A 57,671-nucleotide genomic window follows, 5' to 3' on the forward strand; every position below is an offset into this window, starting at 1 on the left:
TGGGTGTCTGGTGCGATCCGGTTCGCAACCAGTTCGGAGAAAACGGATGCGATTACGATCTGCAGACAGCATGGCTAGGCAATAGAAAGAATTTCGACGGATTGCAGTGCCGATGAAAATGCTATCGCCACTGCAATCCGTCGATGGGTAACTTCGTACCTTGACTTCGGCCTGCTAATGGGTGTCGCGCTAAGGCAGTCGAGTAGAATGTGGTAACTGTAACGCATGACGAATACGATGGCAAAGACGAAGACGCCACGCAGGACGCTGCCCGATGGCGTTGGAAAGGTATTGAAGCGGCTGCACTATCCATTGCACGTGATCCTGCTGTGTGTACGCTGGTATGTGGCGTATTCGTTGAGCCTGCGTAATCTTGAAGAAATGATGGCCGAGCGCGGTATCGAGGTGGACCATTCGAGCGTGCACCGCTGGGTCATCAAGCTTGTACCGCTGCTGGAAAAGGCATTTCGTTGCCGCAAACGGCCGGTAGGCAAAATCTGGCGCGTCGACGAAACCTACGTGAAGGTCAAGAGACAGTGGAAATACCTGTACCGTGCCGTCGACAAGGCAGGCAGCACGGTCGATTTCCTGCTGCGCGCCCATCGTGACAGCTGCTGCGCGCCGCTATTTCGAGAAGGCCATAGACCGAAACGTGAGCCGGAAACGATCACCGTGGACAAGAGCGGCGCCAATCTGGCCGCGCTGGAAGCGCTCAATGCTGACCGGTCAACGTCGATCAACGTGCGGCAGGTCAAATACCTGAACAATATCGTCGAGCAGGACCACCGCGCCGTCAAGCGCATCATCAAACCAATGATGGGGTTCAAGGATTTCCGGTGCGCGCGCATCATCCTGTGCGGAATCGAAATCATGCACATGATCCGCAAAGGGCAGATGAGTGATGATGGCGCCACTGCGACTGCTTTCGAACAATTCTATTCTCTCATAACATAAGCATTCCTGTTTAATCCGAACGTCTGCTCGCCCATTTTTCCTTATTGCGACACAACCATTCAAACTGCTGCTTCGGCCGCGGCGGCGGTCAGCGGTGTGAAAACGCTACACAACAAACTGCGCGCGGCCAACTGATCGGTACAGGGAAGAGAGCTCGCGTGCCTGGTCCATACGGCAGCGGTAGACAGCGGCTGGCGGGTGCTTCCGGACCTGATGCGTTGCGATGTGCATTCGCCCCCAAGTGGGCTTGCGAAGTCGCGGGTTGATCCTGGGTTCATTTGAAGTATCGTTGGCTATAATCGCGAACGGTCGGGCGCTGTGATCCAGCGTCCCGGCAGGCAGGAAGGGCTACTTCCCTTTCCCTGATCAACGCAGTGGCCGATCCCCACAGGAGACTGGCGTGACTGAAAAACTCATCATTTTCGATACCACCTTGCGAGACGGAGAGCAGTCGCCGGGTGCGTCGATGACAAAAGAAGAAAAACTTCGCATCGCCAGGCAGCTAGAGCGTCTGCGGGTCGACGTAATCGAAGCAGGTTTCGCGGCAAGTTCGGAGGGCGATTTCCACGCAGTGCGTGCGATCGCAAGCGAGGTGAAAGACAGCGTCATCTGTTCTCTCGCCCGCGCGAACGAGCGCGACATTTCGCGTGCGGCCGAAGCTCTGCGGCCAGCAAGTCGTTCTCGCATTCATACCTTTATCGCCACATCGGCGCTTCATATGGAGAAAAAACTCCGCATGTCGGCCGACCAGGTGTACGAGCAAGCACGGCGTGCAGTGCGTCAGGCGCGTAAATTCACCGATGACGTCGAGTTCTCTCCGGAAGACGCTAGCCGCTCCGACATGGACTTCCTCTGCCGTGTGCTGGAAGGCGTAATCGACGAAGGCGCGACCACGATTAATGTACCGGATACGGTCGGCTATGCCGTTCCGGAAGGCTATGCTGCGCTAATCCGCGAGCTGCGCGAGCGCGTTCCAAATTCACACCGGGCGGTGTTTTCGGTGCACTGTCACGATGATCTTGGTCTTGCGGTGGCGAACTCTCTAGCCGCGGTCAAATCAGGCGGCGCAAGGCAGATCGAGTGTGCGATTAACGGCCTTGGCGAGCGGGCAGGAAATACGGCACTCGAGGAAGTCGTCATGGCGCTCAAGACCCGGCGAGATCATTTCGGCCTCGACGTGCGTGTCGATACGACCCAGATTGTCGCGACCTCACAGTTGGTCTCGGAGATTACCGGCTTCGCGGTGCAGCCTAACAAGGCAGTGGTTGGCGCTAATGCATTTGCGCATGCTTCAGGCATCCACCAGGACGGTGTGCTCAAAGCGCGCGACACCTACGAAATCATGCGTGCGGAAGACGTAGGCTGGAGTGCGAACAGGATCGTGCTTGGAAAGCTTTCCGGTCGAACCGCCTTCAGGCAACGCCTGCACGAGTTGGGAGTCACGATAGACGGCGATGCGGAACTGAATGCAGCGTTCACGCGCTTCAAGGCGCTCGCTGATCAGGAGGCCACCGTTTCCGATAACGAGCTGGTCGCCCTGGCGCGGCAAGGCGAGGGCGCGAGTGTGCGTTCCAGCAGCTCGCAGTTCTAGCAGCTGGCGGTGAGACCTTCAGGGGCGCGGATTGTCGAGCAGCAGGTACGTTGCGCCCCATTTGCCGCGAAAACGGACAGGCGTCATTTCCGTGCATTGCTGCGTGGAAGGGTGCCGTCCAGATAAAACCGAAGTCATTCCCGTTGAAGATTGACGCATGCTTCTCTGTGCGCCAATTTTGAACGTGCGATCCGCTGGCCCACAGGGACACTTATAGTGTCGCATTCTCACTCTGCGAGCCCACGCGAATCCTTCTCGTCATTGCCCGTAAAAATCACGAATACTGAAGCAGCTATGCAGTTTGCTCTTTCGCCCATCGCGACACCTACGCCACACGATCAAATCGCCGCGAGCATTGCCAACCCGGTGTTCGGTCGTGTGTTCACCGACCACATGGCAACTGTCCGGTGGACTAGTGCGCTCGGCTGGCACGACGCGAAAATCGAGCCACGCCGGCCGTTTCAGATCGACCCTGCCTGCGCCGTCCTGCACTATGCGCAGGAAATCTTTGAAGGCATGAAAGCCTATCGCGGCGAAGACAACTCAGTCTCACTCTTCAGGCCCTTCGAGAATGCCAGGCGGTTTCGCGCCTCGGCAGAGCGAATGGCCATGGCCGAACTTCCCGAAGCAATCTTTGTCGGGGCGGTGGAATCGCTTGTGAAGATCGACAGGGACTGGGTTCCTGTGGTGACGGCAGCTTGTATCTCCGGCCTTTTATGTTTGCAACGGAGACTTTTCTCGGTGTGCGCGCCTCGAGCGAATACCTGTTCTGCGTGATCGCCTCGCCCGTGGGGCCGTATTTCAAAGCGGGCAAGACGGCAGTCACTGTTTGGGTGACCGACCAATACACGCGCGCTGCATTGGGTGGTACGGGTGCAGCGAAGTGCGGTGGAAACTACGCGGCGGGCCTGAGTGCCCAGACAGAGGCGTCGGCCAACGGATGTGATCAGGTCGTGTTCCTCGATGCGGTGGAACACAAATGGATCGAAGAACTGGGTGGCATGAACGTGTTCTTCGTGATGGACGATGGTTCTCTGCGTACGCCGCCGCTATCGGGCACCATCCTGCCTGGTATTACGCCTGCTTCCATTATTGAGCTGGCCAAACGGGAAGGCATCGCGGTTTTCGAAGAACCCTATGCATTTGAAACGTGACAAGCCGATGCCATCGGTGGTCGTGTCAGGGAAGCCTTTGCCTGCGGTACGGCAGCAGTCGTGACGGCGATCGGAGCGGTTCGTCACGCTGCAGGCGAATTTAAGATCGGAGATGGCGGCGAAGGGCCTGTTACGCAACGAATTCGCGCTACGCTCACCGGTATTCAGCGCGGCAAAATTGCTGACCCGTTCGGCTGGATCTACCACGTTGCATGAGCAATTTTTCCTGAAGTCTATTGCAGTCCAGATGGGAGACGTCGCCGCTGGCGGTCTAGCCGATTGCGGGGAAACGACCTCGACGTGCTGGCTACAGCCGGATCGCTCGAATCGTGAATTGATGAGAGGGCATGCGAGCCGTAGCTCGCGGATTGACACTCTCGCCGTCGACGTCAGTCGTTCACATTTGGGCAGCGAACGACTGACGACCGCATGCCCGCATGCCCGCATTCGCCAGACGCGGCCGAGGAGACAACCGATGCAAAGCGATAGACCGCCTCTGTGGCGGTGGCATACGATGGATCAGGATCAAGCCTATCCCGCCAGGAAGCCTTTCGCTTTCCTTAGTAGATTATGGCACTGTATTTAACATAATAAGGATGATCAATTTTTTGAGATAATTCGGATATCTAAACGTGTGCATCGACTTTCCTTGCATCTGTGCCTTGCATACGCATAACGCGGCAAGGTCATCAGGCATCGATGACTTGCGTGTACGTAGTATTCGCTGCCGTGGGCGTTGAAGGGCGCCTCCGGCGGCGGCGTGACGCTGGTGACAATCTGTGTTGCGGCTTTGCGCGCCCAATCATCTTCGACGATCACGAGAAACTCGTCGCCGCCCAGCCGTCTGGCCCGCGCTTGCCCTCAATCTCGCGCCGCGCGATTTCGGCAAGGATTGCGTCACCAAAGGAATCCGGGTTCGCGAAAGCGTCGGCGTTCAGTGACGTGACGGGAGCTCACCAAAGCGCGGTACATCCGATTTCGGCTCGCTCTCCGGCTGATCAGGCTGGCGCTGCGCAGTAGCCGCTCGATCCAGGCGCCTGCTATCCATCGTCGTTCGCCGCTCCTTGGCCAGCGCTCGGCGTAGCTTGGACTTGAACATGGAGTTTCTCCTTGTGACTACCTGGACGGGCTCAAGGTATAGCGGAAGAGTACCGGCGCGCAACACCGTTGATGCATGCGGCGCGCCATGCGAAGGCAGCGGCCAAAGCGACGGCGGGGTTCGAAGACTTCGCGGATGAACTCTCGCATCTCGCAAGGACAATCCTGCCGACGTCATTGCCTGGTTCTCCAGTTTCTTTTCGCCACACTACGCGGCCGAGCTGCCGTAACGTGCGGCCTTCGCATTGCGCGCTGGCTGCCTCCGGACTCCACGGGCCCGTGTCTGGACTGACACAGCTTCACACGCGACAAAGTTCTCCTCAAGCTGGCCGCGAGACACGACCATCGGTATGAGGTCGGATCGTCGCAACTGATCAAGGGTCTCTTTTTTCAGGCGTTTCAACCAAAACGGGATCGAATTACATTAACAACCACTCTCGGACCATCGATAGCATTATTGAAATTACTGGTTGAAGCCGGATATAGCGGCGTGATCACGCATGCCGACCTCGATTACCCCACACACCCGTTTCGATGCTATCCGTCACAACCTGCTGCCTCGGCAATCACACGCCGGCGGTCTGGCGCCCCGGCGAAATCGGGTCGAACGGGAGCCGATGGCTTGCTGCGAGCGTGCAGGCATTTGTTTGCGTCGACGAAGCTTCCCTCGCCAGCGCTCGCCGATTCTGGTGAGCGTCTAACGAATTGCATAAACCAAATAATTTCGCAGCGGGCATGCTGTTCATCCAGGAGGCTATATGCACATTGGCGTTCCGAAGGAGATCAAGAACCACGAGTATCGCGTCGGTCTCACGCCGTCGTCTGTACGGGAAATCGTTGCGCACGGGCACAAGGTGAGCGTCGAGACGGGCGCGGGCGGTGGCATCGGCGCATCCGACGATGCGTATAAAGCAGCTGGCGCGGAAGTGCTGTCGAGTGCCGGGGCGGTCTTTGCTGCCGCCGACATGATCGTCAAGGTGAAGGAACCGCAAGCTGCCGAGCGCGCCATGCTGCGCGACGGTCAGATTCTCTTTACTTACCTGCACCTCGCACCCGATCCACAGCAATGCGCCGATCTCATCAAGAGCAACGCGGTCTGCATCGCCTATGAGACCGTCACGCAGCCCGGCGGCGGACTGCCGCTGCTCGCGCCGATGTCCGAAGTCGCAGGCCGCATGTCAATTCAGGCGGGCGCGTTTTGCCTGGAGCGCGCTCATGGCGGCAAGGGCGTACTGCTCGGCGGCGTGGCGGGCGTGCCGTCCGCGAGAATCGTGATTCTCGGCGGCGGTGTGGTTGGTTCGAACGCCGCGCAGATCGCCGTCGGCACGGGCGCGCAGGTCGTCGTCATCGACCGCAATGTAGATGTATTGCGGCGCATGGACCGCTTGCTGGGCGCGCGTGTGATCACCGTGTATTCGAATCAGGACAACATCGAGCAGCACGTGCTCGATGCCGATCTCGTGATCGGCGGCGTGCTGGTGCCCGGCGCGGCCGCGCCCAAGCTCGTCACGCGCAAGATGGTCGAGGCGATGCGTCCGGGCTCGGCCATCGTCGATGTCGCGATCGACCAGGGCGGGTGTTGTGAAACAGCGCTCGCCACGACGCACGCGGAGCCGACGTACAAGGTCGGCGAAATCGTGCATTACTGCGTTGCGAACATGCCGGGCGGTGTACCGCGCACGTCCACCTTTGCGCTGAACAACGCGACTCTGCCCTTCGTCCTGCAGATCGCGGATAAAGGCTGGCGCAAGGCGCTCACTGACGACCAGTATCTGCGTCGCGGCCTGAATGTGGCGTTCGGCACGGTCACCTGTCCTGAAGTCGCTGACGCACTGGGCTACACCTGCGAAGACGCTGGGGTCATCGCCGCTGGATAGCGATAGTCTGGAGATGGAGTGCGGTTCTCGAACGATGCGGGTGACCATTCACCGTCGAATTGTCGCCGCCGTTCGGGCGGACGACGGGCACGGGCCGCCTGCATTTGATACCCCCGCGTTGTTCCTGTCTTCCATACACGGGGAACTGTTATTGATTTGTGGTATTTTTAATGCATGTTTTGATTCCCGCGACTTTTTCCGCCACCGATGACGCAGTCTGGACGTGCCCGGCCAGCCATGGCCGGCCGGGCACAGGAGCGAGACCATGCACGGCAGAACCCGCTACCCGGTTGCGCAGGAATACCGGGGCACCGCAGTTCCGGGCGATGGCGGGAACTGGATCGCGCACGTTGATCGCCCTGTTGGGTAGGACCGGTCGGCCCCGACTGAGGGGAGACGATGGCGTTGACTCGTCGACAGCAGGCTGCGGACGCGCGATCGTCGAGGCCTTGCTGCATACGGGGAACGAGCGTTCGCTGCAACGGTGGCGTCCAGTGTATGCGGAAGATTCGTTGCCACAGGAGGAAAATCGGCATGGAGATCGATCCACCGCGTCTCTGTTCGCCCTGCAAACTGCTGCAGGCCAACCCGGATTTCGACGTGACGCACGTCCTGCACGAGACCGGAACGCCGATCGATCTCGGCGGCGCGCGAATCCAGTATTTCGTCTGCCCCGATTGCGGAGCGAACTGGTGCCGTGCGAGCAACGTTGACCGAAGCACCGGGGTTCACTGGGCGCTTCGATGACGCGACATTGGTCGCGCCACGTGGGCGCCTCGATGTCCACGCTGGACGACCCGATGCGAAGGAGTTCCAGTCGATTCACCAGCAGGCCTGTCCGGATCCGGCTGTCTGTGAGCACCACCGATTTAACATTTAGAAACGGGGCCACACCACATGTTGTGGTAGCTACACGGTGATGTCCGGGCTACATGGAAATGTCCGACTTTGGTTCATCACAAGCTTGCCAGCCCGCTGGAGGTCCAGCTTCGGGAGCTTCGATGGCAGCAGCAATAGAACGGATCACGGTGACAATGTGCGAGCTTCCACCATTCGCGGTGGGCCATCAGGACCTTCCGAGGTCGCTTTTGGTGCGCTTATCGGCACGTTGGCGCGAAATGTCTTCCAGATCCAGATATATGAAAAAACATATGGGAGATATGAATTTGTCATTTTACGTGGCATACCTCCATGGCGTTTAATTGGCTCCGTCACATCGACGCATAAAGCCAGGGCGCGACGCCCAAGGCTGAAAAAGACAGGAGACAACGATGTCAGCAACTTCGCTGCGCAAGCGCCAGTTGGCGCCCGCGGACGTATCGCGCGCCGGCGCTCCGGCCGGACTGGCGCCGTCCCCGACTCATCGTCCTCGTCGTTGGCATGTTGCGGCGCGCATGTGCGACGCCGAACACTGTCCCGTAAGTTAAACCGGCGCGCGTTCCAGGACCTCTCGGCGCCGCGTTGAACCGGCTGCGCGAAGCGCACACCCAGACCACGCCTCCGATTCCCGAATATCCCCGACGCGGCGCGCCTGCAAGCCGCACCACCCGGGCAGGGAAATGTGCGCGCACGGGGCGTGATCGCCACAACGAAGTGTGCCCTGCCGTCAGGGCGAGCGTACCGGAGGACTCGCCAATGGGCGCCGCATGGCCTCGACGTACCACCACAGCTAGCTCGCAGCGCAATGCTTGAAGCGGTGCGCATGACGCGCAACCGTAATCTGAGGCGACACCCATGGCAATCTCACGTACCGTCGACGTGACGGCCTTCATTGATCGGCATCGCGTCTCGCGGTTTCAGATGCTGATCGTCACGCTATGCTTCATGATCGTTGCAATTGATGGCTTCGATACCGCCGCGATCGGTTTCATCGCACCCGTGCTGCACTTGCAGTGGCAACTGCAGCCCACGCAGCTCGCGCCATTGTTCGGCGCGGGGCTGGCAGGGCTGATGGTAGGTGCGCTCGTTTTCGGCCCATTTGGCGATCGGGTGGGACGCAAGCGTCTATTGCTCGTTTGCGTGTGCGCATTCGGGTTGGCGAGTGTGATGTCGGCGTTCGCGCCGTCGATCGGCGTGCTGATCGCGCTGCGCTTTCTGACCGGTCTCGGCCTTGGCGGCGCGATGCCGAACGCGATCACGCTCACCTCGGAGTACTGCCCGTCGGCGCGCCGCTCGTTTCTCGTCACGACGATGTTCTGCGGCTTCACTATCGGCTCCGCGCTCGGTGGATTCGCAGCAGCGGCGCTCATCGAGCATTACGGCTGGCGCTCGGTGCTGTTCGTGGGCGGCATTGTACCGATCGCACTTGTGCCGCTCCTCGCTTGGCGGTTGCCAGAATCGGTGCGCTATCTCGCAAGCCGCGGCGAACATCGCGAGCGCATCGAACGAACGCTCGCGCGCATCGCCCCCGATGCCGACCTCGCAGACGCGACGTTCACTACGTCTGTTGCGAAAGCGGCCGGTTCGCCGGTGGGTCAACTGTTCCGTCCCGAACTGCTGCGAGGTACGTTGTTTATGTGGCTGGCCTTCTTCATGAGCCTGCTCGTGATCTACCTGCTGTCGAGCTGGCTGCCAATGCTGCTGCGAACGACCGGGGCCTCACTGCGCACGGCGTCGCTGGTCACGGCGATGTTCCAGGTTGGCGGCACGCTTGGCGCGATCGTGCTTGGCTGGCTCATGGACCGGCTCAACCCCTGCTATGTGCTCGGTGCGAGCTACGCGGCGGCCGGCGTGTTCACGGCCGCCATTGGCTCACTCGCAGCCACGCCCCGGCTCGCAGCGCTCGCTGTATTTCTCGCCGGTTTTTGCATATCTGGCTCGCAGGTCGGCGCCAATGCGCTCACCGCGGCGTTCTATCCGACCGATTGCCGCGCCACGGGCGTGAGCTGGGCCAACGGAGTCGGCCGGCTTGGCTCGGTGGTCGGCTCGGTCGCGGGCGGCGCGATGCTCTCGATGGGGCTGACGTTGCCGTCGGTCTTCGTGATCGTCGGCGTGCCTGCGGTCGCTGCGGGCATCGCGATGACGGCACTCGGACGCTGGCGCACGCAGGCGCCCCTGGCGCCGCAAGACGAATTGCTGTTGAGCGGGGAATGAACGCGGCGCGCGCGCCGCACGAAGTGACAAAAATAAAACGACGAACGCACGAGCGACGTCGATACGTCTGGAGATCGTTTAATGAAAAAGATCATCGCCGCGACCTTCGCGGCGTCATTCGGCATGGCCGCGAGCAGTGCGGTCCTATGCCCAGGGCAGCGTGACGCTCTACGGTATCCTGGACACCGGCATCGAATTTGTGACGCACGCAAACCACGAGGGCGACAGTCTCGTCCGCATGCCCGGTATTACTGGCGAGATGCCATCGCGCTGGGGACTGCGCGGCACCGAACCGCTCGGCGGCGGCTTGTCCACGCTATTTGTCCTCGAAAGCGGCTTTAGCGTGCGCGGCGGCGACAGCGGGCAGGGCGGACGTCTTTTTGGGCGCCAGGCGTGGGTCGGCCTCGCGGGGCCATTCGGAATGCTGAGTTTTGGGCGTCAGTACACGATGACGTTCTGGGCGCTCCAGGATTCGGATCTGCTCGGACCGGATATTTACGGCGGCACGGGCACATTCGACAACTACGTGCCCAACGCACGCAGCGACAATACCGTCGCATGGAAGGGCAAGTGGCACGGCGTAACGGCGGGTGCGACCTGGTCGTTTGGCCGCGACGCCGCCGGCACCGGTAACTCGCCCGGACAGGGCACCTGTGCAGGGCAAATACCGGGAAACTCGCGGGCATGCCGTCAGTGGTCGGCGATGCTGCGCTACGACGCACCCGCGGGCTTCGGCGTCGCGGCGGCGTACGACCAGCAACGCGGTGGCCCCAACGCAGCTGCAAACTTCTTCGACGGAGTGACACCACTACCGCTTACGGACTCGGGCGATACCGACTCGCGCATCCAGCTGAACGGGTATGTCCAGCTCGGGTCGGTGAAGGTGGGCGGTGGCTGGCTGGGGCGTCGAGTCGACACGGTCTCGAGCGCCTTGCCAAACGTGCAATCGAACCTCTACTACATGACTGGATCGTGGTACGCGACGCCGGCATGGCTGATCGACGGCGGCGTCTATCGCATGATCAACGGCGACCAGAACGCGCGCGGCACACTCGTCACGCTGCGCAGCACTTACCTCCTTTCAAAGCGCTCGGCGGTCTATTTGCAGGGCGGATACCTCGCCAACAGCACACATGCGGCCTACACGCTAAGCCAGGGCGGCGCGGGCGCGTCACCGGGGGCGGGCATGTCGCAGCTTGGTGTGATGGCCGGCATCCGGCAGATGTTCTGATGTCTTGATAACGCCGCGAAAGCGGCTCGCAAGCCTGTCATTTCGCCTGTGCCGGCACCGACTCCCGGCTGGCTGCCTGCAGCGCCGCTAGCATCGCCGACACCGCCGTGCTTTACGGCTCAGCCGTCAACGCACCGACACGCTGCACCGCCGTCGATACCTTCAACGGCAGTTGCTGCAGTTCGCCATTCAAATCGGTTTCACCACACCTCAAGCGAGTGGAGACGAATAGGCACGGCACGCGCCGTGCCGCGGCGCAGTAGGTCAGATGCGATGTCAGTTCCATCAACACGTGCGGCGCGGCAACGCCCGCAGTCGCGAACTCGACTTCAAGTGCGGTTCGCATGGGAGAGCCCATCGACGGCATGATCCACGGCCAGGCGGCAGTGTCGCGCCAGGTGACACGACTATGCCGGTGCAAGCGGATGATCCTTGGGCGCGACGACCAGAATCTCGACGCTGTGTAGCTGGGTGACGGTAAAGCCAGAGGTAAGCTCGGCCGGTTCGAGCCGGCAAACCACCATCTCCAGTTCACGGCGCTGCATCAGCGGCAGCAGATCGTCGAGCATGTTTTCCGACTAGTTGATCTGCTGCGTGGGCGCATGCCTCGCGAGATACTCGATCACACCTGGCAGCAAGCGCGTGGAGATATAAGACAGCATGCCGATCTTCAGTAGCAGGCTCGTGCCGCGCTTCAAGGCATCGAACGCGGGCTCGACCGTGCGCAGGTCAATCCCAGGGCCATACTCGTGTGGGTCTCCATCGTCGCGCTTTCATCGGGTGGTTCGGGATCCGCACCCGGTGACGTTATTCCTGGGTGTGCGCTCATTGGAGGCCTGGTGTTCGGTGGTTATGCCGTCCTGTTTTCGATGGACCCTGTTCGCCGGGTGTATGTGCGAGCTCGCCGCGGTCTGGATCGATGCCTTGCCGTCGTATTAGGGATTGCCGGGGCGCGGCTCCTTGCATGGTCTTCCAGATAGAAATTTGGTGATCATGCGTACTTCACGCGTAAGTCGTCTAGCGGGGCGGAACACGCGGTGGCGGCGCAAGGCAACTGTTGCATCTGGAAGAACTCACGCAGATCCGTCCCATACTGGAAATACTGGTGAGACGACGGACGTGCCACGATAAATACTAATACGTTAAATCTATGTAGTACGAAACGTAATGTTGAGCCTGCGTGTCATTCGCGAATTCGATCGTCCGTGACGAGTTACTGCAAAAGTCATGGCACTGATTGATATCGTCGAAACAGTCCAAGCTGGAATGGCATCAGCCCAACCCCGAAGTGCCAGTCGGTTCGTCGGCTGGAATGACAGCTCACAGCACGCTATATCCGACGTTCCGTGACGCATTCGCCTTTCAATTTCGTAAGTAGCGCAGTGGGACCCAGCAGTTGCCGTCCCTGACCAAGCAAAATTTCGCCGCGATTGATGCCGGCACGTGCTGGAGCCTCTTCCTGACCTATCACCGACGGCGACCGTGTGCAACCTCGGACGCGCTCTAAGCTGCCCCTATCACCATACCTTCTCCATTTGGAATCTTAAGATCATCGAGAACGAGATCAACGAAATGTCCGGCGATTCGGTGTTGCTGGAAACCGTCGCGCTCGACAAGACGCAGGAAGACAAGGTCGTCGTGCGCTTCAAGGCCGATCGCGATGAGGAAGACGTTGAGTTGATTGACAAGTGCGCCGACTTCGAAGCCGAAATCGCGAAAGAAACGTCGGCACAGCACTTTACATACGCCGAACTTGAAGAAAACGACGTAGATCTGAAAATGCTCCAGACTCGGCTGGAAGCTGGAAAAGATCCGTAAGCTCGACTTCTACGGCGGGACGCGCGCGGCGGAGGCGCAACAGCGACTGGACGAATGCGAGGCATTGCTTGAGGCCCCCAGCGCGTCTTCGAGGCGCACGACGAAAACCGCTGATCGTTACCGGAGAACACCGCATGCGTCTCACGGTTCTAACGCGGAACACTCTCTTCGCTGGTCGTGATGGCGCGAGCGAGCTCCGCGCCAGCGCTCAAGTCGACGTCATCAATGAGTCTGCCCCGACATATTCCTGATGCAGGAAGCGAAGCGTTACGACGTTGACGGCAGCACGTCGCTATTTGCATCCGTACGCTGCTGCGTCCGGTTGTATTCGAGGCGGACGGTTCGCATTTTCACCATGCGCTGGCGACGCTACGGGTCGCGTTCCCGGGTGTGGACGCACCCGTCACGTTCGTCAGCGCGCACCTGTGCCCGAACGGCCCTGTTATGCGCCGTCGCGAAGCGGCATATCTGTCCGTGCTCGCTGCAGCTGAAAAGCTGAAGCTGATCACAGGCAATTTAAATTCAGCTTCGCCCCATGACCCTGAGTCAGAAGATTGGACGGCACTCGCACCGCATCACCGGACTCGGTATCTCGCCGATGACATGCAAGGCCTCGACTGTAGTGTTCTCGCGCATCTGGAATCTGCGGGCTGGGTTGATCTCGGGCATCGGCTCGATAAGGCCAGGACACCCACTGTGCCCACCGTCGCGTATCAAGATGCTGAGCTCGCCACCATGCGTTGAGACTATCTGTCGGCATCTGAGTCACTCCAAACGCCGCAGAAAAGTGACCCGTACAGGATGACGGTGATCCACCCTTAAGCCGGTGACCGAAGGCCAATGGGTTGCCATAGCGGGACTAGGTCGCGGACAAGCGGCCAAAATAAACCAATAAGTGGCCGAAATTCACCAACAGACAGTTTTCTGGCGTCACTAGACTTAACTAAGTGGACAAGGCCATGCCGGACATGCTTTTGAGACGGGAATGAGCGGCCGGAGGCGCCGTATTTGCGGAGCGGGTTGACCGGAGCGGCTGCCTTGACCACGTCTTGTGAAATATCAGGAGCGTAGAAAATATGAAGTATGACGCAGCTTCGTTGATCGCTCACGCCGTGCGTATCGTTCATGCTTCGGGTCAAATCGCCCTCACGCATTTCCGCTCGAAGATGAATGTCGACGACAAGCATTTGCGTGGAGTATTTGATCCCGTCACGGAGGCGGATCGAGGCATCGAGCTTCTTGTGAGAGAAGGGTTGATGAAAGTCGATCCGGATCTCGCCGTGGTCGGCGAGGAATATGGGCGTTCCGGGGACGGGAATAGCTACTGGATCATCGATCCGATCGACGGGACGAGGGCATTTATTTCCGGGATGCCGTTATGGGGAATTCTCGTGGGACTTGTTCTCGACGGCGTACCCGTGGGAAGCATCATGTATCAGCCTTTTACAGGCGAAACATATGTTTCGGATCCGCACGGTGCGCGCCTCTTCCATAAGGATTCAATTAACAGGATATACACGTCGCAGTGCAGATCTCTGTCCGAGGCGATTGTCTACAGTCTGGATCCGATACTCGTCGAACGCGCGAATTTAACACGGCAATTCTATGCGTTAGCGGGGCAATGCAAAATGGTCCGTTGGGGAGGCGATTGCTACAGCTTTGCGATGGTTGCCCTTGGCTGTATTGATCTCGTCTTCGACGCTGCGCTTGAGCCATACGATATCGTCCCGCTGATCCATCTCGTCGAATCTGCGGGTGGCGTAGTAACGGATTTGAACGGCGAGCGGCCGATGGAAGGAGGGAGCGTCCTGGCAGCCGCAAACGCGGATCTGCATCGGGCCGCTCTTGAAATTTTACGTAATTCTTGATTGGAGTAAGGCTGTGATCGACCCTAAAACGCTAAAAGAAAAGCTCTATCCGTACGCTGATCAATTCGGCATTATTTCCGGGTTCCCGGAGGCCGGACTGGAAAAGTCAGAAATCCTGGAGCAGCTCAGGTTCATGTCGGAACATGAGGACAAGGTCTGGGAAGAAGGAAAGGTCTCTGGATCGCTGTACAACGGCGAGCACGAACATTATCGGTTTCTTAACGAATGCTTCGGCTTTTTTAGCCATACGAACGTGCTTCAGCGAGATATCTGCCCGAGCATGAACCGTTTCGAGGCGGAAATCATTTCGATGACGCTCGAAATGCTGAATGGCGAGGCAGTCAAGGAGAGCACGCCAAACTACTCGGCATGTGGAGTCCTCGGATCCGGGGGGACAGAGAGCATCCTGAACGCGATGCTAGGATATCGTGAAAAGGCTCGGATCGAGAGAAAAATCACCAAGCCGAACATTATCTGGCCGGTAAGTGCTCATCCGGCTTTCATCAAGGCGGCGCATCTATTTTCCATCGAAGTGATTTCTGCACCGCTGAACGAAGATACGACCGTCGATCTTGATTTCGTGCGGGACAGCATCAACGAAAACACGATTGCCATTATTGGATCTGCGACCAATTATCCTTACGGGACGGTCGACAACATTCCGGAATTGTCGCAGATCGCGGTCGAGAAGAACGTCTGGCTTCATGTCGACGGGTGTCTTGGTGGCTGGATTCTCCCCTGGGGCCAACAACTCGGATTCCCGAACATACCCGTGTTCGATTTCCGTCTGCCCGGGGTGACTTCGATATCGGCCGACACGCATAAGTACGGCTACGGCCTCAAGGGAACCTCGGTCCTCGCGTGGAGGGACGCATCGTTTCGCAGATACCAATACTGCATCGTGCCGGATTGGACCGGCGGCAAGTACTTCTCGCCGGGTATGGCGGGAAGCCGTAGCGGTGGCCTGATCGCGGCAACGTGGGCATCCCTGCGCCACCTGGGGAAAAAGGGCTATCTTGAGCGGGCGAGGCGGATCTTCGAAACGTCGGTGGCGATGCAAAAGGTAGTGTCGGCTCATCCGGAATTGCAGTTGATGGGCAATCCGACTTTCTGTTTTTCCTTTAACTCACCGGAATTCAATATCTATCACGTCAACGACTTTATGATCAAACAAGGCTGGCGACTTAATGGTCAGCAAAACCCCGATGCCATCCACATGTGCGTGACCGGGCCTCAAACGCTGGATGGTGTCATCGAACGTTTCGCGGCCGATCTCGGTGGTGCCGTTGCCTACGCGAAAGGAGCTCATTCTCGAAATCCTCAGTCGGGCGGGATTTATGGCGGGGGAGGCAACGCTGATACATCGGTGGTTCCCGACAACTTCGTCCTGACCATGATCCTCGATGCGTTTACCGACGGCGTGCCGGGATAAACGGTAAGTGAGTTTGTCCGGAGGCATCGCCGGGATTTCCTTGTGCTGTTCGCAGAACGTCACGCTAGAGTGGAGACCTCTTTCGTCCGTTAGCAACGCCATCCATTCACGAGGGTGAGTGTCCATGCCTGAGAATAACGACACGAGAATCGTGTCACACCAAATAGCGGCCTCGATTCTCATTGGGGGCATCGCACTGCTGATCTCCGGCGTTCAGCCTATTCTGTTCGGAGCCATGGTGAACGAGAAACGCATCACGCTCGACACCATGGGCCTCCTGGTCATGGCGGAGATCGTGGCGCTCGGACTCGGAGCCGGCCTCGCAGTGAAATTGTCGCTGGAGCAGTTTCGGCGAATTGTCGTGACGGCGGGGGTGCTTGTCGTCGTCTGCAATCTGCTGACTACCTTGCACGTGTCGCTCCTGCTACTGTTTCTTATCCGCATTTGCACGGGGTTGGCGGAAGGCGTTCTTGTCTGGTCTACCGTATGCGTGATCGTCAGGTCGAAGGTCCCAGAGAGAAATTCAGGGATTTTCAGCGTATTTCAGGTTCTGATTCAGGCTGCGTTTGCGTCGGTCCTGACGGGCCTCGTCATGCCGATTTATTCCTGGCGCGGCGGATTCATTTCTTTGACCGCGGTGGTGCTCGTTGGGGTAGGGCTGGGAGGGCTACTCCCGAAGCGTCTAAGCCCGGTTTCGGAAACGCTGGAGGGATTCTTCGTTTGGGATATAGCAAAGGTTTTGCCGCTGGCAATCGCGTTCTTTCAGCAGGCAGGGCTCGGAGCAGCATGGGCCTACCTCGAGCCTTTGGGGCAGTCTGCAGGGATGAGTGATATGCAGTCCGAAGCGCTTATCTCCACGGTACTGTGCATTGAAGTACTCGGCGGCCTGCTCGGTACGGCCCTCGTACGTCGTCTCGCACCTGTCGGCGGTGTGTTGCTGGCCGCGACCGCGACCATCGTATCGGCGCTCGGCATGATCACAGTAGCGAAAGGGGCGATCACCGAGTTCTCAGTTTTTGCCATGATTTTTGGCTTCTTCTGGCCTTTCGTCATGCCCTACGAAATGGGGTTGGCGTTGAGATCCGACTCTTCCGGCAAGATCGCGACGTTGTTGCCAGCGGCGCAAGTTCTTGGCGTAGCGTTTGGCCCCCTGGTTGCCGCGTTGAGCATTGACGGCGAACACGTTCGCGCAGCGGCAACAGTGTGTCTGATTCTCACGGCCTGCTCGGCGATTGCTTGTATCGCATCAACGTCTATTGCCACACCCAGACCGCTGCAGAAGGCCGCGGAATGACGGCAGAAGACTGAACAGACTCGGCGCGAAGAGACCGGCGTCGCAGGCTTTCCAACTTACCCTTATTGAATATCTTCAGAATCGAGGAGGCAGCAGGTGAAGCACTACGAGAAGTTCTTTATCAATGGAAAATGGGTTTCGCCAAACGGGGATGGCATTGCGGAGGTTATCAACCCTGCCACCGAAACTGTCATCGGCGTCGTCCCCCTCGGCGATGCCGAGGATGTCCGGAATGCTGTTGCCGCCGCCAAGGCCGCTTTCCCTGTCTGGTCGTCCATGCCGCCAGCCGAAAGAAGCCAATGCTTGCAGCGGGCCCTCTACGCATTGAGCCGCCGCTCAGGAGAACTGGCAAAACTCATTGCTAACGAGGTCGGAACGCCAATACAGTTTTCAAGGCTTGCGCAGGTTGGCTTGCCCGTCGCATCGCTGGGAACTGCCTCGCAGATGGCTGCACGGCTGGGAGAGAAGGAGCAGATTGGCAATTCGGAGGTCACGAGAGAGCCGGTCGGCGTCGTCGCCTGTATTACGCCGTGGAACTACCCGTTACATCAGGTCGTGGCTAAGGTCGCGCCTGCCCTTGCGGCGGGTTGTACGGTTGTGCTGAAGCCTTCCGAAATTGCCCCCCTTAATGCATTTGCATTTGCCGAGATCATCGATTCATCCGGATTTCCGCCGGGAGTCTTCAACCTCGTGAGCGGCCTTGGCGGGACGGTGGGTGAAGCGCTGGCGTCCCATCCAGACGTCGACATGGTCTCCTTCACGGGATCGACCGCGGCAGGGCGGCGAGTGTCCGAACTTGCGTCCCAGACGATCAAGCGGGTGGCCCTTGAGCTTGGTGGCAAATCTGCCTGTATCGTCCTGGACGATGCGGATTTCGAGACGGCGATCCCCGCCGCGGTTCAGGCCTGCTTCATCAATGCCGGACAGACGTGCGCCGCCCAGACACGATTGCTGGTGTCGAGGGATCGCTACGAGCGAGCAGCCGAGATCGCCGTTGCGACTGCAGAGGCGGTTCGGCTCGGGTTGCCGCTCGACGAGGACGTTACCATGGGCCCGCTGGTTTCCGCGAATCAGCGCGAGCGCGTGCGCAAATACATCGAGATGGGTATCTCCGAGGGAGCCGAGCTTCTTGTCGGGGGGAGCGGGGTGCCAGACGGCCTGCAGACGGGCTACTACGTCAAGCCGACCGTTTTCGGCCAGGTACGCAATGACATGCGGATCGCCCAGGAGGAAATTTTCGGACCGGTTCTTGCGATGATTCCCTACGAAAATGAGGAGGACGCGATTCGCATCGCGAACGACAGCCCATATGGACTCAGCGGTGGCGTCTGGAGCGGCGATCTGGCAAGAGCGAAGCGGATCGCGAGCAAACTGCGCACGGGGCAGGTCGAAATCAACGGAGGCAAATTTAATCCGCTGGCGCCATTCGGTGGATTCAAACAGTCGGGGAATGGGCGGGAACTGGGTGTCTTTGGTCTTGCCGAATATCTCGAACTGAAGTCGATTCAGCTTCCTTGAACCGAAGTCTGGCCCGCCTCATGGAGCTGGCATGGCCCGGCTCCATGGGGTCACTCTCGCCCGCCATCATCCGGATCGCTTGGTAACCGCCCGGTCCAGCGCACGTATGCCTTGGAGAAATTGCTGGGGTTATCGTAACCGATTGCCTCAGCGATTTTTCTCCACGCCCATCCAATACGACGGAGTTCCTGCACGCGTTCCAGTCTGACTTCGTCGAGCAACTTCAAAAACCTGACACCCTCGCCCTCGAGGTGACGGCGCAATGTGCGCCCGCTCACGTTCAGGAAGTTCGCCACGTCGTTGAGTCCGGGAGAGCGCTCCACATTCGCCCGCAAATAGCGTCGCGTCGCGGCGAGAAGGTCGCTTTCGACGCGCGGCAATTGCAGGAGGGGTTCGATCTGTCCCAGCACGTACGAACTGTAGCTCGGGTGCCATGTCGGTAATTGAATATCCAGGATATTGGACTGGCATATCATTGCATTTTCCTGAGCACCAAACCGGACAGGACAGCCAAATACCTCTTCATATATACCGTGTTCAGGCGGGCATGGGTAGGTAAAGTCGACGCGACTTAATCTGAACTTCTCTCCGATCAGATTTCGCGAGGTAGTCATAATCGTTGCGAAAGCTTCATCGATCCAGTGCCGCAAGAACTCATCCGTGTCGGGATATTTAGTCGTGACTATGCATTTGAAGAAGCTTGACGACTCTTTGAACGAAAAATAGGTCAGTGTCCCTGCACTCTGCTGATGTCGAGTCCCGAAGGCAATTGCCTCCCGGTACGTCCTGAATGCATACATGGCAAGCCCGACCAGACCGAGGCACAGGATTGTTTCTTTTAACCCGGATTCAAGACCCACAGGAACGCCAGGTAAGGCGGCTTGCACGCGCTGCAGGAATATTCTTGATTGGTCATATGAAACAAGGGTTTCGTGCCTGTCCATGTCTTGAAGGGAAAACCCTAGTCCACGAAACAGTCGACTGACTGGGACGCCGTGGTCGCGGGCGACGAGAACCAATCCACGCACGATATTCGGCGGGACGTCGGCGATCGATTCTGCTCGAGCATTCATTCTGGAATGTTCGCATGAACCAGTGGCCAAAAACAACCAATCGATGGCCTCAATTGACTACCGGGAAAATTTCTGTCTTCTCTAGACTTCCTGCATGAAAACGCATAGATATATTCTTTCCATAGATTTGGGAACCAGCGGCCCGAAGGCCGTACTGATTAGTGACTCCGGGCAGGTGTACGGCTCAAGCCGGACGTTCGTGAGCACGCTGACAGTCGGCGACGGCGGCGCGGAGCAGGTGCCTCGTGCAATCTGGGACGCCGTCAAGGAATCGGTGAGGGCGGTTATCGCGGGAGCGGGGGTCAATGGCAGAGAGATCGCCGCGGTCATCTGCTCCAGCCAGTATTCGTCTATTGTTCCTGTCGATCGAAGTGGCCACGCTCTCGCCAACATGATCATGTGGGCCGACACTCGCGGATCCAGGGCGAGCCTGGCTTCGAGGCACGTTGGTGCGCGTGGGCTGGACAAGCCATGGCAATTGGCGAACTGGCTGCGATTGAATGGGCTCGCTCCGATGGTGAGCGGCTTGTCTCTGAACCATATGCGCTATTTTCGATTCGAGCGCCCGGAGATTTATGAGGAGACACATAAATTTCTAGAGCCTATGGATTACCTGGGAATGATGTTTTCCGGCCGGATATGTACGACCCAGGGCAGCACGCTCATGTCGCTGATGGCCGATAACCGGAAATTGGCGACTGCCGATTACCATCCGACCTTGCTGCGATACGCGCATATCGATAAAGAGAAACTTCCGGAACTGGTTCCGACATCCACCGTCCTGGGAAACGTATTGCCGGATGTCGCCGCCGAGCTGGGATTATCAACGAACACGAAAGTCGTTGTGGGACTGAACGACACCGCAGCGGGCGCAATGGGGGGACTGGCTTTTACAGGCAGTCATGCGGGAATTTGCATGGGTACAACGGGCGTGATGGTGACCCACACGGACTCCAAGAAAACCGCAATTCGCGACAGTCTCTTCACCATGCCGTCGCCGGACGAGCGCCGGTATCTGGCTGTCGCCGAGAACGGCATGGCGGGCGGCGCATTGGACAAATTTCTCCGCAATATCGTATTTCCGAATGATGCCTTCGGGGGGATTGCCGCGGGGCCACCGGTAGACCCTTACTCGGCGCTGGAAGCGGCTCAGCGCAATGTCGATGCCGGAGCCGGCGGGCTCATCTTTCTTCCGTGGATAAGCGGCACCATCGCGCCGAGCGCCAATGGCAGCATGCGCGGAGGCTTCATCAACATGAGTGCGCACACGACCAGAAGCCATATGGCCAAGGCGGTGCTGGAAGGGCTTGCATTCAATCTGCGCTGGGTTCGCAAACCGATGGAAAACTTCGTCGGCCGCCAGTTTACACATTTCAATTTTTACGGAGGCGGCGCGAATTCCGCATCGATGACGCAGATTCTTGCGGATGTCATGAATGCTCCGGTTCATCAGATGAAGAACCCGCAATATGTGAATTCGATCGGAGCGGCGATGCTTGCATTCGAACGAATCGGCGAAATCAGCCTGAAGGACTTTTCGAAGAACCTGACTATAGAGACGGCATTTGAACCGAGGCCGGAGCTAAGGAACCGCTACGACGAAATGTTTGGCGTATTCGAATCGGCCTTTGACGCCACCCGAAGATTGTACGGAAGAATGACAGGCAAGAAAAATCAGGGGGCCGCGTTGCCGGCCGATTGAACGCCTGTGTCGCGGACGGCAAGTGGCTCGCGCCGAACGATCAGATCCTGAAAGCCCCAGGGCACGCGAATTTTGTGTGATAGACAAATGCAGGTGGAAACGGAAGGAGATCGAGAATGAGAAAGCAGATAAATGCAACCCTGTCGGCCGCTGCGGCTGCGTTCTGGCTGGTGGCGGGAAGTGCTGCGCAGGCGGATAACCTCACGCCGGCAGGCGCCGAAGGCTCGGCCAGCAAAGACGGCCTCGTGCCGGCATTCGCAGGTAGACAGGCGCCGCAATCCGGTTGGGAATACGGAAAAAATCGGGCTGATTTCTGGAAGCATCGTGACGAGAAGGCCCTTTATTCGATCAACGCGTCGAATGTCGACAAGTACGCGGACAAACTGTCTCCGGGGCAAATCCAGCTGATCAAACAAATTAAAGGCTATCGCATGGATGTCTATCCGTCGCATCGCGAATGTCAGTTGCCGGATTTCGCCGAGCAAAACTCAAAGGCGAATCTGACTGCGGCGAAGCTGGACTCGACCGGCGAGGTGATCCAGACGGCGGTCTTCCCCGGCGTGGCGTTTCCAGAGCCCAAAAACGGAGCCGAGGCCATCCTGAATTACGAGATGCGGTATCGAGGAATCGGCATTGAATGGTCTCCGGTCGTCACAACTGTCTCTCCGCATCCAGGAGGCAGCGACTGGATCGAAATTGGAGGAACGCAGATTTTCTATTTGCCAACCGGAAAGGACGGCAAGATTTCGCCGCAGGACGTGGAGCAACTCAGTGCCGCCGGCTATTTTTCGGCAGACACGCCGGCAGCGCTGGCGGGGCAGTCAGTCGTTCAGCGACAGTTTTTTGACAAGGACTCTGATACGTACTACTACTTTCCAGGGCAGCGTCGGGTGAGGCGCATGCCGGCCTATACGCATGATGCACCGCAAATCGGCTTCGAGAACCAGTACCTGATGGACGAAATCAACATGTTCAACGGCTCGATTGACCGCTTCGACTGGAAGTTGATCGGCAAACGTGAAATGGTTGTTCCGTACGACGACTTCGGCATGTACGACTTCAAGGACAAGCTGCACGACGTCGCCACACCCAACGGTATTTCGCCCGATCATCGCCGCTACGAGGTGCACCGTGTCTGGGTGGTCGAAGCAACACTCAAGCCTACGGCGCGTCACGTCGCTTCGAAGAAGGTCTTCTATCTGGACGAGGACAGCTGGCTCGCGCTCGTGGGCGAAGACTATGACGCGCAGGGCAAGCTCTGGAAGGTGCGCGAGAGCTACCCCATTCCGGTGTGGGAGCTGGGCGGTGCCTGCGATAACGAGCCATTCGTGCAGTATGACCTGAACAACGGGCGCTACGTGTTTGACGGTTCGTCCATCGGTCAGGGCAAGGACATCCACTGGTACGGCCAGACCAGCGATCCGCGCTTCAGGTCCGACTTCTTCACGGCGGAATCGTTGCGATCGGTCAGCGAGCGTTAAGGCGCAGCGGGAGAACAACAGGGGACCGGCACGCGCAACGATCCGTGCTGGCATTAATAAGGATTGAGGCAAGCAGGGCGGCAGGGGAGATTCATGAAAGCGAAAGCAATAGGAAGGACTGCTACTGTTTCACTGGCGATGGTTGGCGCGGCGGCGAGCCCGAGCGCCCACGCATACGAGTTCACGACGGGGCTGGGCGACCTCACGGGCTCATGGGTGACCAACCTCACGGGGGGCGCGGGCATCCGGACCAAAAACCCGAGTTGCTCACTTACGGGCGACCCGAACGTATTCGGTTGCGGCGCAGCCGCCAACGTCAATCAGTGGGGCGCCGCCGACGACGGCGACCTGAACTACCGTAAGGGGCAGCCCTTCAGCACCTACATCAGCGCGACCAGCGAGTTGCTCTTCAAGATGCCGAGTGAAGGGCTGAAGTTCATGATCCGCGGCACCGGCATGTACGACTTCCTCGCCGGCGACACGAACCGCACGCCGCTCTCGAGCACCGCCGCGGCGCAGGTCGTCTACAACGCGCAGTTGCTCGACCTGTGGGGCGAGAAGGACTTTACGATCAACGGACAGAACGCGCACGTGCGTCTCGGCAACCAGGTGATCAACTGGGGCGAGAGCGTGTTCGCGCAGGGCGGCATCAACGCCACCAACTCGCTCGACGTGCAGAAGCTGCTGATCCCCGGCTCTCAGCTGAAACAGGCGCTGCTGCCCGCGCCGATGATCAGCTTCGCTGCCGATCTTTCTCATGGCTTCAGTACTGAGGATTACTATCAGTTCCAGTGGAACGGAAACCGCTATCCACCAGTGGGCTCGTACTGGTCCACTTCGAACAGCCTGGGCCGCGGAACGGACCCATATACGGTGAGCACGACCAACCTCAACGTGGCCGGCCCGAGTGCCGGCACCATCGCAGGGGCCAGCAGCGGCAACCAGAACGTGCTCAACGGCATCAATTCCGGCCTTGTCAACGGTGCGTTTGCCGGACCGCCCTGGAACGATATCGGCCTGCCCGTCAACTGGCAGGCGCCGTCAAAGTACCATCCGCAGTTCGGCGTGAAGTTCAACTATTCGCCGCGCTCCTTCGATGCGAATTTCGCGGTCTATTACGAGAACTACACCGACAAGTCGCCGGTGCTCTCGTCGCTCGCCAACGGGACGCTGGACTATTCGTATCTGCAGAATCGCCAGCTCTTTGGTGCCAGCGCGAATTTTGGCATTGGCGACTGGGCGATCGGCACCGAGCTCTCGTACCGGCCGCACGATGCCGTGGCGCTATCGAGCTGCTATGGCGCCGGCGGCCCGCTCGATCTGAACACCAACGGCGTGGCCGGGGTGAATTGCCAGCAGTGGGCCGACGAGAAGAAGCTCCAGTACGACATTAATGGGATTCTGGCACTGACGCGCAGCGAGTATCCGTTTCTCAAACTGATCGGAGCGGACGAGGCGACGCTGACCTGGGAGCTCACCTGGATCTACTACCCGGGACTGAGTTCGAACGGGGTTACGCGCTCGGTCGACGGTCAGCTCGTCACGCAGGTGCCACAGGCCGGCTACCTGCCGTGGTTGAACAACAACTCGGGTCTCGGCTACCCGATCGGCATGGCGCAGGGCACCTCGAGCTCCGTGGGCGCGACTATCGACTTCAACTGGACCTACGACGGCACGCTCATCCATGGCTGGCAGGTGACGCCCGGCGTGACGTTCGCCGATGGTCTCTACGGCTATACGCCGACGCTCACGGCGAACTACCTGCAGGGCACGAAGTCGCTGAACCTCTATGTGCTGTTCAACCAGAACCCGACCGTCTGGCAGGCGGGCATCAACTACACGCTGTTCTGGGGCGGGCACAACACCGTAGGCAACCCCTACGCGGACCGCAACTTTGTCGGGATGTTCGTCACCCGCAATTTCTGACGATGTCATGTCGTACGCCATTGAATCACCTGAAGGAATAACGCCGTGTTAAATCGCCTGGTCAAAGCGCTGGAAAGGTTCTTCTTCAGCCACCGTGCTGCGGTGCTCGTGAGCATCGGGCTGTTCACCGCAGTCATGGCCTTTTTCGCCGTGCAGTTGCGCATGGATGCGGGCTTCGAAAAGCAGATGCCGATCGGCCACGAATACATCCGGACCTTCCAGAAGTACCGTTCCGACCTGCTCGGCGCGAACCGGATCACCGTGGTGGTGCGCGCCCGCAAGGGCTCGATCTGGACGAAGGAGGGGCTCACGCGGCTGTACAAGGTGACCCGGGCGGTCACGTATCTGCCGAACGTGGACCGCATCGGCGTGCAGTCGCTGTGGACGCCGAACGCCTACGTCAACGAGATTACCGACGAGGGCTTTCGCGCCGAGCCGATCATCTCCGGCACGATCACCCCCGACCAGCTCACCCCCGACATTGTCGCGAAGGTCCGCCGCGCGACCACGCTGGGCGGCTATATCGGCACGCTTGTTTCGCATAACGAAGACAGCGCCATGATTACGGCCGAGCTCAACGAGCGCGACCGTAACGGCAAGGTGCTCGATTACGTGGCGTTCAACCATCTGCTCGAAGCGCAGATCCGCAAGCCGTTCGAGGATGCGGGCTATGAAATCCAGATCATCGGCTTTGCCAAGCAGATTGGCGATATCGCCGATGGCGCGACCGCCGTGCTCGGCTTCTGCGGCATTGCACTGCTGCTCACGGCGCTCGCGGTCTACTGGTACTGCCATTCGGTGCGCTTCACGGTGCTGCTGATTTCGTGCTCGCTCACGTCGCTCGTCTGGCAGTTCGGCACGCTGAAGCTGCTTGGCTTCGGTCTGGACCCGCTCGCGGTGCTGGTGCCATTCCTCGTGTTCGCGATTGGTGTCTCGCACGGCGTGCAGCAGGTCAACTTCATCGTCCGCGAGATCGCGCATGGAAACAGCTCGTTCGTCGCGGCCCGCCATAGCTTTAGTGGCCTGCTGATTCCAGGCGTGCTGGCGCTGGTGACGGCGTTCGTGTCGTTCATCACGTTGCTTCTGGTCCCGATTCCGATGGTGCGCGAGCTGGCCATCACGGCGTCGCTGGGAGTCGGTTACAAGATCGTGACGAACCTGATCCTCTTGCCCGTTGCGGCCTCTTGCTTCAACTTCACCAAGGCCTATGCACGTAGCGCACTGAAGCGCAGCGAAACGCGCTCGGGATGGCTGCGTGGTCTGGCGAGGGTCGCCGAGCCGAAATATGCGGGGCTCGCGGTTGCGCTGACCCTGGTGATCTTCGCGCTCGCGGCCTGGCAAAGCCGCGACCGGGTGATTGGCACACTGCAGCCCGGCGCGCCGGAACTCCGCGCGGATGCGCGTTTCAACCGCGACGCCACATCGATTGCCTCGAACTACGACATCGGTCTCGACTGGCTCACTGTCGCAATCGAGTCGGCTGGCAAGGCCTGTGATAACCCAGCTGTCGGCCTTTACGAGGACGACTTCGCGAGTGCGATGCGCACGGAGCCGGGCGTGGTCTCAGTGCAGTCCTATTCGGCAATGCTGCGCCGCTATAACCAGGGATACAACGAGGACTACCCGAAGATGAACGTCGTGCCGATCGACCCAGAGAATTACGCGGCGGTGTCGGTGGACGTGGGACGGGTGAAGGGCTTCATGAAGGGCGATTGCAGCATGACGGCGGTGCATCTGTTCCTGACGGATCACAAGGCCACGACGATCAGCCAGATACTGAGCGACGTAAAGGATTACCGAGCATCGCATCAGTTTCCTGGGATTACCGTGCGCCTCGCGGCGGGCAATGCTGGTGTGCTTGCTGCCACGAACGAGGAGGTGGCGGCGTGGGAGCTGCCGATGATGCTCTACGTCTATGCCGCAATCCTGGTGCTGGTGTTCCTTGCCTACCGCGATTGGCGCGCGATGCTGGCGTGCTGCTTGCCGTTGACGGTGGCGACCTTCATCGGCTACTGGTTCATGAAGGAACTGCAGATCGGTCTGACCGTCGCCACGCTGCCGGTGATGGTGCTGGCTGTGGGGATCGGGGTGGATTACGCGTTCTACATCTACAACCGGTTGCAGGTGCACCTGGCGAGTGGCCAGACCATCGTGACCGCGGTTCGGCTCGCCATGCTCGAAGTGGGCGTGGCGACGATCTTCACGGCGATTACGCTGGCCATCGGCGTGGCGACATGGAGTTTCTCCGCGCTGAAATTCCAGGCAGACATGGGCAAGCTGCTGGCATTCATGTTCCTCGTGAACCTGCTGATGGCGATGACGGCGTTGCCCGCGCTGGCCTCGGTACTTGAGCGCTGGTTTCCGCGCCGTCGGCCGGCGAGGGCGCCGGGGCTCTTCACCCACTGATCGAGGGAGATGCAATCATGATAAAGACGCTTCTTGCCTGCGCCGCGTTGTGCGCAAGTGCTGCGGTTTCAGCACAACCGCCGGGTACCGTCGCGGATTGGGCGGCGATGCCTGCGCACACGTGGGCTGACCCGGCCCACATGATGCTGCTGGACGCGACGCGAGCGGGCTCCCGTCTCGTCGCGGTGGGGGAACACGGCGTCGTCGTTCTTTCGGACGACGACGGACGTACCTGGCGCCAGGCCCGCCGGGTGCCGGTCTCGGCCACCCTTTCGGCCGTCACGTTCACCGACGGGCAACACGGCTGGGCGGTGGGCCAGTGGGGCGTGATCCTCGCGACGGTCGATGGCGGGGAGACATGGCAGAAGCAGCGTATGGACATCTCGGTGGACCAACCGCTGTTCTCGGTGCTCTTCACGAGCGGGAAGGACGGGATAGCCGTGGGGCTGTGGTCGCTGATGCTCGCGACGCACGACGGCGGCAAGACGTGGGCAAAGGTGACCGTGCCGAAACCGCCGGGCGCTAGCAGGGCGGACCGTAATCTGTACCATCTTTTCGCTGATCCAAAGGGGACGCTTTATATTGATTCAGAGCAGGGAAGGGTGCTGAAGTCGACCGATAGCGGCGCGAACTGGAGCTGGCTCGCAACCGGCGGCAAGGGAACGCTGTGGTCCGGCGTAGCGATGCCCAATGGCCGCGTCGTCGTGGGGGGGCTTTTGGGCAGTCTGTTCCAGAGCGACGATGGAGGAAGGACGTGGATAGCGCTCGACACGGGGACGAAAAGCTCTATCACCGATCTGGTCGCAAACGGCAGCGGACTGATTGGTGTCGGGCTTGACGGCTTTGTGTTGAAGCGGCGTATGAACGACATGGTGTTCCAGGTTTCTCAGAGGGACGATCGGGCGCCCCTGACTGCGGCGCTCGTCGGCGCGGGTGGAAAGCTTGTTACGTTTTCGCAGGACGGCGTTCTTGTGGCCCCCTGAATCTGAACGGACTGGGTCGTCGAAGCGCTATTGCGCTGCGCATGGCATTTTCCACACACGCGCCACGCTATGGGCACGTCGTTTTAGCCGGGGGCCTTCGCCCGAGCCTTGGTAAGACGCCGGTTTCCCTTCCTCTAACCCGCCTTTGGCCGAAGTGCCGCGAGGATGGCGCCCCATGTAGTGAATGATCACTGCCTCAGTACTGCCATAGACTACACTCGTGATAACCGAAGTGAGCGGGAGAATTCCGGTCGGTAACCGTACGTCTTCAAAGCGCTTTCGAGGAGAAAGACCAGGCCGCATCGGTGATCGGGGAATACCGCGTGGCGGTTCAGCGGCCCCCTGAATCTCCGGACACGGTCTCCCGCTTAAACTAACAGGTAGGCATAGGACCATGTTTTTGACTAGGCTCTGTTCACATTTTCCCGAATGGGCCAAACGCACAGGCAGGGGACGCGAACACCAGGTAGCTGTCCGCGAGCTTGTCGTAACGAGTGGAGACTCGACGAAAATGCTTGATACGGTTGAAGAAGTGCTCGATCACATTACGTGTGCGGTACGGCATCCGGCTGTAGCGGCGTTTCGACTTGCGGTTAGAGCGCGGCGGAATGACAACTTTGGAGTCGGTGGAGCGAACCGCCTGTACAAAGGCATCGGAATCGTAGCCCTTGCCGGCAATGACGGCCTTGGCACGCAGATGCTCGACAAGCTCCTTCGCGCACGAGATGTCGTGGATTTGTCCTTCGGTCACGACCGGTCACTTCGGCCTGCCTGCCGCATTCACGGCCAGATGCAGCTTGGTACTCAGGTCACCTCGGGACCGTCCGAGCGCTTGCGGGCCGCTTTTTTTGATGCACCGGCCGAATGCAGGTGTGCTCGCACAATCGTCGAGTCGATCAGGATATGGTCGACCTCCGTCTCGCCTGCCATCGCGAGAGCAACGCGCTGCCAGACGCCTTTGCGTCGCCATCGGGAAAAGCGCGTATACACGGTGTGCCAGCGACCAAATTCGGCCGGTAGATCGCGCCAGGGGCTACCGGTGCGGCCTATCCATAGCACCGCTTCTAGGAACCAGCGATTGTCCGTAGCCGTTCGACCACGATCGCCTTCCTTGCCCGGCAGGATCGCGTCGACTTTCTTCCATATGTCGTCACTCAGCAGCGTTCGAATCATCCTGTACCGCTTACGCAAAAGACGAGATGTAAACACATTTCAGAAAATGTAAACAGAGCCCCGATTACCCCTAGGCCGTACGCTTGCGCCGCGTGCTCCGCAGCCCTAGCGCGCGGCACGCGATCCTGACGAGTTCCGGCACGATCTTGTCGACGTCGAGCTTACCGTCGGGCTTGTACCAAGCGTACAGGAAGCCGGGCACGCTGCACGCGGCGTGCGCAGTCACGCGCGTTTCGTCGAAATCGAACCAGCCGTCGTCGCGGCCTGCTTCGAGCAGCGCGCACAAGCGCTCGTAAAAGTGATCGGCGAGCTGCCGCTGCTGCTCCCGATATTCAGGGCGGAACGCCTGCGGCTCGCGCGCGGGGAAGAACGAGCTCGGGTAGTGCTCGATCGTCGCGCGGATCAATTGCTCGATGCCCGCAATTACCTTCTGGTGCGCGGGACGCGAATCTTCGTCGGGGAAATCCATCGCGGTAAAGCACGCGACGGTCGGCCGCCACGACAGCGTTTCGAATATCTCCTGCTTGCTGCTGAAGTAGTAATAGACGAACGGCTTGGTCACGCCGAGAGCCTGGACGATCTGCTCGACGGTTGTGTTCGCATAGCCCTGCGCGGCGAACAGCTGCTCCGCAGCATCGAGGATACGCTCGCGCTTCTCATCCGTGCCATGCGTGGCTACGCGCTGGCGTCCCGACTTCGCGGGGAAGGTCGACAATTGTTTCATACCCATTGGTAGCAAAAATAATACTGATTGGTATATCATAGGCAGACACTGCAAGGATTATTGCAGCCCGGCACGAAACCGCGCCTATCGCGGTGCTCGCACCGGCGAATCATGACACACAGGAGACACGTCCATGGCCGATGCCCCCCAGCAAGCCTTGCCGTTACATGAGACCCTGCGCGTTCACGCGCGCACGATGCCGTCCCGCGCGGCGCTGATCTGGTACGGACGAAGGATCACGTGGGCAGAGCTCGATGCCGCGAGCGACGCGTTCGCCGCCCGACTGCAGGCGCTCGGCGTCGCGAAGGGCGAGCCGGTCGCGCTGTTCATGAACAACTGCCCGCAGTATCTGATCGCACATTTCGGAATCCAGAAGATCGGCGCGGTCGTCTGCCCGTGCGGGCCGCTGAACAAGGAGCACGAACTCGCGTATCAGCTCGGCGACCTGCAGGCGCGCGTGATCGTCGCGGCCGACGTGCTGCTGCCCATCGTCGACAAGGTTCGCGCCCAGACGCAGCTGAAGCACGTGTTCGTGATTCGCTACGGCGATCTGTTGCCAGACGCGCCAGAAATTCCGGTACTCGCCGAGCTGCTCGACATGCGCGCGCAGTCGGCGCCGGTGCCGGCCGGCTGCGAGGATTTTCTTGAAGTTGCGCGCTCGGGTGAACGTCCGTCGCCGGTCGACGTCAGGATGGATGATCTCGCGCTGATGACCTACACGTCCGGCTCCACCGGACTACCGAAGGGCGCGATGCTGACGCACGGCAACGTGCTGTTCAAGGTTTCGGCTTACGCGCGGACCAACGAGCTCGGACCCAACGACGTGTTGCTCGCGGTCGCGCCGCTTTATCACATCGCGGGGATGAGCAGCGGCGTCTGCGCGCCGGTCTACAACGGCGCGACGTCAGTGCTGTTGTACCGCTTCGATCCAGTGGCCACCGCGGCTGCGCTCGAACGCTATCGCGTCACGTTTTGGTACAGCATCGCGCCGATGAATGTCGCACTGATGCAACTGCCCGACGTGCGCGAGCGCGAATGGAGCGCGCTGCGCCGCAATCCGGTCACAAGCTTCGGCATCATGTACACCGAGGCACTGGCGGACCAGTGGCGCGAATTCACGCCGAACTGCATCTCCGCAGAAGCGGCATACGGCCTGAGCGAAACGCACACGTCCGATACTACGATGCCACCCGGCGCGATCCGCTGGGGCACGCACGGCAAGCCGGTGCCCGGCAACCTGATCCGCATCGTCGATCCCGTGACCGGCGAGCCGCTGCCGGCCGGTGAAATCGGTGAGATTACGATCCACGGGCCTGGCAACTTCCAGGGTTACCTGAACAAGCCCGAAGCGACCGCCGCGACGCTGCGCCACGGCTGGGTCTACACCGGCGACATGGGCAAACTCGACGCCGACGGCTATCTGACTTTCCTCGGTCGCTTCAAGGAAATGATCAAGGTGTCGGGCTACAGCGTGTTTCCCGAAGAGGTCGAGGCCATTCTGATCAAGCATCCGGCGATCGCGCAGGCCGCGGTGATCGCGAAGCCGGACCCGGAGAAGGGCGAGGTCGTGTGCGCGTTCATCGTCAGGAAGCCGGGCGTCGATCTGACGTCCGCCGCGCTCGTCGCGTGGGCGCGCGAGAACATGGCGGCCTACAAGGTGCCGCGCGACGTGCGCTTCATCGAGGCGTTGCCCGCGACCGGCGCGGGCAAGGTGCTGCGGCGCATGCTGAAGAATCTCCTTTGACCATTTCCGCACCATTCACTTCGTTACCATGACTCTAGCTCTATTCAAGAAAGTCCTCGTCGCGAACCGCGGTGAGGTCGCATTGCGCATCGTGCGCGCGCTGCGAGAACTGGGAGTCGCGAGCGTCGCCATCCACGCCGACGACGATGCCCATGCGCCGCATGTACGCGCCGCCGATGCGGCGGTCGCGCTCGGCGGCACCGGGGCCGCTGCGTATCTCGACGGCGTGCGGCTGATCGCGATCGCGCGCGAGCACGGTTGCGACGCTGTGCATCCCGGCTACGGCTTCCTGAGCGAACGCGCCGATTTTGCGTCCGCGTGTGCGACGGCCGGCCTGCGTTTCATCGGACCGACGGTCGAGCAGCTCGCGCTGTTCGGCGACAAAGCGCGCTCGCGCGCGCTCGCGCAACGCTGCGACGTGCCGGTGACGCCCGGCAGCCAGCAAGCCGTCACGCTCGACGAGGCACTGGCATTCTTCACTGCGCAATACGGCGCCGGCGTGATGATCAAGGCGATCGGCGGCGGCGGCGGGCGCGGGATGCGTGCGGTGATGTCCGTCGAAGACCTGCCAACCGCCTACGAGCGCTGCCGCAGCGAGGCGAAGGCGGCGTTCGGCGTCGATGGTGTCTACGTCGAGCGGCTGATGACGGGTGCGCGCCACATCGAGATCCAGATCGTCGGCGACGGCGACGCGGTGCTGTCGCTCGGCGAGCGCGAATGCACGCTGCAGCGGCGCTTCCAGAAGCTCGTCGAGATCGCGCCGAGCCCGTCGCTTTCTGACGTGCTGCGGCAGCGGATCGTCGCCGACGCGCTCAGGATGGCGCGCGACGTCCGCTACGAAGGGCTCGGCACGTTCGAGTTTCTCGTCGATCAGGCGTCGGCCGATCTGCCGTACGTGTTCATCGAGGCGAATCCGCGTCTGCAGGTCGAGCACACGATCACTGAGGAAGTGACGGGCATCGATCTCGTGCAGACGCAGATCGCAATCGCTGCAGGCGGCCGGCTGTCCGATCTTGGTCTCGACGCGGATAGGCCGCCCGCGCCGCACGGCTTCGCGATCCAGTGGCGGATCAACGCGGAGACGCTCGACGCGCACGGCAACGCGCGACCGGGAAGCGGCACGCTGACGCGCTTCGATCTGCCGGCCGGGCCGGGCATCCGCGTCGATACGCACGGCGTAGCCGGTGGCGAGCCGTCTCCGCATTACGACACGCTGCTCGCGAAGCTCGTGGTCCATACGCGGGGCGTGTCGTTCGACGATGCGCTTCGCCGTTCGCAGCGTGCACTTGCCGAATTCCGGATCGCGGGTGTCGCGACGAACCTGCCGTTGCTGCGCGCACTCGCGGCGGATCCGGCGATGGGGAGCCAGAACGTCCATACGCGCTGGCTCGAGGCCGCGCTGCCGGTGCTGGTCGATTCAGCACGCGCCTATGAGGACCGTTCGGTTGAGTGCGACCGCACGCCGGTCGCCGCCGCTTCGGAGGGGCATCCAGCCGCGCCCGAGCATGCGGTGCTCGCGTCGATGCCCGCGCGCGTCGTGCAATTGTCGGTGTCCGAGGGCGATGTCGTCGCTGCGGACGCCGAGCTCGGCGTGCTCGAATCGATGAAGATGGAGCTTCTGCTGCGCGCGCCGCACGCGGGCCGCGTGACGTCGATTCTCGCCGCGCCGGGCAGCTATCTCACGCAGGGGCAGGCGGTGCTCGTGCTCGAGCCGGTCGACGTCGACGGCGTCGACGCGATTGGCGACGAGGTCGTGCATGATCCGGACCGGATCCGCGCCGATCTGCAGAAGGTAATCGACCGACACGCGCGGACGCTCGACGCCGCGCGTCCGGACGCGGTCGAGAAACGCCACGCGCGTGGCGGGCGCACCGCGCGCGAGAACATCGCCGATCTGTGCGATGACGGTAGCTTCATCGAATACGGCGCGCTCGCGGTCGCCGCGCAACGCAGTCGCCGCACGCTCGACGATCTGACCGCGAACACGCCTGCCGACGGGATTGTCACCGGGATCGGTACTGTGAACGGCGCGCTGTTTGGCGCCGAGCGCGCACGCACGACTGTGATGTCGTACGACGCGACTGTTCTGGCCGGCACGCAGGGCTATTACAACCATGCGAAGACCGACCGGATGCTCGAGCTTTCGTTGCAGCAGAAGCTGCCGGTCGTGCTGTTCGCCGAAGGCGGCGGCGGCAGACCCGGCGACGTCGATTCGCCGATGGTCGCGGGGCTCTACTTCGGCACGTTCGCGAGCTACGCGGCGCTGTCGGGCCAGGTCCCGGTCGTCGGGATCACGTCAGGCCGCTGCTTCGCGGGGAACGCGGCGCTGCTCGGCTGCAGCGACGTGATCATCGCGACGCGCAACAGCAATATCGGGATGAGCGGGCCCGCGATGATCGAGGGCGGTGGCCTCGGCGTGTTTACACCCGAGCAGATCGGGCCGAGCCAGGTCCAGCATGCGAACGGCGTGATCGACGTGCTCGTCGACGACGAGCACGAAGCGGTTGCCGCCGCACGCCGCTACCTCGGGTTCTTCCAGGGCGCGACGACGGACTGGCGCGCGCCAGATCAACGCACGCTGCGCCATGTCGTGCCAGAGAACCGACTGCGTGTGTACGATACTCGCGCGGCTATAACCGGTCTCGTCGACGAGGATAGCCTGCTGATGCTGCGCACCGGCTTTGGCACCGGGATCCACACCGCGCTCGCCCGGATCGAGGGCCGGCCGGTCGGGCTGATCGCGAACAATCCACTGCATCTGGGCGGTGCGATCGACGCGGACGCGGCGGACAAGGCCGCGCGCTTCATGCAACTGTGCAACGCACACGGGCTGCCGATCGTGAGCCTAGTCGATACGCCGGGCTTCATGGTCGGCCCCGACGTCGAGGCGACCGCGCAGGTCCGGCACGTGAGCCGGCTGTTCGTGATCGCGTCGCATCTGCGCGTGCCATGTTTTTCCGTCGTGCTGCGCAAAGGCTACGGGCTTGGAGCGATGGGGATGACGGCGGGCGGCTTTCACGCGCCGGTGTTCACGATCAGCTGGCCGACCGGCGAGTTCGGTGGGATGGGCCTCGAAGGCGCGGTGCGGCTTGGCTTTCGCAAGGAACTCGACGCACTTCCGGCCGGCCCCGAGCGCGATGCACTGTTCGACCAACTGCTGGCGCGGCAGTACGAGCGCGGCGCGGCGGTAAACATGGCGATGGCGCTTGAGATCGATGCGGTCGTCGATCCGGTCGAGACCCGTGCGTGGCTCGTGCGCGGGCTCGCGTCGGCAAAGACGGGCAAGCGCGTCATGCCTTTTGTCGACACGTGGTGAGCACGCCGGGGGGCGAGGGTCGTCCGTGCCCCGACGCGCCAATGCGTGTCTATTCGATTTACCGATCATCAGTCGCCACACAAAGAGCTGTCTGCCCGGGCGTCGCGGCGCCAATCGTCGATTGTTTTTCTGAAGGAGGCTTCCAAGTCTAAGACCCGCTAACACAACTGGACACGATGTTTGTGAGCCCATATCGTTGCACGCATCGAAGCCGATTACCTCCTCTTCGATGAGGCGCAGGACGGCGACGGCGTCATGCTTGCGATCCTCGGTCGACAGCGCCACGCGCAGATCATCCATGTGGGCGACACTTACCAGCAGGTGTACGAGTGGCGGGGAGCGGTCAATACGATGGCGCAGATCGACGCGCCCGAATGCGCGCTTACGGAGTCGTTCCGCTTTGGCACCACGTTCGCGGCGCTCGCGAGCCGCCTGCTCACGCTGCCCGGTGAGCGCACGCCCATCCGCGGACAGGACGCCATCGGCTCGATCATGGTGGAAGATCCCGCGATCACGCCGCCGGTCGACGCGATCCTGTGCCGGAAGAACGTCACGGCGATCTGGCAGTTCGCCGCAGGACTCGAGGCGGGACCTCGACCGGCGATCCGGATGAGTCCGGCCGAGATCCTTGCCTACGCTGACGGCGCAGACCGGCTGCTGGCCGGCCGGCGGGCGTTTCGCCCGGCGGCGTTTTCCCTTTTCGGGACCTGGAGCGAGGCACAGGCGTTTGCGCGCAGCGAATTGGGTCAGGACCTGCTGTCGGTGGTGCGCATCGTCGACGAGCTCGGTACGGACTATCTGCGGGCCCTGGCGCAGCGCTCGGCGGGGGAAGGCGCCGCCGACTATGTGATCTCGACCGTCCACCGCGCCAAGGGCCTCGAATGGAAGCGAGTCAAGGTTATGAGCGATTTTCGCCTGTGGGGTGCCGATGGCAGCCCGATGCCCCACGAGGATGAGCTCCGCCTGCTCTACGTGGCCGTGACCCGCGCGCAGCATGTCCTCGACATTTCCGGGTTACGCGATGAGTTGCTGCGATTGTTCAGTCGGCGGCACTGAGCGGCCGGCGCCCCGGATGCCGAATTGAAAGGAGCATGGCGGGAAATTGAGAAGCACGGTCAAATGGATTAATCTCGTCAGCCTGACCACAAGTGGGTCTTCGCTGCGCGCTTCCGGCGGGGGCGCCTTTGGCTGGAAATCCGCCTTGCCGATCCAGCGGCTGGGGGAAGCGCTGGCGGAAATCTGGCGGGTCGCCCGCGTCGATCCTGTTCTCGCCGACGACGGCGCTGTTAGCCGGCTCGAAAGCTTTCGCTGGCGCTCGAGCACGTAGACAGCTCGTCTCCCGTCTGCCGCCAGCGACTGAACTGAAGCGCAACGCCGCGACCGACGGCAGTTTTACGACAGGCAGAAGTCAGGACAAAACTTGCATCATGGAAAAGTACACGCCCGATTGCGCGCCCACACCTGGATCATGGCTCGAACTCGATGAACAGGAGCGCATTGCGCTCGTCGAGACGTATCACCGCGTCGCCCGGATCAAACTTCCCAGCGTCACGGCACACGCCGCGTTACACGTGATCGTCGAAAACCAGATCGCCCTGAACCTTGAGCCCGTGGTCCGGGCGATGCATCGCCTCAGGAACGAGGGACTGTCGCGACACGATGCGATCCACGCCATCAGCTCGGTCCTCGCAGAGCATCTGTTCGATATTCTGAAGACGGATCGGAACGACAACGCTGAAGCTTCACAGGCGGCTTACTACGCGGCGGTGGAGCGATTGACTGCGGCGCGTTGGCACCAGGGCGAACACTGATGCGGATACCGTCGAAGTTTCAGCCCTGGTTCGAAGCGCGGCAGCGTTTCAGGTTGAGCCATGCACATATCCAGATGGCCCGCGAACTGGGAATGAATCCCCGAAAATTCGGCTCGCTGGCTAACGGGCAGCAGGAACCGTGGAAGCGGCCCCTCGCGGAATTTATTGCACATTGCTACCACAAGCGCTTTGGCCGGACTACGCCGGAACACGTGCAATCTCTGGAAGAGGCCGTGAAGCATGCGGAAGGGCGGCGCAGCGAGCGAAGGGAAAGAAAGGCGACCCGGGCGGTTCCACCGGGCGGCACCAGGCCTGCCGCTGACGGGAAGGACGTTGCTTAAACCCGCCTGAACAGGTTTCGGCACCGTACAAGCCAGAGGCATGTTGCCATGACTGATGGCCGGGAGCCCTGCAGCAGCCATGGCTGCGCCGGGCGAATGCCGGTGAGCATGGCAGGATGGCCGTTCCGGCTGGATATCGCTGACCCGGGCGATGAGCCTTGCGTCGCGGTGTCGCTGCTGCGGAACCGCTGTTGCGCGATTGGCTACAGGCGTGCGTACGGGCGTTGCCCCAATGCGGCCTCATCGATCGCGCGCGCCAGGTGGGGCGCCGGAATCCACCGCCCCCCTTGCGCGATGAATCGCGCTGTCGCGTCGACGACAGGCTGGTTGCCCTCATCGGCCGATGAAGCCTGGACGGGCGCAACGACCGACTCCACGAGGGCAAATTGCTGCTTTTCGAATCGGCCGGGGTCGAGTCGACCTTCGGCATCGAACGCGAGCACAGCGTACGTGGTTCGAACGACGCGCACCGGCTCGCCGGCCACAAGTTCGACGACCACGCTGGCCATTCGCGCCCGTTGCCCTGCAAAAGCGGGCAGACGGTGACTTGCCGGATCGCGGAGCATCCGGTCGAACTTGCTGGCTGACAGCCGCCAGAGGGTATCGTCAGGAGCAACGAGAAACGTTCGGGACGAAAATCCCACCGCATGCCTCCTTGCGCCACAGCGCCCGGGCGACGTCACGCCCGGCACACGATCATAACGTGGCGGCACCGGCGCAGAGCGGGTGCCTGCAACTGGACCGCGTCAGGCAGCACGGCCGCCGGACCACAGGCTTGTCGCAGTCCATCATGCAATCGACGATACGCAGCTGACGCTGAGCCGGCAAGGAGGGCCTCGCGTGTCGGGTCGCAGGCCGAGCGCGGCGTTGTCCGGCGCGCGGTCAGTCCCGGGCATCGGGCGATCCCGTCCCGGTGCCGGTCTGGCACAGGCCATCGCCGTGGCCCAGCGTTTCGTTAAATATACACCGTAATACGTCAGTAATTTAACGATATGTCTACGATAATTCACATTATGCCTATTATGGGGAATTGACACGATGCCCCGGTCTGGCAGAATGTGCGCAGGTACGGCAGCCCGACACGGCTGCCAGAATGAACCGCAAACCTGATCAGGATGGTCGATGACGACGGAACCCGGCTTGCCCACCCGATACACTGCGGCGATCCAGCTGCGCGCGAGCCAGGTGGGCGGATTCGGCTCGAACCTCGGTGATCCGGACCGCCGCCAGGTCCGCGCCGAAACGGACCTCGAAGCGATCGTCCTGTGGCTGGCGAACTATCGGGACAGTCCCGCGACGCACGCGAACTACCGCAAGGAAGCGGATCGTCTGCTGCTCTGGGCCCTGGCGGATACCCTCAAGGGACCGGGCGCGATCACCCAGGACGACCTGAGGCTGTTCCGGGCGTTCCTCGCGAACCCCGAGCCAGGCAACCCGATCTGGACCGTAATCGACGAGCTCAAGCCCGTCTCGTCGCTCACGCATGAAGACCTGACGCGCTACCGGCAATTCCTGGCCGATCCCCAGCCCGGCTCGACGTGGATCACCGAAAACGGCGCCCGCTATTCGACGGACGATCCGCGCTGGCGACCGTTCGCGGGCCGGCTCGAGCCGGGCAGCATCAGGCAGGCTGTCATCATTCTCGACAGCCTGTTCAGCTGGCTCGTCGACGCCGGCTACCTGCGCGGCAATCCCCTCAGCCTGCTGCGCCAGCGGCGACGGCGGCCGGCGGACCGCGTGAGCCGGTATCTGCCGGCCGTGATGTGGCAGCACGTCAAGGACTACATCGCGGCCATGCCAGAGGAAGAGCCTTCGCAATGCCGCGAAAAAGCGCGCGCACGGTGGCTCATTACCCTCTTCTATCTGATGGGCATGCGGCTCTCTGAAGTGGCCGCGGGAACGATGGCGAACTTCCTGCGCGAGCTGGGAGCAGACGGCACGCCACGCTGGTGGCTGGAGGTCGTCGGCAAGGGGCTGAAGTATCGGCGCATTCCGGTTTCGGAGGAACTGCTGGCCGAACTGGTGCGCTATCGGCGTGCCCATGGCCTCGAGCCGCTGCCGAAGCGCAGTGAAGTCACGCCCCTGCTCCTGCCGTTCCGTCGACGCAAGGGCAACGCGTCAGGCGAAGGCGTTGACCGGAAGACCGTGCATAACGCGATCAAGACGGTCTTCGCGAAAGCGGCCGACTGGACCGAGGCCAGGGGCGGCGAGTCTGTCGAGCATGCGGACCACATCCGGCAGGCGTCCGCGCACTGGCTCCGGCACACCGCCGCCTCGCACATGCTGGACAACGACCTCGACCTGCGCACGGTGCGCGACAACCTGGGGCACGACTCCATCAATACGACGAGTCGCTACGCCCATGAAGAGGATGATCGCCGCCATGATGAAACCACCCAGGGGCACCGGATGAACTGGCGTTGATCCGTCCGGCAGGCACGATCCTCGACGGCGCGAATCGCGGAGCTGCTGTGTTTTCCGCGGATAAATACACTTAGGATTACAGAGCAAACTTCGATGACTTTTATTATGTTAAATAAGCTGAGCAATCCGCGGACGAGGGCGGTTGTCGTTGGTTTGCACAAGTTTGTTCCCGCTTTCTGCACAATTTTGTTCCGAGCCCCTAGGCCGAGATCATAGAGGCCGCATGCACCCGGCAGCAGGCGCTGGTTTCAACCGGTCCAATGCGTGTTTCGGCAACGTCCCGTCGAGGCGCGGCCGACGAGCGATACCGAATGAGGAAGCGCTGGCGAAGATACAAAATTGCTTCGAGTGCTCGCCGGAGGAACAAAATCGTGCAGAATTGCGCGCAGTAAATTTGTTCCCACAGGCCCGTGCTGCGGCCGTGTCACGGCCATTTCGCGGGAACAAAATTATGCAAACCAACGGCTACAGCTCTCGCAATCGCTGCAGCGCGTGGCAGACCGAAACCGACGTGGCCCGCTACGGCAACAATTTCCGCGGCGAAAACAGCCCGGCCATGCCGGGCAAATAGCTCGATATCTGATCAGCCGATGATGCCGCGTACGTACGGTAACCGTGTCCCCGATCGCAACCAGTCATTTTTTTGCGGCAGTACCCAAGAACCGGAGCGGTACCTTTTCAAGTCCGGCGTGGTGGCGTGCGGTGTCAGATGCGTTCTGACGATGACAAGTAGATCGAGCAGATGCTCGATGAAGCTATCCGACGAGTTGGAGCTACGCCAACATGCTCAACTCGCACAATCCGCTTTCAAAACTGGGGCAACATGGCAATGGCCTACGCCAACAGCTCATTCGAATGTGGCCACGCTCGTATCGTTCGCGTCGTCCAGATGCTCACCCAAGGCGAGCGCAATCACACGATGGATCGCCTCGCCGCTGGTGGACAGGATACTCCAACGAGCTTTACCGAAGCTCGAAACGGATTGACTCGCGACTTCCAGTAGGCCGCAGCTGGCCTGATAGGTACCGAGTCCGTGAGTCGGCTCCATCGGGTTTGGCATACATGGGATTACGTAGTAAATGCCATCATTTTCTCTATGGCACCGTTGCGCGTCGCTTTTCTTCGCAAGCCCGCATCTCGTTTGCGGAGACTAGGCGATTCACCACGGCCTTCTGGAGTTGTTGCTGACACGCGCAGCAGGTGCAGGTGCAGGTGCAGGCAATGAACGAAGAAGAGACAATGGCGCTGAGCGAGCGCCTTACAGCATGCAGACACTATTGAGATCCACCGTCCGCCGGTAGACATTTTTGTTCAGCCAGGGAACGAATGTGTACTCGTCGTACGCATTGCTACCAATATAAATCCAATTGCTGAGCACACTGATCATCACCGTCTCCCGACAAATCCACGCTCCATGGCATGTCCCACGAGTCACCATTGCACCCGACAAACTTTCCGCCACCCTGCTAACTGCGCTTCGGAACCCGAGTCCAACCACCTAGACTTGACCTACATTTATCGTTGCAATGACCTAATAGTAGCATCGATTTGACCTAGAATCAAGGGGCGTTGCGTGACCATGGTGAAAAACACCGATTGGTGCGAGGTAAGCCGTAAAGGGAGTGACGCGATGACGTTGGCTACTTCTGAATTCAGCTTTGGCTTGCGTCCGATACAAGATTTTTGGGAGAACCCGACGTACAACAGAAGAAGGGAAGACAAGGAACAGTTGACCTGCTTCCATGGCGTCCTCGTCAGTGGAACATTCATGGAGGAAGTAAATGGCGGTGGATGCACGCCAGCCTCCCCATCAAGTGGATTGGACCGATGTCTTCACTGCCGCGCCACAGGAGATACGTCTATGACGGCCGCATCGACGCGCTCGCCGAACATCAGTCGATTGCACGGTGGGCGCTAGCTTTTGAACGCCTCACCGAAAATCAATGCCGCTACATCACGGGCCGCCCGTTGACGATCGACGATGATGGCTTCTGCGCCAGTCGGCACAAGTCCGGACAACCCTCCTTGATCGGTCGTAGGCGGCGGTGTAGAGCGATGCTCAGTCAGTACGCCCTTTCGTGTATGTGTACTGCATCTGTTTTAGCAAAACGAAGCACCGATCGCCGATATGAACCGCTCAATCAACCCCTCTTGCTATAAGCACCGCACCAACCCTTTCCCGAGACCTGCTTGCCGCCGAACATCGGGCACGGGGCGAATGCACTGGCTGGCTTGCCCTGATAGAACGTGCAGTTGCTGCAGTCCTGGCCGGCGGCATACTTCGCGAACTTGGCCTTGTCGACCTTCCTGGCGTCGGCCTTGTAGCCAAGCGCCACCGCCGTGGAATCGGCTTCCGACACCGTGGCCGCATCGGCAAAAACCAGCCGCGACAGTGCCAGGCTGGAAGCGACGCTGGCGCTGGTCATCATAAAGGTGCGGCGGGATGTTTTCATTCAAAGACTCCTCTAATAAAAAAATGCCGTGCCGGCAAGGCACGGCGGCATCGTGAAAACGATGTATTACAAAGTAACTTTCGGCGGGTTCAATAACAGATTCAGATCAGCCCGCGCACTTCACCATGTCCTCGATCACTTTCTTCGCATCGCCGAACACCATCATGGTCTTGTCCATGTAGAACAGTTCGTTGTCGAGGCCTGCATAACCCGCCGCCATCGAGCGCTTGTTCACGATGATTGTGCGCGCCTTGTACGCCTCGATGATCGGCATGCCGGCAATCGGCGACTTCGGATCGTTCTTCGCCGCCGGATTCACCACGTCGTTCGCGCCGAGCACCAGCACAACGTCGACCTGACCGAACTCGCCGTTGATGTCCTCCATTTCATGGACGATCTCGTACGGCACTTCGGCTTCCGCGAGCAGCACGTTCATGTGCCCCGGCATGCGGCCCGCCACCGGGTGAATCGCGTACTTCACGTCGACGCCCTTCTCGACGAGCTTGTCCGTGAGTTCCTTCAACGCGTGCTGCGCGCGTGCCACTGCGAGGCCATAGCCCGGCACGATCACCACCGACTCGGCGTTGCCCAGCATGAACGACGCGTCCTCCGAGGAACCCGACTTCACCGGGCGCTGCTCCTGCGCACCGCCCGTCGCCGCGCCGCCCGCCTCGCCGCCAAAGCCGCCCAGCAGCACATTGAAGAACGAGCGGTTCATCGCCTTGCACATGATGTACGAGAGGATCGCACCCGAGGAGCCCACCAGCGACCCGGCGATGATCAGCATCGCGTTGTTCAGCGAGAAGCCGATGCCCGCCGCCGCCCACCCTGAGTACGAGTTCAGCATCGACACCACCACGGGCATGTCCGCCCCGCCGATCGGGATGATGATCAGCACGCCCAGCGCGAACGCGATTGCCGTCATGGCAATGAAGGGCAGCCACGACTGTGTGATGAAGAATACGATGCCAAAGCCGATCATGCCGAACGCGAGCATCAGGTTGATCAGATGCTGGCCCGCGTAGACCACGGGCGCGCCCTGGAAGAGCCTGAACTTGTACTTGCCCGAGAGCTTGCCGAAGGCGATCACCGAACCGCTGAACGTGATCGCACCCACGAACGTGCCGATGAACAGCTCGATGCGGTTGCCGTACGGCAGGAAGCCCGGATACGGCGCATCTTCGGCCACGAGGCCGAACGCGGCAGGCTCGGACACCACCGCATAGGCGATGCACACCGCCGCGAGACCGATCAACGAGTGCATGGCCGCGACGAGTTCGGGCATCTTGGTCATCTCGACGCGCGCGGCCACAAACGCACCGAGGCCGCCACCGACCACCAGCGCCCCGAACAGCAACGCGAGACCGAGCCCGAGGTTCGAGCCGAACTGGGCGGACTGCTTCGCGATCAGCGCGATGGTGGTGAGAATGGCGATCGCCATGCCCACCATGCCGAACAGGTTGCCGACGCGCGCGCTGCGTGGGTTGGACAAGCCCTTGAGCGCCTGGATGAAGCAGACCGACGCGACCAGGTAGAGCAGCGTAACGACGTTCATGCTCATTTACGCACCCTCCTTCGCAGGGGACTTCTTCGGCTCTTTCTTGCGGAACATCTCCAGCATGCGCCGCGTGACGAGGAAGCCGCCGAACACATTCACCGCCGCGAGCAGCACGGCGAAGGTGCCGAAGAACTTGCCCGGGCCGCCCACCGTGAGCCCGGTGGCCAGCATCGCGCCCACGATCACGATGGCCGAGATCGCATTGGTCACGGCCATGAGCGGCGTATGCAGCGCCGGCGTGACGTTCCACACCACGTGATAGCCCACATACACGGCCAGCACGAAGATGATCAGGTTGATGACGGTATGGTTGATCAGTTCCATTGCCGGGTCTCCTCTCAGGTCTTGCGCGTGACGGCGCCGTCGCGTGCCAGCAGCGTGGCCGCGACGATGTCGTCCGCGAGATCGATATTGAGCGCGCCTTCCTTGGTCACGATCAGCTTCAGGAAGTCGAGCAGGTTGCGCGCGTAGAGCGACGAGGCATCGGCAGCCACCATCGACGCGAGGTTCGTGTAGCCGCAGATCTGCACGCTGTGGTGCGTGACCACCTTGTCCGCTTCGGTGAGCGGGCAGTTGCCGCCGCGCCGCCCCGTCGCCGGATCGGCCACGGGGCCACGCCCTGCCGCGAGGTCGATCACCACGGAGCCCGGCTTCATCGCCTGCACCGTCTCCGAGGGCAGCAGCGTGGGCGCGTCGCGTCCCGGAATCAGCGCAGTCGAAATGACGATATCGGCCTGTTTCGCGCGCTCGTGCACCAGCGCCGACTGGCGCGCGAGCCACGACGGCGGCATGGGCCGCGCGTAGCCGCCCACGCCTTGCGCCGCTTCGCGCTCCTCGTCGGTTTCGTAAGGCACATCGAGGAACTTCGCACCGAGCGACTCGATCTGCTCCTGCACCGCCGGACGCACGTCCGAGGCTTCGATCACGGCGCCCATCCGCTTGGCCGTGGCAATGGCCTGCAGGCCCGCCACGCCCGCGCCCAGGATCAGCACGCGCGCGGCCTTCACGGTGCCGGCGGCCGTCATGAGCATCGGCATGAAGCGCGGATAGAGGTTCGCGGCCACGAGCACCGCCTTGTAGCCGGCGATGTTGGCCTGCGAGGACAGCACGTCGAGGCTCTGCGCGCGCGTGGTGCGCGGCGCGGCTTCGAGCGCGAAGGCGGTGAGCCCGGCTTCGGCAAGCTTCTGCGCGTTCTCGGCGTTAAAGGGATCGAGCATGCCGACCAGCACCGCCCCGCGTTTCATGAACGCGAGTTCGCTGACCGAGGGCGACTGGACCTTCAGCACCAGCTCGGCGCCGAACGCGGCCACCGCATCGGCGACCTGCGCGCCCGCCGCCACATAGGCCTCGTCGGGAAAGCTCGCGCCGGTGCCGGCGCCTGCCTGAAGCGTGACCGTGTGACCCTGCGCGACGTACTTCTTCACTGTCTCCGGTGTCGCGGCCACACGTCGCTCGCCCGGTCTTTCTTCCTTTGGAATCCCTATCTTCAAGCTGGTCACCGCTCCTGTATCGGTATGCGTGCGCATATCCAAGATTTAACTAACTAGACCACAAATTCAGAATCGTTTTCCCGGCTATGCTCGCACCATGTGCCCGCTCGACTCTCGATCCAGGCGCGTCAATACGGGGAGCACGACAACAATCGCAAGCAGGTTGATTGCGAGGGCGGGAAATGCAAGCGATTTAAAATGGGCACCAGAAACCAGGGTTCCCATGATTCCCGGTCCAAATGCATAAGGGATTAGCGAATATCCCTGCAGCACGGAGGCGACGCGGCCACTCACTGGATCTAGCGCAACCGCAACTCCAAGTGAGTATGCGTTATAGAACATGGTGGTCAATCCGCATATGACCATTCCAATCAGGAGCATAACGGATGTTTCCGCACCCATAATGAGCAAATATGAAATTCCCGCAAGGAGGATAACGCCGCAAAGTGGGCGGGCTCGCCCCCAGCGAAGACCAATGCATCCTGCTACCCCGGACCCAACTATCGAGGCGATCATCCACGCGCTCAATATCGCCCCGATTGCGGTGGCAGACAAGCCAAGGGTCTCGCCGATTTGCTCAGAGAACGCGTAGGCCGCGCCATAGGTGAAATATGCAAGTGTCATACTGGCGAAAAGCCGTAGCGCGTCCCCCCACGCAAATGGCTTTTTTTGAGTTGGATGATCTTGCGGATATAGACCAACGTGCCATTGACGAACTAGAAGCGCGGAGAGTACGCAAAGCATCGTGCCAAGTGCGAGAAACATTGCGCTACCACCAAAACGCGATTGAACCGCAGGCAGCAACACCAGAAGCAAGGCAAAACCTGATGACATGCCCATATAGACCCGCCCGTACGTACGCTCTGGGTCCCCTGTCCCTGCAATCCAAATAGTCACCCCACCGAGTACGATTCCACTCGCCAGTCCAGCGGCCGTACGAAGTGCGATGAACGTCGTGAAGTCAGTCGCTCCAGCCGAAAAAAAATCAGCAAGCGTTGCTATAGTTGCGCCAATTAGCGTCAACGGGCGTAGATGGGTTCGCATGACGAGCGCTGGAACCAGCATCGATCCTATCGCAACTCCGGCTGTTTCTGCGGTAGCAAGCCAACCAGCAACGTTTGTCGGCAAGCGCATCACTTCAACCGCGTGCCCGATCATGAAAGGCATGGTGTTTAGACCCATGAGTCCGACAACCATGCCGCATACCAATGCCAGGTAGTTCGGATTAGAGCTGTGAGTAGTCATGCGAAATATCCACGTGATATCGTAAGCTTGAAATTTTCGTGCTGGTTACAAACCTGCGTGCAGGTTTTTCGGAATAGGGGTTCAAGCGACCTCGAACAAGCCGGCCGCACCCATTCCACCGCCCACGCACATTGACACTACGACGTAGCGAGCGCCGCGCCGCTTACCCTCGATCAGTGCGTGACCGACCAGTCGGGAACCCGTCATACCATATGGGTGTCCGATCGAGATTCCACCGCCATTTACGTTGTACAGTGCCGGATCGATGCTGAGTTTATCGCGGCAGTACAGCACCTGGCATGCGAATGCCTCGTTGAGCTCCCACAGTCCAATGTCCTCGACTCTCAGCCCGTGAACCTTCAGGAGCTTGGGAATCGCATAGATGGGACCGATGCCCATTTCTTCAGGGGCAGTGCCGACGACAGTCATTCCGCGGTATATGCCGAGGGGAGCGACGCCGAGTTGTTGAGCAAGATTTCCGTTCATCAGCACGCATGCACTCGCGCCATCCGACAGTTGGCTCGCATTTCCGGCGGTTACGACGCCACCTTCCATAACGGGCGCCAGCGCACTGAGCGATTCGAGCGTTGTCTCTGGACGATTGCCTTCGTCCTGAGTGAGCGTGACCTCTTTCGACATCATCTGTCCGGTCACCTTGTCGACCACCATCATCCGCGTAGTCAGTGGCACGATCTCGTCCGCAAACCGACCCTGCACCTGCGCCTCGGCGGTGCGTCGCTGCGACTCGAGCGCATACTGATCCTGGGCTTCGCGGGCAATACCGTACTTGCGTGAGACGAACTCCGCGGTTTCGAGCATCGGCATATAGGCATCCTGCTGTGCACTCAGCACGTTTGGATCTTGTTCACCCCGTAGCCACTCGAAATAGCGAGTCTGCACGGCCGAAATATTTTCGTGTCCGCCCGCGACTACCACCTGCATGCCATCGCACATGATTTGTTTGGCAGCGGTCGCAATCGCCATCAGGCCGGACGCGCATTGCCGATCGAGGGTTTGCGCTCCCACCGAGACAGGTAGTCCGGCGGCCAGCACGCCGTTGCGGGCGATATTAAGTCCAGCAGTACCGGCATTGAGCACTGAACCGATCACGGCATCCTCGATGCGATCGGGCTCTATGCTCGCGCGCAGCACTGCGTGCCGGATTGCATGACCGAGCATGGTGGGCGAGTGCGTGGCGTTGAATGCACCGCGGTATGCCTTGCCGATAGGCGTGCGGGCAGTGGAAACGATGACTGCGTCGATCATGATGCGTCCTTGGTCAGATGGAAAGGGTCACGGGCAGGCATGTGGACTGTCCTGAAAGTGCGTGCTCAGAACCATTGCTCTTGCATGGTCAACGCGGTCGTCTCGACAGGAGTGAGCACGGCAAGCCACGCAGTGAGTTTCGGCATTTCCCACCCGAAGAAGTAATCGCAGGCGGCGAGTTTGCCCCGATGGAAGTCACTCGCGCGCGGACCGTTCGCAAGGGTGTTGGCAGCAATTGCTTGATCGAGCCAAAGCCAGCCGACGACCACATGGCCAAATGCCTCAAGATAAGCGGCTGCATTCGCCAGTTGAAGTTCCGTGTCGTCAAGTCGATGCAGTTCGTCCGTCACAATGCGGATTCGCTCCCACGCGCATTCAAGCGTGCTGGCGTGATGCCCCAATGACGCGGTCTCCCGCGCTCTCGCAACGGTACTGGCGATCCTCCTGTTGAGCTCATCCATGGCTGCACCGCCGCTCATGCGCGTCTTCCGGCCGAGCAGGTCGAGCGCCTGGACGCCGAACGTGCCTTCGTGGATCGGATTGAGCCGATTGTCGCGATAGAACTGTTCGACGTTGTACTCGCGCGTATAGCCATAGCCGCCGTGCACCTGGATCGCGAGGTCGTTGGCCACAAGGCCCCATTGGGAAGACCAGCTCTTCACGACCGGCGTAAGCAGATCCAGCAAGCACTGCGCTTCGTCGCGGGCGGGCGCGTTCTCCAGCGAATGGATATCGTCGCTGAGGCGAGCCGCATACAGGCATAGCGCCAGCGCGCCTGACGCGTACGCCTTCTGTGCAAGCAGCATGCGCCGAACGTCAGCGTGGCGGATGATGGGCACTTGCGGCGCGGTCGGGTCGCGCTCGCCGCGCGGCCGTCCCTGCAGGCGCGTCTTCGCATAATCGAGTGCGTGCAGATAGCCTGTATAGCCTAGCGCCGCTGCGCCCAGGCCCACCGAGATGCGTGCCTCGTTCATCATCTGAAACATGTAGGCGAGTCCCTTGCCTGGCTCGCCTACGATCTCGCCGAGCGCACCTGCCTCGCCGTTCGGACGGAAGCGCCCTTCGCCGAAATTCAATACACAATTCACCGTGCCGCGATAACCCATCTTGTGATTGATGCCGACCAGGACGACGTCATTGCGCTCTCCGGGCTGCCCGTCCGCGCCGATCAGCTTGCGTGGTACCGTGAACAGCGATATGCCTTGCACGCCGGAGGGTATCTGGCCGTTTTCATCTGGAATCTTCGCAAGCACCAGGTGAACGATGTTGTCGGAAATTTCGTGATCCCCACCCGAGATCCACATCTTGTTGCCGAACAGGCGATAGCGGCCATCGCCGGTCGGCACCGCGCGCGTGCGGATATCCGCGAGGCTCGAACCGGCCTGCGGCTCGGACAGGCACATCGTGCCAAAACAGCGGCCCTCCGACATCTCCTCTACATAGTGCGATACGCGATCGCGTTCGCCGTGCGCGATGAGCAGGTTCGCATTGGCGATGGTGAGAAATGCGTAACCGGCCGTGCCAGGGTTCGCCGCAAGCAGGTACGCCATGCCTGCCCGCTCCACGGTGCCCGGTAGACTCATGCCGTTCCATTGCGCCGGAAAGGCAGCACTGACGAGACCTGCATCGGCAAATGCCCGCAGCGCAACGGCAACCTCCGGATTGATCGTCACGCGCTCCCCATCAAACTCCGGTTCATAACAATCGTTCTTCTTGTTGTGAGGCGCGAAAAAGTCGGTCGCGAGGGACGCGTAGACGTCGAGCACAGACGCGTAGTCGAATCGATCCTGGCCGGAGAAGCGCGGACGATGGGCGAGTGATTCCACTTGCAGCCAGTCGAACAAAACGAAATCCAGGTCGTCACGGCAGAGAATGAGATCGCTTGTCATAGGATCGAATAGATACTGCAAAAATCGATGTGAAATTCGAATGTTGACGTGGCCGCATCCGGTTCAGGAACCACGCAACGAATGTCAGCTGTTGATGAGTGTCAGCCACTCGGCTACGAGTGCGGGTTTAGGCTGACGCTCGATTTCAACGACGACACCTATCGTTAGCAAATGACTCCGGGTGTTTCGCTCGCTGACATTCTTCAAGGTGAAACGTCCGCGTACCCTGTCGCCGCTTCGTACCGGAGTGACAAAGCGCAGATTGTTCAGTCCATAATTGACGGATGCACGCTGGCCTTCAAGCGTCGGGAGAACGTCGAGTGCCATCGCCGAGAGCAGCGAAAGGGTCAGGAATCCGTGAGCGATGGTCATACCGAACGGCCCCGAGCGGGCGGCTTCCTCATCGATGTGGATGGGCTGCCAATCTCGCGTAACGTCGGCAAAGGCATTGATCGCCCCTTGATCGATGCAGAACCATCCGGACACGCCAAGTTCACTACCTACGCGTGCGGAAAGCTGTGGTCGCGAGAGCGGTGGGCGGTCACGATACCCTTCAGCACCGGCGCTTCTCTCTTGGCCGACCTTGGCGATAACAGTGGTCAAGCTGGACTCGTCACACATGCTGCTGCTCCACATCGCCGGTTCCGTCGAAACCAGCCTTCTTCAATTCGAGCTCACCCTGGACGGAACCCGCTGTGGGCACAATTTCGCCACTGCGGCTGCTTACCTCATCAAGCCGCTGCGCCAGCAAATGCGGCACCTGTTCTCCGGTCCCGACGTAAATGCCTGGCGTCAAGGTAATATGCGCAGCTTCAAAACTGCCGGCGCCGGCGCAGAGCACCATGCGGTTTGGCGCATCATCGCCCGCGAGCACGGCCACGGCGGGACTAACGGCGCCGGGGGCGAGTGCCTCAAGAACGTTCGTGGACATCAGCCCTTCGAGCATACGCGTGCCGGCCGTTGGCGCGAGACAATTCACGCGGACGTTGTATCTTTCGCCTTCGAGAGCCAGTGTCTGCATCAGGCCGACCAGCGCCATCTTTGCTGCACCGTAGTTTGACTGGCCGAAATTTCCGTAGAGCCCCGACGATGACGTCGTCATTAGGATACGGCCATACTGCTGTTCGCGCATGACATCCCACACAGCCTTGGTACAATTCACCGCCCCCATGAGATGCACCTCGATTACCGCGCGAAAGTCGTCGAGCGCCATCTTGCTGAAGCTCTTGTCTCGGAGTATCCCTGCATTGTTCACGAGAATGTCAACGCGCCCCCAGTGCGAAAGCGCCTGTTCGACCATTCGCTGGACCTGCTCGAAGTCAGTTACCGACGCGCCATTCGCGATCGCCTCGCCACCTGCAGCTACGATCTCATCAACGACCTTCTGTGCCGCAGTGGCCGAGCCGCCTCTGCCGGTTACGTCGCTACCCAAGTCATTCACGACGACTTTCGCGCCCAGGCCCGCGAGCAACAGCGCGTGCTCCCGTCCAAGACCAGCGCCGGCACCCGTTACGATCGCAACACGACCGGTCAGATTAATGGACTTATTCATTGATAAGAGATTCCTAGTAATAGCGTAGTTTTCTTACTTTCTCTACGGTAGCTCAACCGCATGGTCCGATTACACAATTTTGTGTCCACAGCACAGTTGCGTCGTGACAAAGAAAAGAATGATGACTTTAAAGGTTTACGCCGCGAACTCAGGCCAAAAGATGGATAGACATCTACTAATCACCCGCGCGGAAAATAGACGGCGCGATACTGGTAAAGTTCTTCACGTCTCCGATCACCTCACCTGTTTTTACAGACGAGAGAGCCGCGTTTATTCCACTCTGATCGCCGAAACGCAATATCACCACGCATTCGAAGGGCTGAGGCCCTGGAGCTGGAAACAGGATCTCGGCCGATTGCAGCCCGAACTCGCTCCATGCTGCCCGAACGAGCGGGACATGGGTCGAAAGATAATATTCGCGATCAAACGTCCTACCTTCTGTTTCTGCGTAGCTCACGATTAGGGTCGCCATATTCAATCCTGTGTTTAGGTATACTAACAATTCGATCTGGAGAACGGATCTACGTTATCCCGCATCTTCGGCGAATGAGCTGACCAAGCATGTCGACAAACCCGAACTAGCCGGCCACCGGAGCCACCATCCGCAGCACATTCGCACAAACCTGCTTCCCGGAAAACGCCGCGCAACCTTCATCGGCCTTACGGCAGGTTATTGCGAACCACGTCATACACCGCGGCCAAGCCTTTTGAGCCGAGGCCTGTCGTCTGGGCGATTTTCACATAATCAACGATCGCTCCGAGGGATCGCGAGCCGACACCTGCGCCTTGCAGATCAGACAATACCGCCTTGAAGCCGTCGACATACACATCAATGATCGCCTGGTCCCCGTCATCAGAACCGGAGGAGATGCGTTTGCTCAGGTAATCAATACACTCGTTCGTCCACGGTTGCCCAGAGGTTCGAACATACTCCGCCATAGTCGCCACGGATACGCCGCAACTTTCCGCGAAGGCGGCTGCCTCAAAAAATCCACCTATCGTCACGAAACCCATGAGAGCGAGCGCCAGAAAGACCCTGAGACCCAACGCCGGATCCGTGCTCACATAGTGCTGCGTACCGCCGATATGTCGCAAAAGATCCCTGCTTTCTTCAAATACAGTGGCATCACCTGAACAAAAGACTGCCGTATCGGCGCTGCCGACCGACCGTGGATAGGCCAGCACACCCCCTGCAAGAAACGATATTCCGGCGTCCCGAGTCCGGGCGGCGATCTCCTTGAACTCGGCTTCCGTCCCCGTCGTCAGATCGATGAGAGTACGGTCGGTGGAAGCTGCCAGCACATCATCAGACAAGATATCGCGGATCGAATCATGATCGACGAGGGCAAGGATGGTAACCGGACTTGCAGCCATTGCCGTTTTCGCATCTGGAGCCAAAAATGCCCCATCGCGTACCAGGCTATCGGCCTTGCTTGGCGTGCGATTCCAAACGGTTACATGTTTGCCCGCCTTAAGGAATTCGCGTGCATACGCGCTCCCCATCGCTCCCAATCCCAAAATGGTAATGTCGCTGTGTCTACCGCTATCAGTCATTTGCGTCACTCCTCCTTTCTAGCCATACAAAAAATGGGCTTCGGGCGCTGTGTCATTCGGCCCGTGTCGGCCGAAACCATGGAATACTGCGCCGTCCAAATCCCCCAAATACCGGACTGCTACCTCGACCATACAGTGGGCTCGCCGGCCTAGAGCTTTAGCGCGGTCTCTGCCAGGATGGCAACTCGAGTCCCACCGATGATTGATTCGGCGGATACGCATCTCTGCGGAGGTGATGTCGGGACGCTTATTTCGCGACGGCACTCATATCTCTTCTCAGGGATTTCAATGTCATCGTCTGAGGCGCTCTATCCGGCCGAAACGCGACTCTGGTCCACACTTTTTGCCGCGCGCCGAAAAAGCTGCCAGCCGAACCACATCATCCATAGCGGCAATACGAGCACGACCACCGTTTCACATATGCTCGTAAGTCCATCGAGGTCTGGAAAGAAGCCGAACAGAAAGAAAAGACCGAAAAACCAGCCGACGATTTTCAGGAGGATCGATCCTTTCCATCCCGCCTTCTTCAGCTGCGTGGCGGCGATGGGTGCCCAAAAGAACACAAAGGGGCCTTCGCACCACCATAGTCCGCTTTGGGTTGCGTTAGCGACGGTTGTCCACGCGGCCGCGGCAGCGGCCTTCGTAGCATCGTCCCCCCCCGCGTACAGATGCGCGAGCGGATGAAAGATCGCCAGTTGCATGGCCGCTCCACTGATTCCTAGCACGGCATAGATTCCGATGGCGAACCCGATCATGTTGGCGAGTCCGCCGAGTTCCTCCCGAAAGACGTGCAGGAAATATCCTCCGATGACCAGCACCGCCAGATAGAAACCGAACACGTCGCTGAGCATAGACAACCGGAACAAATCGCGTGCATCGGAAGTCAACGCCAGCATCGTTGGCCCGTGAAGCACCATATCCGTGTCCGAGCCGGTCACCATCATTGACAACACGACGTTGACGTAGGCCAGGACTCCGCCAATGATGGCGCTCCAGGCTGTGAAGTGCATAACGTTTCGCGAAGGTAGATTCATCACATTTCTCCGAAAAGGACGTTAGTTTCTGCAGGGAGCGGAACCGCTCAATGTCATCCATTTGCCCTGCTTGCGCTCCAATGCGCAACAGGCGTAATAGGTGACAGCGATGAAGTACGCCCAGGTGAGCAGCGCGATGAAATAGAAGTTGAGCACTACGTTATGCTCTTCACCGGGAATCTTGTAGAAATCGTAAATACAAGCAATGACCTGCGAAGTAATCAGAGCCACGATCGTTGTTGTTGCATGGAGTTTTTCTCCGGCATCCAGCAATCTCTTGACAAAATAGACCATGTAGATCGATACACAAGTCCACGTCGCTACGTAGAAGTAGGGCAAGGCCGGAGCGATGAACTCGACGGTATCCAGGACGAGTGCCCCCCCGAAGGCGAGTGCGAATAGCACGATATCCTGACGAATCGATGGCTTATAGCCGTGCGTAACCGTCATAAATCCAAGGATGCCGATGACGGGGACGCCGAAAGCTCTGGTGAACGCATCAAAAAAATGCGCGACATGGTATAAAGGCGGCCATTCAGTGAGAAAGTAGACCAGAAAATTCGTCGCTGAGATCGCAACGATCAACCACTCCGCAGAAAGGAGGTAGTTGCGTTTCATCAGGAGTTTCGTGCCATAGAAAGCCCCCGTGACCGCTAATACGAAGCAGGCAAAGCAGAGCAGATAATATCTAACAATATCCATGATTAACTCCTCAATAACACCTTCGATCGACTCATCACTTTTTATCTCGGTTAAGGTCCGCAAGATAATTGGCAATCGCCTTGCGGTCTTCCGGTGATAGTGCTTTGGCGATGGTTTGCATCGTCCCTGACGGCTCCTTCCGCGCGCCGGTTGCAAACGCATCGAACTGTTTCAGGATGTAGTCATAGCTCTGACCGGCGAGTCGCGGAAATTGGTCGTGGCCCATCAGCCGGGCACCGTGGCAAGCCACGCAACTTCCACGTGCCACCAACAGCTCGCCTCTTGCTCTTAATCTGGGATCCGGCTGGAAGTAGTTGTTCGCAACGGCGGTCTGCGTCGAGTAATACCTCGACAGAGACTGGATCTCGGAATCACTCAAGGTCATCGCGAGCGGGCTCATGGTCGGATTCGCTCGCTGTTCGCTGGCGAAATCATGAAGTTGAGCGGCTAGATATGACGCGGGCTGCCCCGCCAGGCTCGGATAACCCTGATTGAGCGAATTGCCTTTAACGCCATGGCAACTGAGGCACGCATCGGCCAGACGGGGCCAGGCGCCGCCGCCGGCCTGGTTTGCTTCTGCCGACGCAGTGACATAGCTCTGCAGTCGGTAAATACCAAGAAAATCAGGTCCCAAAAGGGCAAGCAGCAAAGCGAAAACTGCAGAAATGGCGACAAGTACAACCTTTTTCATCTTCGCCTCCTCATACCCGGCGCAAGACATTGAGCGCCTGCAGGGCGCCCTGATGGCCAGAGCGTACGGCGCCATCCATGTAGCCGGCCCAGATATCCGCAGTCTCGGTACCCGACCAGATCAGGTTGCCGCAAGGCCGACGCAACGCCTCGCCATGCGCGCTCCAGAAGCCGGGGGGAATGGCAGAAATGCAGGTGATGGTCCAGGAATCGGCTCGACCCCAGTCGCGATCGTGGTACGACACGGGAGACAAGGCCTCGTCGCCCCAGGCTCGTGCATAGAGTTCCACCTGCATACGCCTGGCGGCATCCGTGTCGGATGGAACCAGCGCATTGGCCAGGAAAGCGTTGACGATCCCGATTTCCCCGCCAGGAGGAGAATTGTCGTAAGCCCAAAGGATTGGTCCGTTGTACTGGAAAATATGACCGTTTAGTCCTTTATCCCTCCAGAACGGGCGGCGATAGACCATGGCAGTTTTGCGTGCCGGAGAATACGCGGGCCAGGCACGCTGCAGGGCGGCACGTCTTTCGGGCAGCGGCGGATTGAATTGCACCTGATGACACAAGGCCGGATGGATGGCCATGATGACTGCCCGGGCTCGCACCTCGCCGCGATCGGTATGCAAGGTGACGACCTCACGGTCCCAGTCGGAAATCTGGCGGATCGGACACGACAGGCGCACCTTGTCGCCCAGTTGCTGGGCCATCTTGATACTAAGGATTTGCGAGCCGCCGATAAAACGGGTTTCCTGGGCGCTGTGCTTGATGCCATCTAGCTGCGAATAGTCGCAATTGGCTGAATTTATCATTGAGAGGAAATGCAGGAAGCCCATCTTCGCAGGCCCTACGCCGCCCGAAAGAATGATTCCCGCATCCCATCCCACTTGATCTTCCGGCTTGATATTCTGTCTGGCCAGCCAATCTCCGACCGATAGCGTGTCGAGTTCACTGGCCCTCGGAGACGCCCACGGTGCGCCTGAAGGCACGTCGCGTGAAAGCTTGCTGAGCTTCGCGCCGACTGCCTCGTCGGTACCGAAGGTGCCCTTCAGATCGACTTCCACCCGGCCATCACCGCCGAGAACGACTGTCTTTCCTTCGTAATAGCTCGGGAAGGTACCGACCTCCAGTTCGCGTGCGAGATCCGCGATCGCGGTTTGGCCGGGTCCAATCCATTGCCCACCGACCTCGGAGACGTATCCTCCGTCTACGTTGTAATTGAGCGTCCGTCCTCCCACACGGTCTCGCGCCTCCAGAACCAGAAAGGACTGGCACCCGGCCCTATGCAGGTCTCGCGCAGCAGTCAGACCAGCAAGTCCCGCACCGACGATAACGACGTCGAGGACGTCCTCTGGGTTGTCCGCGGTTTTCGCGCCAGCGGCATTTGCCTGCCGGGGGCCAAAGGCTAATCCGCCCACAGCAACCGAGGCGCCGGCATATTTGAGCAACTGCCTGCGCTGCATATTGGCCGAGGGGCCAATGGAAGATTTCTCTGCCATTATTTCTATCACCGCTATGAAGGTGGTAATCGGCTGGCCGTCCGTCGAGACGACAGGCGGTCGTCACGCACTCCTCAGCGAGCCGGATATCCGGTCAGATCGCCGTGGTCAGCTCTGGCACCAGCGTGAACAGATCGCCGACGAGACCGTAGTCCGCCACGCTGAAAATCGGTGCTTCCGGATCCTTGTTGATTGCGACGATCACCTTCGAATTCCTCATCCCGGCGAGGTGCTGGATCGCGCCTGAGATCCCGACAGCAATGTACAACTGCGGCGCGACAATCTTGCCAGTCTGCCCCACTTGGTAGTCGTTCGGTACGAAACCCGCGTCAACCGCCGCACGCGACGCACCGAGAGCCGCCTTCAGCTTGTCCGCCAGAGGCTCCAGCAGCTTCGTGTAGTTCTCGCCGCTGCCGAGACCGCGGCCGCCCGACACGATGATCGATGCGCTCGTCAGTTCCGGGCGATCGAGCTTTGTCACTTCACGGCTCATGAACTGCGAAACGCCCGACTCGGCCGCCGCTTCGATCTTCTCGACCAACGCGCTACCGCCCTCCGCTGAAACCGGATCGAAACCCGTTGACCGCACCGTGATCACCTTGATCAGATCAGACGATTGCACAGTCGCGATCGCGTTTCCGGCGTAGATGGGGCGTTCGAATGTATCCGCGCTCTCGACGGCGGTGATGTCCGAGATCTGCGCGACATCG

The 57,671-nt window shown here is 60.2% G+C and carries 44 protein-coding genes and 4 pseudogenes (1 of these 48 running past the window's edge); 25 read left to right on the top strand and 23 right to left on the bottom strand.

Annotation, left to right across the window (positions count from 1 at the left end):
• Positions 1-237 precede the first annotated feature (237 nt).
• The 3 genes and pseudogenes from BO1_RS50875 (at position 238) to BO1_RS50885 (ending at position 3,915) form a co-directional block, all read left to right on the top strand.
• Positions 238-954 carry an IS6 family transposase gene (locus tag BO1_RS50875; protein WP_156992232.1) on the top strand — a complete coding sequence of 239 codons (717 nt, stop codon included), beginning with the start codon at positions 238-240 and terminating at the stop codon, positions 952-954.
• Between the two features lie 400 nt (positions 955-1,354).
• A pseudogene (locus tag BO1_RS50880) lies at positions 1,355-2,503 on the top strand (2-isopropylmalate synthase); the annotation flags it as partial.
• Between the two features lie 336 nt (positions 2,504-2,839).
• Positions 2,840-3,915, top strand: a pseudogene (locus tag BO1_RS50885) (branched-chain amino acid aminotransferase).
• 384 nt (positions 3,916-4,299) lie between these two features.
• On the opposite strand, the gene BO1_RS59050 reads toward BO1_RS50885, so the two are convergent.
• A complete protein-coding gene (locus BO1_RS59050) occupies positions 4,300-4,518 on the bottom strand; it encodes a hypothetical protein (protein WP_156992233.1) in 219 nt (72 codons plus the stop codon).
• Positions 4,519-5,555: 1,037 nt separating this feature from the next.
• Between BO1_RS59050 and ald the strand changes: the two genes are divergently transcribed.
• The 4 genes from ald to BO1_RS50890 all read left to right on the top strand — a co-directional run bounded on the left by ald (position 5,556) and on the right by BO1_RS50890 (position 10,998).
• Complete coding sequence (gene ald / locus BO1_RS13465; RefSeq protein ID WP_028218011.1) at positions 5,556-6,674, top strand: alanine dehydrogenase; 1,119 nt, start codon at positions 5,556-5,558, stop codon at positions 6,672-6,674.
• Positions 6,675-7,208: 534 nt separating this feature from the next.
• Positions 7,209-7,421, top strand: coding sequence for a hypothetical protein (locus BO1_RS13470; protein ID WP_028218012.1), 213 nt, complete (start codon positions 7,209-7,211; stop codon positions 7,419-7,421).
• Positions 7,422-8,408: 987 nt separating this feature from the next.
• Positions 8,409-9,767 carry an MFS transporter gene (locus BO1_RS13475; protein WP_028218013.1) on the top strand — a complete coding sequence of 453 codons (1,359 nt, stop codon included), beginning with the start codon at positions 8,409-8,411 and terminating at the stop codon, positions 9,765-9,767.
• 136 nt (positions 9,768-9,903) lie between these two features.
• The gene (locus tag BO1_RS50890; protein ID WP_043284756.1) at positions 9,904-10,998 is read left to right on the top strand and encodes a porin; all 1,095 of its coding nucleotides are present in this window, start codon (positions 9,904-9,906) and stop codon (positions 10,996-10,998) included.
• A 112-nt stretch (positions 10,999-11,110) separates the two neighbouring features.
• Here BO1_RS50890 and BO1_RS56335 read toward each other — a convergent pair whose 3' ends face one another.
• The gene (locus BO1_RS56335; protein WP_167338339.1) at positions 11,111-11,419 is read right to left on the bottom strand and encodes a type 2 periplasmic-binding domain-containing protein; all 309 of its coding nucleotides are present in this window, start codon (positions 11,417-11,419) and stop codon (positions 11,111-11,113) included.
• Positions 11,406-11,567 carry a type 2 periplasmic-binding domain-containing protein gene (locus BO1_RS59055; RefSeq protein WP_156992234.1) on the bottom strand — a complete coding sequence of 54 codons (162 nt, stop codon included), beginning with the start codon at positions 11,565-11,567 and terminating at the stop codon, positions 11,406-11,408. Before BO1_RS59055 ends, BO1_RS56335 begins: the two co-directional genes overlap by 14 nt.
• Positions 11,568-11,729: 162 nt before the next feature.
• Between BO1_RS59055 and BO1_RS61095 the strand changes: the two are divergent.
• From BO1_RS61095 to BO1_RS13520, 7 genes and pseudogenes are all read left to right on the top strand, one after another.
• Positions 11,730-11,978 (top strand): annotated as a pseudogene (locus tag BO1_RS61095) (LysE family translocator); the annotation flags it as partial.
• 502 nt (positions 11,979-12,480) lie between these two features.
• Positions 12,481-12,816 carry a Chromate resistance protein ChrB gene (locus BO1_RS61100; protein WP_322788528.1) on the top strand — a complete coding sequence of 112 codons (336 nt, stop codon included), beginning with the start codon at positions 12,481-12,483 and terminating at the stop codon, positions 12,814-12,816.
• A gap of 390 nt (positions 12,817-13,206) precedes the next feature.
• Positions 13,207-13,560: a hypothetical protein gene (locus BO1_RS59060; RefSeq protein ID WP_156992235.1), complete on the top strand. Its 354-nt coding sequence runs from the start codon at positions 13,207-13,209 to the stop codon at positions 13,558-13,560.
• A gap of 332 nt (positions 13,561-13,892) precedes the next feature.
• Positions 13,893-14,684: an inositol monophosphatase family protein gene (locus BO1_RS13505; protein ID WP_043284759.1), complete on the top strand. Its 792-nt coding sequence runs from the start codon at positions 13,893-13,895 to the stop codon at positions 14,682-14,684.
• A gap of 13 nt (positions 14,685-14,697) precedes the next feature.
• Entirely contained in the window at positions 14,698-16,116 is a 1,419-nt protein-coding gene (locus BO1_RS50905) for an aminotransferase class V-fold PLP-dependent enzyme (protein ID WP_052409449.1), read from the top strand.
• 124 nt (positions 16,117-16,240) lie between these two features.
• Positions 16,241-17,410 (top strand): MFS transporter, encoded by a 1,170-nt coding sequence (locus BO1_RS50910; protein WP_043284761.1) that lies wholly within the window; start codon positions 16,241-16,243, stop codon positions 17,408-17,410.
• Between the two features lie 96 nt (positions 17,411-17,506).
• The gene (locus tag BO1_RS13520; RefSeq protein ID WP_028218016.1) at positions 17,507-18,928 is read left to right on the top strand and encodes an aldehyde dehydrogenase family protein; all 1,422 of its coding nucleotides are present in this window, start codon (positions 17,507-17,509) and stop codon (positions 18,926-18,928) included.
• Between the two features lie 50 nt (positions 18,929-18,978).
• Here the strand turns inward: BO1_RS13520 and BO1_RS13525 are convergent, their stop codons facing one another.
• The gene (locus BO1_RS13525; protein WP_028218017.1) at positions 18,979-20,001 is read right to left on the bottom strand and encodes an AraC family transcriptional regulator; all 1,023 of its coding nucleotides are present in this window, start codon (positions 19,999-20,001) and stop codon (positions 18,979-18,981) included.
• A gap of 94 nt (positions 20,002-20,095) precedes the next feature.
• On the opposite strand from BO1_RS13525, the gene BO1_RS50915 reads away from it, so the two are divergent.
• The 5 genes from BO1_RS50915 to BO1_RS13550 all read left to right on the top strand — a co-directional run bounded on the left by BO1_RS50915 (position 20,096) and on the right by BO1_RS13550 (position 28,499).
• Positions 20,096-21,703, top strand: coding sequence for a xylulokinase (locus BO1_RS50915; RefSeq protein WP_084687940.1), 1,608 nt, complete (start codon positions 20,096-20,098; stop codon positions 21,701-21,703).
• A gap of 116 nt (positions 21,704-21,819) precedes the next feature.
• On the top strand, positions 21,820-23,184 hold the full coding sequence (locus tag BO1_RS13535) for a DUF1329 domain-containing protein (RefSeq protein ID WP_028218018.1): 1,365 nt from the start codon (positions 21,820-21,822) through the stop codon (positions 23,182-23,184).
• Between the two features lie 93 nt (positions 23,185-23,277).
• Positions 23,278-25,110 carry a DUF1302 domain-containing protein gene (locus BO1_RS13540; protein WP_028218019.1) on the top strand — a complete coding sequence of 611 codons (1,833 nt, stop codon included), beginning with the start codon at positions 23,278-23,280 and terminating at the stop codon, positions 25,108-25,110.
• Positions 25,111-25,155: 45 nt separating this feature from the next.
• Positions 25,156-27,516: an efflux RND transporter permease subunit gene (locus BO1_RS13545; protein ID WP_028218020.1), complete on the top strand. Its 2,361-nt coding sequence runs from the start codon at positions 25,156-25,158 to the stop codon at positions 27,514-27,516.
• Between the two features lie 17 nt (positions 27,517-27,533).
• On the top strand, positions 27,534-28,499 hold the full coding sequence (locus BO1_RS13550) for a WD40/YVTN/BNR-like repeat-containing protein (RefSeq protein ID WP_028218021.1): 966 nt from the start codon (positions 27,534-27,536) through the stop codon (positions 28,497-28,499).
• Between the two features lie 415 nt (positions 28,500-28,914).
• Here the strand turns inward: BO1_RS13550 and BO1_RS57410 are convergent.
• Both BO1_RS57410 and BO1_RS13565 read right to left on the bottom strand, forming a co-directional pair.
• Positions 28,915-29,672, bottom strand: a pseudogene (locus BO1_RS57410) (IS5 family transposase).
• Positions 29,673-29,742: 70 nt separating this feature from the next.
• Complete coding sequence (locus BO1_RS13565; protein WP_028218024.1) at positions 29,743-30,396, bottom strand: TetR/AcrR family transcriptional regulator; 654 nt, start codon at positions 30,394-30,396, stop codon at positions 29,743-29,745.
• A gap of 133 nt (positions 30,397-30,529) precedes the next feature.
• Between BO1_RS13565 and BO1_RS13570 the strand changes: the two genes are divergently transcribed.
• From BO1_RS13570 to BO1_RS13590, 5 genes are all read left to right on the top strand, one after another.
• Entirely contained in the window at positions 30,530-32,140 is a 1,611-nt protein-coding gene (locus tag BO1_RS13570) for an AMP-binding protein (RefSeq protein WP_028218025.1), read from the top strand.
• Between the two features lie 28 nt (positions 32,141-32,168).
• Positions 32,169-35,456 (top strand): carboxyl transferase domain-containing protein, encoded by a 3,288-nt coding sequence (locus tag BO1_RS13575; protein ID WP_028218026.1) that lies wholly within the window; start codon positions 32,169-32,171, stop codon positions 35,454-35,456.
• A 204-nt stretch (positions 35,457-35,660) separates the two neighbouring features.
• On the top strand, positions 35,661-36,512 hold the full coding sequence (locus BO1_RS50920; protein WP_281179183.1) for an ATP-binding domain-containing protein: 852 nt from the start codon (positions 35,661-35,663) through the stop codon (positions 36,510-36,512).
• Between the two features lie 46 nt (positions 36,513-36,558).
• Positions 36,559-36,783, top strand: coding sequence for a hypothetical protein (locus BO1_RS57415; protein WP_322788526.1), 225 nt, complete (start codon positions 36,559-36,561; stop codon positions 36,781-36,783).
• A 100-nt stretch (positions 36,784-36,883) separates the two neighbouring features.
• On the top strand, positions 36,884-37,267 hold the full coding sequence (locus BO1_RS13590) for a DUF1841 family protein (protein WP_028218027.1): 384 nt from the start codon (positions 36,884-36,886) through the stop codon (positions 37,265-37,267).
• A 544-nt stretch (positions 37,268-37,811) separates the two neighbouring features.
• Here BO1_RS13590 and BO1_RS13600 read toward each other — a convergent pair.
• A complete protein-coding gene (locus tag BO1_RS13600) occupies positions 37,812-38,252 on the bottom strand; it encodes a hypothetical protein (protein ID WP_028218028.1) in 441 nt (146 codons plus the stop codon).
• A gap of 478 nt (positions 38,253-38,730) precedes the next feature.
• Between BO1_RS13600 and BO1_RS50930 the strand changes: the two genes are divergently transcribed.
• A complete protein-coding gene (locus BO1_RS50930; RefSeq protein WP_052409453.1) occupies positions 38,731-40,032 on the top strand; it encodes a tyrosine-type recombinase/integrase in 1,302 nt (433 codons plus the stop codon).
• Positions 40,033-42,173: 2,141 nt separating this feature from the next.
• On the opposite strand, the gene BO1_RS13625 is transcribed toward BO1_RS50930, so the two are convergent.
• The 16 genes from BO1_RS13625 to BO1_RS13700 all read right to left on the bottom strand — a co-directional run.
• Entirely contained in the window at positions 42,174-42,485 is a 312-nt protein-coding gene (locus BO1_RS13625; protein WP_028218030.1) for a high-potential iron-sulfur protein, read from the bottom strand.
• Between the two features lie 106 nt (positions 42,486-42,591).
• Complete coding sequence (locus tag BO1_RS13630; protein ID WP_028218031.1) at positions 42,592-44,046, bottom strand: NAD(P)(+) transhydrogenase (Re/Si-specific) subunit beta; 1,455 nt, start codon at positions 44,044-44,046, stop codon at positions 42,592-42,594.
• On the bottom strand, positions 44,047-44,367 hold the full coding sequence (locus BO1_RS13635) for an NAD(P) transhydrogenase subunit alpha (RefSeq protein WP_028218032.1): 321 nt from the start codon (positions 44,365-44,367) through the stop codon (positions 44,047-44,049).
• Between the two features lie 14 nt (positions 44,368-44,381).
• Positions 44,382-45,533: a Re/Si-specific NAD(P)(+) transhydrogenase subunit alpha gene (locus BO1_RS13640; protein WP_028218033.1), complete on the bottom strand. Its 1,152-nt coding sequence runs from the start codon at positions 45,531-45,533 to the stop codon at positions 44,382-44,384.
• An 84-nt stretch (positions 45,534-45,617) separates the two neighbouring features.
• The gene (locus BO1_RS13645; RefSeq protein ID WP_028218034.1) at positions 45,618-46,778 is read right to left on the bottom strand and encodes an MFS transporter; all 1,161 of its coding nucleotides are present in this window, start codon (positions 46,776-46,778) and stop codon (positions 45,618-45,620) included.
• An 81-nt stretch (positions 46,779-46,859) separates the two neighbouring features.
• Positions 46,860-48,044: an acetyl-CoA C-acyltransferase gene (locus BO1_RS13650; RefSeq protein ID WP_028218035.1), complete on the bottom strand. Its 1,185-nt coding sequence runs from the start codon at positions 48,042-48,044 to the stop codon at positions 46,860-46,862.
• Positions 48,045-48,109: 65 nt separating this feature from the next.
• On the bottom strand, positions 48,110-49,933 hold the full coding sequence (locus tag BO1_RS13655) for an acyl-CoA dehydrogenase (RefSeq protein WP_028218036.1): 1,824 nt from the start codon (positions 49,931-49,933) through the stop codon (positions 48,110-48,112).
• Positions 49,934-50,017: 84 nt separating this feature from the next.
• Entirely contained in the window at positions 50,018-50,536 is a 519-nt protein-coding gene (locus tag BO1_RS50935) for a MaoC family dehydratase (protein WP_245643788.1), read from the bottom strand.
• A 10-nt stretch (positions 50,537-50,546) separates the two neighbouring features.
• The gene (locus BO1_RS50940; protein ID WP_043284764.1) at positions 50,547-51,485 is read right to left on the bottom strand and encodes an SDR family NAD(P)-dependent oxidoreductase; all 939 of its coding nucleotides are present in this window, start codon (positions 51,483-51,485) and stop codon (positions 50,547-50,549) included.
• Between the two features lie 175 nt (positions 51,486-51,660).
• Positions 51,661-51,957: an EthD family reductase gene (locus BO1_RS13670; RefSeq protein WP_028218037.1), complete on the bottom strand. Its 297-nt coding sequence runs from the start codon at positions 51,955-51,957 to the stop codon at positions 51,661-51,663.
• Positions 51,958-52,145: 188 nt separating this feature from the next.
• A complete protein-coding gene (locus BO1_RS56340) occupies positions 52,146-53,039 on the bottom strand; it encodes an NAD(P)-dependent oxidoreductase (RefSeq protein ID WP_052409454.1) in 894 nt (297 codons plus the stop codon).
• A gap of 308 nt (positions 53,040-53,347) precedes the next feature.
• The gene (locus BO1_RS13680; RefSeq protein ID WP_043284766.1) at positions 53,348-54,073 is read right to left on the bottom strand and encodes a hypothetical protein; all 726 of its coding nucleotides are present in this window, start codon (positions 54,071-54,073) and stop codon (positions 53,348-53,350) included.
• Positions 54,074-54,094: 21 nt separating this feature from the next.
• On the bottom strand, positions 54,095-54,775 hold the full coding sequence (locus BO1_RS50950; protein ID WP_043284768.1) for a hypothetical protein: 681 nt from the start codon (positions 54,773-54,775) through the stop codon (positions 54,095-54,097).
• Between the two features lie 34 nt (positions 54,776-54,809).
• Entirely contained in the window at positions 54,810-55,466 is a 657-nt protein-coding gene (locus tag BO1_RS13690) for a c-type cytochrome (protein WP_028218039.1), read from the bottom strand.
• A gap of 10 nt (positions 55,467-55,476) precedes the next feature.
• Positions 55,477-56,961 (bottom strand): flavin monoamine oxidase family protein, encoded by a 1,485-nt coding sequence (locus BO1_RS13695; protein WP_028218040.1) that lies wholly within the window; start codon positions 56,959-56,961, stop codon positions 55,477-55,479.
• 94 nt (positions 56,962-57,055) lie between these two features.
• Positions 57,056-57,671, bottom strand: partial view of an electron transfer flavoprotein subunit alpha/FixB family protein gene (locus tag BO1_RS13700; RefSeq protein WP_028218041.1) — the 3' portion only. Its footprint extends 329 nt past the window's final position; 616 of the gene's 945 nt are visible here — the last part of the coding sequence; the start codon falls outside the window, past its right edge — the gene reads right to left on this strand; it ends in the stop codon at positions 57,056-57,058.

It is taken from the genome of Paraburkholderia oxyphila NBRC 105797 (genome assembly GCF_000685075.1).
In the GTDB taxonomy this organism is placed as follows: Bacteria; Pseudomonadota; Gammaproteobacteria; order Burkholderiales; family Burkholderiaceae; genus Paraburkholderia; species Paraburkholderia oxyphila.

Coding starts and splice junctions, on each gene's coding strand:
- BO1_RS50875 (WP_156992232.1), top strand. CDS start 238: ATGGCAAAGACGAAGACGCCACGCAGGACGCTGCCCGATGGCGTTGGA.
- ald (WP_028218011.1), top strand. CDS start 5,556: ATGCACATTGGCGTTCCGAAGGAGATCAAGAACCACGAGTATCGCGTC.
- BO1_RS13470 (WP_028218012.1), top strand. CDS start 7,209: ATGGAGATCGATCCACCGCGTCTCTGTTCGCCCTGCAAACTGCTGCAG.
- BO1_RS13475 (WP_028218013.1), top strand. CDS start 8,409: ATGGCAATCTCACGTACCGTCGACGTGACGGCCTTCATTGATCGGCAT.
- BO1_RS59055 (WP_156992234.1), bottom strand. CDS start 11,567: ATGCTCGACGATCTGCTGCCGCTGATGCAGCGCCGTGAACTGGAGATG.
- BO1_RS13505 (WP_043284759.1), top strand. CDS start 13,893: ATGAAGTATGACGCAGCTTCGTTGATCGCTCACGCCGTGCGTATCGTT.
- BO1_RS50910 (WP_043284761.1), top strand. CDS start 16,241: ATGCCTGAGAATAACGACACGAGAATCGTGTCACACCAAATAGCGGCC.
- BO1_RS13525 (WP_028218017.1), bottom strand. CDS start 20,001: ATGAATGCTCGAGCAGAATCGATCGCCGACGTCCCGCCGAATATCGTG.
- BO1_RS50915 (WP_084687940.1), top strand. CDS start 20,096: ATGAAAACGCATAGATATATTCTTTCCATAGATTTGGGAACCAGCGGC.
- BO1_RS13535 (WP_028218018.1), top strand. CDS start 21,820: ATGAGAAAGCAGATAAATGCAACCCTGTCGGCCGCTGCGGCTGCGTTC.
- BO1_RS13540 (WP_028218019.1), top strand. CDS start 23,278: ATGAAAGCGAAAGCAATAGGAAGGACTGCTACTGTTTCACTGGCGATG.
- BO1_RS13550 (WP_028218021.1), top strand. CDS start 27,534: ATGATAAAGACGCTTCTTGCCTGCGCCGCGTTGTGCGCAAGTGCTGCG.
- BO1_RS13565 (WP_028218024.1), bottom strand. CDS start 30,396: ATGAAACAATTGTCGACCTTCCCCGCGAAGTCGGGACGCCAGCGCGTA.
- BO1_RS13570 (WP_028218025.1), top strand. CDS start 30,530: ATGGCCGATGCCCCCCAGCAAGCCTTGCCGTTACATGAGACCCTGCGC.
- BO1_RS13575 (WP_028218026.1), top strand. CDS start 32,169: ATGACTCTAGCTCTATTCAAGAAAGTCCTCGTCGCGAACCGCGGTGAG.
- BO1_RS13590 (WP_028218027.1), top strand. CDS start 36,884: ATGGAAAAGTACACGCCCGATTGCGCGCCCACACCTGGATCATGGCTC.
- BO1_RS50930 (WP_052409453.1), top strand. CDS start 38,731: ATGACGACGGAACCCGGCTTGCCCACCCGATACACTGCGGCGATCCAG.
- BO1_RS13625 (WP_028218030.1), bottom strand. CDS start 42,485: ATGAAAACATCCCGCCGCACCTTTATGATGACCAGCGCCAGCGTCGCT.
- BO1_RS13630 (WP_028218031.1), bottom strand. CDS start 44,046: ATGAGCATGAACGTCGTTACGCTGCTCTACCTGGTCGCGTCGGTCTGC.
- BO1_RS13635 (WP_028218032.1), bottom strand. CDS start 44,367: ATGGAACTGATCAACCATACCGTCATCAACCTGATCATCTTCGTGCTG.
- BO1_RS13645 (WP_028218034.1), bottom strand. CDS start 46,778: ATGACTACTCACAGCTCTAATCCGAACTACCTGGCATTGGTATGCGGC.
- BO1_RS13650 (WP_028218035.1), bottom strand. CDS start 48,044: ATGATCGACGCAGTCATCGTTTCCACTGCCCGCACGCCTATCGGCAAG.
- BO1_RS13655 (WP_028218036.1), bottom strand. CDS start 49,933: ATGACAAGCGATCTCATTCTCTGCCGTGACGACCTGGATTTCGTTTTG.
- BO1_RS50940 (WP_043284764.1), bottom strand. CDS start 51,485: ATGAATAAGTCCATTAATCTGACCGGTCGTGTTGCGATCGTAACGGGT.
- BO1_RS13670 (WP_028218037.1), bottom strand. CDS start 51,957: ATGGCGACCCTAATCGTGAGCTACGCAGAAACAGAAGGTAGGACGTTT.
- BO1_RS56340 (WP_052409454.1), bottom strand. CDS start 53,039: ATGACTGATAGCGGTAGACACAGCGACATTACCATTTTGGGATTGGGA.
- BO1_RS13680 (WP_043284766.1), bottom strand. CDS start 54,073: ATGAATCTACCTTCGCGAAACGTTATGCACTTCACAGCCTGGAGCGCC.
- BO1_RS50950 (WP_043284768.1), bottom strand. CDS start 54,775: ATGGATATTGTTAGATATTATCTGCTCTGCTTTGCCTGCTTCGTATTA.
- BO1_RS13690 (WP_028218039.1), bottom strand. CDS start 55,466: ATGAAAAAGGTTGTACTTGTCGCCATTTCTGCAGTTTTCGCTTTGCTG.
- BO1_RS13695 (WP_028218040.1), bottom strand. CDS start 56,961: ATGGCAGAGAAATCTTCCATTGGCCCCTCGGCCAATATGCAGCGCAGG.